This is a genomic window from Vibrio sp. EA2 (assembly GCF_033042495.1).
Lineage (GTDB): Bacteria > Pseudomonadota > Gammaproteobacteria > Enterobacterales > Vibrionaceae > Vibrio.
Genome location: NZ_JAWLID010000002.1, coordinates 346,029 through 389,026, shown reverse-complemented (window position 1 = coordinate 389,026; position 42,998 = coordinate 346,029). Strand labels below are relative to the sequence as shown.

At 45.0% G+C, this 42,998-nt stretch carries 35 protein-coding genes and 2 pseudogenes (1 of these 37 only partly in view); 19 read left to right on the top strand and 18 right to left on the bottom strand.

Annotated features, from left to right (window positions below):
- The 6 genes and pseudogenes from RXX31_RS06060 to thrS form a co-directional block, all read right to left on the bottom strand.
- Positions 1–291 (bottom strand): annotated as a pseudogene (locus RXX31_RS06060) (phenylalanine--tRNA ligase subunit alpha); the annotation flags it as partial.
- Between the two features lie 362 nt (positions 292–653).
- On the bottom strand, positions 654–1,463 hold the full coding sequence (locus RXX31_RS06055; protein WP_317588192.1) for a helix-turn-helix domain-containing protein: 810 nt from the start codon (positions 1,461–1,463) through the stop codon (positions 654–656).
- A 654-nt stretch (positions 1,464–2,117) separates the two neighbouring features.
- Positions 2,118–2,471: a 50S ribosomal protein L20 gene (rplT, locus tag RXX31_RS06050; protein ID WP_004727974.1), complete on the bottom strand. Its 354-nt coding sequence runs from the start codon at positions 2,469–2,471 to the stop codon at positions 2,118–2,120.
- A gap of 40 nt (positions 2,472–2,511) precedes the next feature.
- Entirely contained in the window at positions 2,512–2,706 is a 195-nt protein-coding gene (rpmI, locus tag RXX31_RS06045; RefSeq protein ID WP_005462620.1) for a 50S ribosomal protein L35, read from the bottom strand.
- A 121-nt stretch (positions 2,707–2,827) separates the two neighbouring features.
- The gene (gene infC, locus RXX31_RS06040) at positions 2,828–3,379 is read right to left on the bottom strand and encodes a translation initiation factor IF-3 (protein ID WP_076633413.1); all 552 of its coding nucleotides are present in this window, start codon (positions 3,377–3,379) and stop codon (positions 2,828–2,830) included.
- Between the two features lie 3 nt (positions 3,380–3,382).
- Positions 3,383–5,311 (bottom strand): threonine--tRNA ligase, encoded by a 1,929-nt coding sequence (thrS, locus tag RXX31_RS06035; RefSeq protein WP_317588191.1) that lies wholly within the window; start codon positions 5,309–5,311, stop codon positions 3,383–3,385.
- Between the two features lie 319 nt (positions 5,312–5,630).
- On the opposite strand from thrS, the pseudogene RXX31_RS06030 reads away from it, so the two are divergent.
- Positions 5,631–6,617 (top strand): annotated as a pseudogene (locus RXX31_RS06030) (DUF3187 family protein).
- A gap of 4 nt (positions 6,618–6,621) precedes the next feature.
- On the opposite strand, the gene RXX31_RS06025 reads toward RXX31_RS06030, so the two are convergent.
- Entirely contained in the window at positions 6,622–7,365 is a 744-nt protein-coding gene (locus tag RXX31_RS06025) for a sporulation protein (RefSeq protein WP_317588190.1), read from the bottom strand.
- Positions 7,366–7,629: 264 nt separating this feature from the next.
- Between RXX31_RS06025 and hutC the strand changes: the two genes are divergently transcribed.
- From hutC to RXX31_RS06005, 4 genes are all read left to right on the top strand, one after another.
- Positions 7,630–8,337: a histidine utilization repressor gene (gene hutC / locus RXX31_RS06020; protein WP_317588189.1), complete on the top strand. Its 708-nt coding sequence runs from the start codon at positions 7,630–7,632 to the stop codon at positions 8,335–8,337.
- Positions 8,338–8,464: 127 nt separating this feature from the next.
- A complete protein-coding gene (gene hutI, locus RXX31_RS06015) occupies positions 8,465–9,715 on the top strand; it encodes an imidazolonepropionase (RefSeq protein WP_317588188.1) in 1,251 nt (416 codons plus the stop codon).
- A gap of 1 nt (position 9,716) precedes the next feature.
- Complete coding sequence (gene hutG / locus RXX31_RS06010) at positions 9,717–10,718, top strand: formimidoylglutamase (RefSeq protein ID WP_317588187.1); 1,002 nt, start codon at positions 9,717–9,719, stop codon at positions 10,716–10,718.
- A 292-nt stretch (positions 10,719–11,010) separates the two neighbouring features.
- Positions 11,011–11,736, top strand: a complete 726-nt coding sequence (locus RXX31_RS06005) for a DUF3581 domain-containing protein (RefSeq protein WP_317588186.1) — start codon at positions 11,011–11,013, stop codon at positions 11,734–11,736.
- Positions 11,737–11,823: 87 nt separating this feature from the next.
- Here the strand turns inward: RXX31_RS06005 and RXX31_RS06000 are convergent, their stop codons facing one another.
- Entirely contained in the window at positions 11,824–12,804 is a 981-nt protein-coding gene (locus RXX31_RS06000) for a glutathione S-transferase family protein (protein WP_317588185.1), read from the bottom strand.
- Between the two features lie 19 nt (positions 12,805–12,823).
- Positions 12,824–13,648: a 4,5-DOPA dioxygenase extradiol gene (gene ygiD, locus RXX31_RS05995; protein ID WP_317588184.1), complete on the bottom strand. Its 825-nt coding sequence runs from the start codon at positions 13,646–13,648 to the stop codon at positions 12,824–12,826.
- Between the two features lie 127 nt (positions 13,649–13,775).
- Here ygiD and RXX31_RS05990 point away from each other — a divergent pair, with 127 nt between their 5' ends.
- Positions 13,776–14,693: a LysR family transcriptional regulator gene (locus tag RXX31_RS05990; protein WP_317588183.1), complete on the top strand. Its 918-nt coding sequence runs from the start codon at positions 13,776–13,778 to the stop codon at positions 14,691–14,693.
- A gap of 73 nt (positions 14,694–14,766) precedes the next feature.
- Here the strand turns inward: RXX31_RS05990 and RXX31_RS05985 are convergent, their stop codons facing one another.
- The gene (locus RXX31_RS05985) at positions 14,767–15,228 is read right to left on the bottom strand and encodes an isoprenylcysteine carboxylmethyltransferase family protein (protein WP_317588182.1); all 462 of its coding nucleotides are present in this window, start codon (positions 15,226–15,228) and stop codon (positions 14,767–14,769) included.
- 81 nt (positions 15,229–15,309) lie between these two features.
- The gene (locus RXX31_RS05980) at positions 15,310–18,345 is read right to left on the bottom strand and encodes an FAD-binding and (Fe-S)-binding domain-containing protein (RefSeq protein WP_317588181.1); all 3,036 of its coding nucleotides are present in this window, start codon (positions 18,343–18,345) and stop codon (positions 15,310–15,312) included.
- 264 nt (positions 18,346–18,609) lie between these two features.
- Here RXX31_RS05980 and RXX31_RS05975 point away from each other — a divergent pair, with 264 nt between their 5' ends.
- The 6 genes from RXX31_RS05975 to RXX31_RS05950 all read left to right on the top strand — a co-directional run bounded on the left by RXX31_RS05975 (position 18,610) and on the right by RXX31_RS05950 (position 23,676).
- Positions 18,610–19,290, top strand: a complete 681-nt coding sequence (locus RXX31_RS05975) for a DUF3334 family protein (RefSeq protein WP_317588180.1) — start codon at positions 18,610–18,612, stop codon at positions 19,288–19,290.
- A gap of 188 nt (positions 19,291–19,478) precedes the next feature.
- Complete coding sequence (locus tag RXX31_RS05970) at positions 19,479–20,174, top strand: DUF2786 domain-containing protein (RefSeq protein WP_317588179.1); 696 nt, start codon at positions 19,479–19,481, stop codon at positions 20,172–20,174.
- A gap of 203 nt (positions 20,175–20,377) precedes the next feature.
- On the top strand, positions 20,378–21,046 hold the full coding sequence (locus tag RXX31_RS05965) for an OmpA family protein (protein WP_317588178.1): 669 nt from the start codon (positions 20,378–20,380) through the stop codon (positions 21,044–21,046).
- A gap of 365 nt (positions 21,047–21,411) precedes the next feature.
- Positions 21,412–21,597: a hypothetical protein gene (locus RXX31_RS05960; RefSeq protein ID WP_317588177.1), complete on the top strand. Its 186-nt coding sequence runs from the start codon at positions 21,412–21,414 to the stop codon at positions 21,595–21,597.
- A gap of 366 nt (positions 21,598–21,963) precedes the next feature.
- Complete coding sequence (locus tag RXX31_RS05955) at positions 21,964–22,356, top strand: SulA-like leucine-rich domain-containing protein (protein ID WP_317588176.1); 393 nt, start codon at positions 21,964–21,966, stop codon at positions 22,354–22,356.
- Between the two features lie 216 nt (positions 22,357–22,572).
- Positions 22,573–23,676, top strand: coding sequence for a phosphoribosylaminoimidazolesuccinocarboxamide synthase (locus RXX31_RS05950; RefSeq protein ID WP_317588175.1), 1,104 nt, complete (start codon positions 22,573–22,575; stop codon positions 23,674–23,676).
- 82 nt (positions 23,677–23,758) lie between these two features.
- Here RXX31_RS05950 and RXX31_RS05945 read toward each other — a convergent pair whose 3' ends face one another.
- From RXX31_RS05945 to RXX31_RS05935, 3 genes are all read right to left on the bottom strand, one after another.
- A complete protein-coding gene (locus tag RXX31_RS05945; protein WP_317588174.1) occupies positions 23,759–25,432 on the bottom strand; it encodes an alkaline phosphatase D family protein in 1,674 nt (557 codons plus the stop codon).
- 351 nt (positions 25,433–25,783) lie between these two features.
- A complete protein-coding gene (locus tag RXX31_RS05940) occupies positions 25,784–26,161 on the bottom strand; it encodes a transporter (protein ID WP_317588173.1) in 378 nt (125 codons plus the stop codon).
- 286 nt (positions 26,162–26,447) lie between these two features.
- Positions 26,448–28,802 carry a helicase-related protein gene (locus tag RXX31_RS05935; RefSeq protein WP_317588172.1) on the bottom strand — a complete coding sequence of 785 codons (2,355 nt, stop codon included), beginning with the start codon at positions 28,800–28,802 and terminating at the stop codon, positions 26,448–26,450.
- A 240-nt stretch (positions 28,803–29,042) separates the two neighbouring features.
- Here RXX31_RS05935 and RXX31_RS05930 point away from each other — a divergent pair, with 240 nt between their 5' ends.
- The 4 genes from RXX31_RS05930 to RXX31_RS05915 all read left to right on the top strand — a co-directional run bounded on the left by RXX31_RS05930 (position 29,043) and on the right by RXX31_RS05915 (position 34,352).
- Positions 29,043–30,731: an NAD-dependent malic enzyme gene (locus RXX31_RS05930; RefSeq protein WP_317588171.1), complete on the top strand. Its 1,689-nt coding sequence runs from the start codon at positions 29,043–29,045 to the stop codon at positions 30,729–30,731.
- A gap of 203 nt (positions 30,732–30,934) precedes the next feature.
- Positions 30,935–31,627 (top strand): vancomycin high temperature exclusion protein, encoded by a 693-nt coding sequence (locus tag RXX31_RS05925; protein ID WP_411197967.1) that lies wholly within the window; start codon positions 30,935–30,937, stop codon positions 31,625–31,627.
- A 219-nt stretch (positions 31,628–31,846) separates the two neighbouring features.
- The gene (locus tag RXX31_RS05920) at positions 31,847–33,217 is read left to right on the top strand and encodes a DASS family sodium-coupled anion symporter (RefSeq protein ID WP_317588169.1); all 1,371 of its coding nucleotides are present in this window, start codon (positions 31,847–31,849) and stop codon (positions 33,215–33,217) included.
- A gap of 310 nt (positions 33,218–33,527) precedes the next feature.
- On the top strand, positions 33,528–34,352 hold the full coding sequence (locus RXX31_RS05915) for a DUF2797 domain-containing protein (protein ID WP_317588168.1): 825 nt from the start codon (positions 33,528–33,530) through the stop codon (positions 34,350–34,352).
- Positions 34,353–34,422: 70 nt separating this feature from the next.
- Here the strand turns inward: RXX31_RS05915 and RXX31_RS05910 are convergent, their stop codons facing one another.
- Positions 34,423–35,658 (bottom strand): cysteine desulfurase-like protein, encoded by a 1,236-nt coding sequence (locus RXX31_RS05910; protein WP_317588167.1) that lies wholly within the window; start codon positions 35,656–35,658, stop codon positions 34,423–34,425.
- Positions 35,642–36,298 (bottom strand): 2OG-Fe dioxygenase family protein, encoded by a 657-nt coding sequence (locus RXX31_RS05905; protein WP_317588166.1) that lies wholly within the window; start codon positions 36,296–36,298, stop codon positions 35,642–35,644. Before RXX31_RS05905 ends, RXX31_RS05910 begins: the two co-directional genes overlap by 17 nt.
- 359 nt (positions 36,299–36,657) lie before the next feature.
- Here RXX31_RS05905 and trxB point away from each other — a divergent pair, with 359 nt between their 5' ends.
- The 3 genes from trxB (at position 36,658) to cydC (ending at position 41,222) form a co-directional block, all read left to right on the top strand.
- Positions 36,658–37,617: a thioredoxin-disulfide reductase gene (gene trxB / locus RXX31_RS05900; RefSeq protein ID WP_317588165.1), complete on the top strand. Its 960-nt coding sequence runs from the start codon at positions 36,658–36,660 to the stop codon at positions 37,615–37,617.
- 103 nt (positions 37,618–37,720) lie between these two features.
- A complete protein-coding gene (gene cydD, locus RXX31_RS05895; protein WP_317588164.1) occupies positions 37,721–39,508 on the top strand; it encodes a heme ABC transporter permease/ATP-binding protein CydD in 1,788 nt (595 codons plus the stop codon).
- Positions 39,501–41,222, top strand: coding sequence for a heme ABC transporter ATP-binding protein/permease CydC (gene cydC, locus RXX31_RS05890; RefSeq protein ID WP_317588163.1), 1,722 nt, complete (start codon positions 39,501–39,503; stop codon positions 41,220–41,222). Before cydD ends, cydC begins: the two co-directional genes overlap by 8 nt.
- A 122-nt stretch (positions 41,223–41,344) precedes the next feature.
- On the opposite strand, the gene serC is transcribed toward cydC, so the two are convergent.
- A complete protein-coding gene (serC, locus tag RXX31_RS05885) occupies positions 41,345–42,448 on the bottom strand; it encodes a 3-phosphoserine/phosphohydroxythreonine transaminase (protein WP_317588162.1) in 1,104 nt (367 codons plus the stop codon).
- Between the two features lie 254 nt (positions 42,449–42,702).
- Positions 42,703–42,998, bottom strand: the 3' end of a protein-coding gene (locus RXX31_RS05880; protein ID WP_317588161.1) for a DUF945 family protein. It continues 970 nt past the right edge of the window; the window shows 296 of its 1,266 coding nt (coding positions 971–1,266); its start codon lies beyond the right edge, outside the window; it ends in the stop codon at positions 42,703–42,705.

Sequence of the window (42,998 nt, the reverse complement as noted above, 5' to 3'; positions counted from 1 at the left end):
CGGTAGCGTTACGTCGATAGTTTCAGCGGCTAGTTTCGCTTCTAGCTCGGCGCGTTGCAGTGCGTCTTTACGAGCTGCGATTGCTTGCTGAACGGCACCTTTCGCTTTGTTGATCTCTTGACCAGCTTCACGGCGCTCTTCTGGTGGTAGTTTGCCTAGGCTTTGAAGCTGAGCAGTTAGCTCACCTTTCTTACCTAGATACTGAACACGCACTTCATCAAGTGCGACTAGCGATTCGGCAGCTTCAATTGCAGTGCTCGCGCTAGCAATGATCTCTTCTAGATGTTGCATCGTTTCCTCATCTACCTGTTGGTAGTGTCCATAAGGGAGTGATTGGTTTTTTGATAGCTGTACATAGTAGCCAAACCAGACACCAATGCCAAATTGAATTACTAAAAGAAGAGGTTATTGAATAAAAAGAACACAAAAACTCAAAAAAAGCACTGTTGTGATGAATTTGAGCCTGATTGAACTGAGTTATTTACCGAAAACAAAACCGCTACAAGCAGTGATTTTGAAAACGAGAAAACACACGTGGCGTGTTGTCGTGATGAACAGCAAGATACCGCTACGATTTCAAACCAATGTGTAGATTAGACAGACAATGGTTAAAAAAATAGTAGCGATACCAACCAGAAAATAATGAATGGAAGCTAGATTGATAAGCTCGGCTTTTCACCGGCAGCAGCAATGGCATAGCGAATATCATCAATAAAGTGCGCGTTTGTCTCAGTAATGCCATCAGAGAATGTGACAGGCTGATGCGGGCCAGCTAACACGACAATGTTGGTGAAATCCGAGACGTCATAGTTCTCAGCGACAACATTCTTTGAATGGAAATCAAGCACTGTCTTGGCAACGATATCTTCAAGCTGTAAAAGCTGCTCTTCTGTAATCTTCATCCTTGCCAAAGCGACACGGACACAGTTCTCAGCGGCAATGGCCTGCTTTTTAATGATATCTGTGTATTTATCGTTAAGCTTCGAGTTTGCAGCATAGCTGTAGAAAAGCGGTCCATGAAGCGTGATGTTGTTCTCTTCATCGACATAGACAAGATCCAATAGCTCCAGTGCTTTTAGGTAATCGGACATGCTCTGTTTAGACAGTTCATACTTTTTCTTTAAGATTGAGTAGCCATCTTTACCACGTAGCATCCGTAACTCACGATAAAAGTCGTAAAGATTTGGATACTGGAAGAAGACTTCATCCTGGGTGCGGCTAAAGTAGTCTTCATCTTCACCTTGAAGCTGGTCGGCTAATTTTTGCAGTTCATCTAGTGTGCAATCAATGGCTCGGCAGTATTCGAGTAATTTATCTAAAGCCAGGTTAGTACTGGTTAAATGTCGTTTAAAAGTGGACAACGGCATGCCCATTTTTTCAGATAGCTCTCGATATGTTAGCCCTTTTGTCTTAATCGCTTGTCTTAAAGCGGCTAACAAATACTCGGGAGTCAAATCTCTCATCTACGATTCCTTTTGGCAAAGTTACAGCTGTACAAAATTTGTAACAACTTAGAATCACTCAGCTAGTGAATAGTTCATATTTTTATCATAAAAATATGAATTAATATACTACCCCTTACATTCGCATGACAATTGACACCTTGGAAAATGCTGTTGATTTCATTATTCCCACCAAGTCTTATTGATAATAAAAACAAGTAAATTCAACATTTATTTAGACACTTACAACATTAACATCAAAAAAATCGGAATGTTACACCATAGAAATCGCACTAAGTCAGAATGTTACACTTTACCAATTCAAAACATTAAATGCATATTAATTCACCTTACGTGCGGTAAAATACAATTTATCAAACCAAGAGAAATCGATCGCAGCCCCTCCCCCTATACGACATTAAAACCGTGGACTTTGGTAAAAACTCATCATCATATTGGATTAACCTTCTTTGACAAGCGCAGAGCTTAGCAGTTGGATTAAGCTTATTGGCTTTTACCTGAAGCTTGCCGACACTGGGAAGTGAAAATATGGGTGCTGGAGAGACGATAAGAGCAGTGGAGATGAAGGCATCGAGGGAAATATGGGGGAATGGCTTTTAGAAGCAATAAAAAAGGAGAGCGAATGCTCTCCTTTTCTTAAACCTAAACTGCTAATTAAAGAGCAGCTTTCGCTTTTTCAACTAGAACTGCGAATGCAGCTTTGTCGAATACTGCGATGTCCGCAAGGATCTTACGGTCGATCTCGATAGATGCTTTCTTAAGACCGTTGATGAAACGGCTGTAAGATAGACCATTTTGACGAGATGCCGCATTGATACGTGCAATCCAAAGTTGACGGAATTGACGTTTCTTAGCGCGACGGTCACGGTAAGCGTATTGACCAGCTTTAGTAACTGCTTGGAAAGCTACGCGGTAAACACGTGAACGCGCACCGTAGTAACCTTTAGCTTGTTTTAGAACTTTCTTATGACGTGCACGAGCTTGTACACCACGTTTTACGCGAGGCATTATGCTTCTCCTAAACTAAACGATTGATAACTATAAAGAATTAAGCGTATGGCAACATACGAATTACTGCAGCCACTTCACAACGAGGAAGGATTGCATTTGGACGTAGTTGACGCTTGTTCTTAGTAGTACGCTTAGTCAGGATGTGACGTTTTGTAGCGTGCTTGTACTTAATACCACCAGCAGTTTTCTTGAAACGCTTAGCAGCACCTTTGTTGGTTTTCATCTTAGGCATGATGAATAACTCCGCATTGTAGTAGTTTAATAAACAATGTAATTAGGGCGAACAAAACCCAACCGCGAACCTTCTATTCAAAGGGAATCGGCTAGGTTTTAATTACTTTATGAGCCGTTAATTACTTCTTTTTAGGGGCTAGCACCATGATCATCTGACGACCTTCAATACGGCTAGGGAAAGATTCAACTACAGCAAGTTCTGCAGTATCTTCTTTCAAGCGGTTTAGAACGTCGACACCGATGTCTTGGTGTGCCATCTCACGGCCACGGAAGCGAATTGTTACCTTCACCTTGTTGCCTTCTTCTAGGAAACGCACCAGGTTGCGTAGTTTTACCTGGTAGTCTCCAATATCAGTTCCAGGTCGGAATTTTACTTCCTTGATCTGAATCTGCTTTTGCTTCTTCTTCTGCTCTTTCGCAGCCTTGCTCTTCTCAAAGAGGAATTTACCGTAGTCCATCACACGACAAACTGGCGGCTCAGCGTTAGGACTAATCTCAACAAGATCCATACCTGCTTCTTCAGCAGCAGCAATCGCTTCTTGGATCGATACAACACCAACTGATTCACCGTCAGCGCCTGTTAGTCGAACTTCACGAACGCCACGAATTTCACCGTTTAAACGGTGTGGGTTTTGTTTTACCGGCTGTTGGCCGCGTCTTCCGCCTTTAATAGCTTATTCCTCCAGATTGAGCTTACGGCTTGAAATCTCGTCTTGGATGTAAGAGATAAAATCATCCACCTTAAATTTACCGAGATCTTTACCTTTACGAGTACGCACTGCAATTTCGCCAGCTTCCATTTCTTGGTCACCAACGACAAGCATATACGGTACACGCTTCAAAGTGTGTTCGCGGATTTTAAAGCCAATCTTCTCATTTCTCAAGTCCGCTTTAGCTCTAATTCCACTTTTTTGTAATTTTTGTACTACTTCTTGAACATAATCTGACTGTTTATCAGTAATATTCATAAGAACAGCCTGTTCTGGTGCCAACCAAGTTGGGAAGAAACCAGCGTATTCTTCGATAAGGATACCGATGAAACGTTCTAGTGAACCTAGAATTGCGCGGTGAATCATTACCGGAACTAGACGTTCGTTGTTTTCACCTACATAAGTTGCGCCTAAGCGACCAGGTAGGTTGAAGTCTAACTGAACAGTACCACACTGCCATGCACGATCTAGACAGTCGTATAGCGTGAACTCAATCTTAGGACCGTAGAATGCACCCTCGCCTTCTTGAATCTCGTATGGAATTTCCATTGATTCTAGAGACAGTTTCAATGCTTCTTCAGATTGATCCCAGATTTCATCCGAACCAACACGCTGTTCTGGACGAGTAGACAGCTTAACGACGATGTTATCGAAGCCAAATGTTTGGTACGTATCATACACCATCTTAATACAGCTGGTGACTTCTTCTTGGATTTGGCTCTCAGTACAGAAAATGTGAGCATCATCCTGAGTAAAGCCACGTACACGCATAATACCGTGTAGTGCGCCTGATGGTTCGTTACGGTGACATGAGCCGAACTCTGCCATACGTAACGGTAGATCACGGTACGATTTTAGACCTTGGTTAAAGATCTGCACGTGACCCGGACAGTTCATAGGCTTAATTGCGTATTCACGGTTTTCAGAAGAGGTCGTGAACATCGCATCTGCGTATTTGTCCCAGTGACCAGAGCGTTCCCAAAGAACACGGTCCATCATTAAAGGACCTTTCACTTCCTGGTAGTCGTACTCGGTCAGTTTATCACGAACAAAGACTTCCAGATCACGGAAGATAGACCAACCATTGTGATGCCAGAACACCATACCCGGTGCTTCTTGCTGCATGTGGAATAGGTCTAGTTGCTTACCGATTTTACGGTGGTCACGTTTCGCTGCTTCTTCAAGGCGAGTCAAGTGAGCTTTAAGTGCTTTCTTATCGTGGAAAGCCGTACCGTAAATACGCTGAAGCATTTTATTGTCGCTGTTACCACGCCAGTAAGCACCTGCAACATTCAATAGAGTGAAATGTTGACAGAAACTCATGTTAGGAACGTGAGGGCCACGACACATGTCGATGTATTCTTCATGGTGGTAAAGACCTGGACGATCATCACGAGATACGTTTTCATCCAGGATTTCCACTTTATATGGTTCGCCACGTGATTCAAAGGTATCACGCGCTTCCTGCCAGCTTACTTTTTTCTTAACTACTTCGTACTTGGTTTTCGCTAGCTCTTTCATACGCTTTTCAATCTTATCAAGATCTTCTTGCGTTAGAGACTCGTCTAAGTCGATGTCGTAGTAGAAGCCGCTATCGATGGTTGGACCGATCGCCATTTTTGCTTGTGGGTAAAGCTGTTTCAGAGCGTGACCAAGAAGGTGAGCGCATGAGTGACGAACGATTTCCAGACCGTCTACTTCATCTTTTGCAGTGATGATTTCAAGGCTTGCGTCTTCTTCGATTAGATCACACGCATCAACACGATTACCGTTAACACGACCAGCGATAGTTGCTTTAGCAAGACCAGGACCGATCGATTGCGCAACTTCCATAGTAGATACTGGGTTATCAAATTGACGTTGACTGCCGTCAGGAAGAGTAATAATAGGCATACTATGTCCTTTACAGTGGTGTTGCATACCAAGCAACACATGTTATTCAAATTTAGAAGCTATTTGTTGGAAAATAGTTGAGAGTCGATGAAGGTCTCTCGGTAATACGAATACCGGACCGTTATCGGAACAGCAGATTGTACCTAGCTCACAATTAGAATGCAAAGAGCGATTTACTCTGTCATTTAATCTTCACCCATGAATTGCTCAACAAGTGAAAAAACAGCTAACACAAAGAAAAGAAAATAAAAATGGGGACCAAAAAATTAGATTAACACTATATTTACATTAATGAGTCATTTCCGTTTAGGTATTCATTATGATCAAAATGAGATGGCATCCTACCCTATTTTGCTATGTCGTATGTTTTTCAACCCCTGCATTGGCCGCCAATGACATTTATGGCCCGCTCCGCGCCTACGCTCAATCACCGATACAATCGGTTAGTCATACTAATTACTTACGCTCAGGATTTAGTTTGCCTTCAGATTACATTGAAGGTTATGCATCGGCCACAATAGCCAGTGTCTGGGCTCATACGGATGAGTACGCTTTAGATTATTACCATAATCAGGTCGAGGTTGGTGGAAAATGGCAAATCAGCAGCCGCTGGCAGTGGGAGCTCAACTATCGCTGGGTATTTGAAGCCGATAACCATCTGGATGGTCTTACGAGAAAATTCCATGATTTATTTAGTATCGATCAAAATGGACGAGATGAAGTTGGCAAAGGCCGATCTTACATATCAATGCCCCAATACGGCGTTTTTGAGGACGACTTTAGCAGAGAAACCATCGCCAATAATATTTCCACTTACGTCCAATACCAGATATTTCAAAGCAAACAGCATGGCCTGTCGCTTGGTGGCAGCCTTTATTACGACAAGGTTACTCACGGCACCTTTAAAGGAAGCAGTTTTGAACAAGGTTTTCAGGTCAACTATAGCTATCTGAATAGCGACCATGCCATTTATTCAATGATAGGAATGACCTTTCGTACTGACGACCGTGCAATGCTCAACTTACCCTATCGAAAGAACACGGCTGCAATTTCAGCAGGCTATCGTTACTCCCTTGCCGAAAATCACCATATGATCATTGAGTAACACTGGTACCAAGGTTCAGCTGAAGGCCCGGACGAATTTGCCGATGCCGCCAAAGAGATTAAAGTTGGCTATCGCTACCTAATGCAAAACTCTGCTTTGGAGCTCATCGCTATAGAGAATGTGGGAAACATGGACAACAGTACCGATATCGCATTTACGATTGGCTATCGGTACTTATTTAGGCCGGGATCAGGCAGCTAATCAATTATAAACTTAAAGTTGGAGCAATCGCTGCGGCGACTTGAGCATCTGTCGCACTGATTGGTAAAGTAAATGAACGATACTGGTCGCCAGACAAGCTGAGCGAACGGTCGATTTCTGCTAAACAGTGGATGACTTGCCCGTCTAAAATGAAGGAAAGTTCAATTTCTTTCGAAGAGATGAAACCGTTGTTACGGAACTCCAATTCCTGATAGATTCCTGAGCGAGAAGAGAAAGAACCGCCGCGCAAGAAACCTTTTTCAACATCCGCTTTCACCATCGTAAAGCCCGCTTGTTCAATTGCCTGAATCACTCGCGAGACCACTGGTAACGGCTTCACTTCAATGTAGTCGCGGTCACGTGGGTCCATCGCGAAATCAATGTCTAGTGTGGTTTCTAGCCAGACGTGACACTGATTTTTTAATGCGTAGACCAATGTGATTGGTGCTTCATCATGTAACTTCAACTGAAACGGAACTTGCTTTTCTTCATTGGCTTGAATCACAAAAGGCTCAACAGCTTTCAACTGATCAAGCGTAAACGTCTCGTATCTGACGCTGTCATCCACTTCTACTTTCATTTCCGTATTCAGTTTGATGGTGATTGCATCGATTCGCTGTTCAACATCGCCACCAATAATGTGGACATGCCCCGTAAGCGTTGAACCTTGGTAAACACTCATCTCATCCAAAATGGTATCCACTTTTGCCGAACCAATTCCTAATGATGCTTTTAACTTTTTAAACATTTCTTCCCTTACTTCTTTATCATTTTTATTTTGATGTCCACCTGTTTACACAATTGCTTGGTGCGCTTCAAGCTATAGACAACAAGAATACGGGCTATTTCCCTTATCCCGTGAAAATAGCCGCACAGTGCCCACATGAGACATCACTTCAGAGGTCGAAAAGTTGCTGCAAAAGCAGCCTTTTCGACGCAAGTTCCCGAGAATGATTTGCTATTTTCACTGAAATTGAGCACTATTTGTATAGTCAATTAAAGGAAAGCCATGATGTCTGCACCACTCTACATGCAAATTAAACAATTTATTCTCGATAAAATTGAATCGGGAGAGTGGTCGACAGGACAACGTATCGCAACTGAGTTCGAGTTAACCGAACAATTTGAAGTCAGTCGGATGACCGTGAACAAGGCGATTCGAGATCTCGTTAACGAAGGCAGGCTTCAACGTCGCCCGCGGCTTGGCACATTTGTCTGTGATCCGGTTGAAAAATCAGAGTCGCCGCTGTTGGACATCCGCAATATTGCTCAGGAAGTCAGTGAACGCGGCCGTGAGTATCGCAGCAAGGTTCTAAAACAGGTCGCGATTAAAGCCGATGCGACCATCGCAACAAAACTTGGCGTGATGCTGGGCACCACCGTATTCTACAGTGAAATTATCCACTACGAAGACAGCACGCCAATTCAGTTGGAACTGCGCTGGGTCAACAGCCAATATGCGCCAAGCTACCTGGACCAAGACTTCACGAATATCACGCCAAACCAGTTTTTGTCCGATAACTGCCCGCTTAGTGCCATCGAACATACCGTTGAAGCTATCGTTCCGGATGGCCGCATCAAGCTTGATCTAAAAATGCAGGCTAATGAGCCTTGTCTTCTCCTAAACCGAAGAACCTGGAGCCAAGATAAATTGGTCAGCACCGCCTTGCTCTACCATCCAGGCAACAAGTACAAGTTGAGTTCCAAAGTGCTGATTTAAACGTGTGAGAATAACAATCCCCCTACTCTTCGATCACACCTTTACAACATCAATCTTGTCATCGATACTTTCTTATTATACATATTTGTATATACATTTAATGCTACCAACCAAATAGGATACAAAAATGGATTTGCTGATTGAAAATGCGCGTCTGGTCACTATGACGCAAGGGGAAGCAGGATATCTGCCTACATCACCTGCGCGTGTCGGTATTCAATCGGGGAAAATCGTCGCCATCAGTACTTGTTCGCATGGTGAAGACGACCCTCAAATCGAGTCACAGCTAGATCCTCAAAATTACCCGCAAAGTCTCGATCTACAAGGCAAGTTAATGATTCCGGGCCTGATCGATTGTCATACTCACCTTGTCTATGCCGGTAATCGTGCCAATGAGTTCGAGATGCGTTTAAACGGTGTGCCGTATCAGGAGATCGCTCAACAAGGTGGTGGTATTCTCTCTACCGTAAAAGCAACACGAGCAGCGACCGAAGAGCAGTTAGTCGAACTCGCACTGCCACGTTTAGACGGCTTGCTAGCCAGTGGTGTCACTTCGGTTGAAGTGAAATCCGGCTATGGGCTCACGCTCAATGACGAACTGAAAATGCTACGTGCCGCAAAAGCATTAGAGCAAGAACGAAAGGTAAAAGTCACTACAACGTTACTTGCTGCGCATGCGTTACCTCCTGAGTTTGCAGGTCGCGCCGATGACTATATTGAACATATTTGTCAGGACATCATCCCACTTGTTGCAGAAGAGAGGCTGGCCACCAGCGTCGATGTTTTTTGCGAATCTATCGGCTTCAATTTAGCGCAAACAGAAAAGGTGTTTACCACTGCAAAACAACACGGCCTAAAAGTAAAGGGCCACACAGAGCAGCTCTCTAACCTCGGTGGTACCGCACTTACCGCACGATACAACGGCCTTTCTGCCGATCATATTGAATTTCTTGATGAAGAAGGCGTTATCGCGCTTTCCAAATCAAACACCGTCGCCACCTTGCTTCCAGGCGCGTTTTACTTTTTGCGTGAAACGCAACTGCCACCGATTGAGTTACTGAGAAAACATCACGTACCGATGGCGATCGCAACTGATGTTAACCCAGGCACGTCGCCATTTTCCGATATGACCCTAATGATGAATATGGCGTGTACCCTATTTCGTCTGACACCGCAGGAAGCGCTGCGAGGCGCAACTCAATATGCAGCACAAGCATTGGGGAACGACGGTTCACGAGGAGTGATAAAAGTGGGTTTTGATGCTGACTTCTCTGTTTGGGATATCGACCATCCGGCCGATCTGAGCTATCAAGTCGGTGCAAAACGTCTGGTAGGTCGTATAGTAAATGGTGAGTACATTGCACATGGAGGCCTTTAATATGTCTCAGTCAGACCTACATAACCCACTATTTCATTGGCAAGGCCGTCATGATGCTGAAGACGGAAAGATTGGCCAACGTATCCACCATATTGTCCAACATCAGTCAGCTCACGAGCTGGATAAACAACCAAAAGGTGTATCAATATTAGGCTTCGCAACGGATGCTGGTGTAGCAAGGAACAAAGGTCGCGTAGGAGCGAGGAAATCGCCAGACTTAATCCGTCGTGCTCTGGCAAATCTCGCGTGGCACAAAGATGCGCCCATTTATGATCTTGGTACCGTAGTGTGTGAAGACGATTTATTGGAAGAAAGCCAGGCGCGTTGTGCCAGTGCAATTTCTCAAGCACTGCCCCACACCCCAGTTATTGTACTGGGTGGCGGACATGAAATCGCATGGGCGTCGTTCTCGGGAATTGCGGAGTACTTTAAGTCAAATCATCCGGATAAAAAGCCGAAAATTGGCATTATTAATTTTGATGCACACTTCGATTTGCGTGCTTTTGAAAGCCCAATGGCTGACGTGAAGCCAAGCTCTGGTACGCCATTCAACCAAATTAATCACTTTTGCCAACACAATGATTGGGCATTCCATTATGCCTGCTTAGGTGTCAGTCGCAGCAGCAACACTCAGGCTTTATTTCAGAAAGCCGATGAATTGAATGTGTGGTACGTCGAAGATCATCAGCTGAGTTACCTGAACCACAGCTATCATCTGACACAACTGCAACACTTTATCGACGATTGTGACTATCTATATCTCACCATAGATCTAGACGTGTTTCCTGCAGCAACCGCGCCGGGAGTCAGCGCACCAGCGGCACGTGGAGTGAGCTACGACACCATCGCCCCGTTTCTAGAACGAATTCTGCATTATAAAAACAAGTTGATTCTGGCTGATATTGCCGAATACAACCCAAATTATGATGTTGATAGCCAGACCGCACGCTTGGCGGCTCGCTTGTGTTGGGATATCGCCAACGCCATGGCAGACGAGCCATAATGTAATCTTCTGCTCTAAAAGCAGTATTAGAAGGCTCCGTGTAAATGTGGAGCTTTTTTATGTCTATACTTTTACCTATAGCACTTCGTACCTAAGTAACGTCGTAACATTACATGGTAGGATGAGGTTGATAGGTATAAAAAGTGAATCAAGTGTGCGTATTTAACCATTTGTCTTTCGATGACTAGAGGACTACATGGTTGTTAAGATAGGTTAAATCTCACTGGATGGACCATTGCCCGTCAGTGTTTCGCATATAATCCCTTACAGTTTTGGTTACTACGTAAAAATTATGTTTCTAACACCTTATTTTTCTAACAATGAGCACCAGTTTCAGTTCACTCGCGAGCAGGCAAGTCACTTTGCGAAGCGCGTAGCTGGCGATTACAACCCGATTCATGATGAAGACAACAAACGCTTTTGTGTTCCAGGCGATCTACTGTTTGCCGTACTACTGAGCAAAGAAGGCATTAGCCAAAAGATGCGTTTTAGCTTCTCTGGTATGGTGAATGATGGCGTTGCGCTTCATATCGAGAATAAGTGTGAGAAAGAAAGTGCTGTGGTTGATGAGGCAGGCAAGGAATATTTGCATATGTCTCGTGAAGGTGAGACCAATCACGATGCGGCTTTCATTGAGCACGTAGTGACAAATTATGTTCAGTTTTCTGGCAAGAACTTCCCGCACATCATGGTTCCTCTGATGGAAGAGCAACAAATGATGATCAACTGCCAACGTCCATTAGTGATTTACGAAAGTATGGAAGTTGAGTTTGCTCGTCTCGACCTGACGCATCCGGAAGTAGAATTTACCGGTGCCACGTTCGACGTAGAAGGCAAACGTGGCGTTGTGACGCTGAACTTTGCTTTCAAAGAAGATGGTGAAGTTGTCGGCAACGGCATCAAGCGCATGGTTGCAAGTGGTTTAAAACCTTACGACCAAGAAGCGGTCGATGATCTGGTTCAGCGTTTCCACGCTCGTAAGGATGCATTCTTAGCAAAGTTCATTGAGGCAGCCTAACCACTGCCTCAAGCTCCCAAGCAAACATTGTTAGCGGTAACGACCTACAAGGCGTTGCCGCTATTTTATTTGACCTTCTTGTCATCTTTATTGATTCGCGTTTCTCGCTGACTGAATCATTGCCTCAATATGGGCAGGCCCTGTTGGACGGATTCCCGCTGGATTCAATTCTTTGATCGAATAATAACCCGCTGTAATGTGATCGATACTTACCGTCTCTACCACGCCCGGGAGATTGAGTATGCGTTCCATGTAAGCGGAAAGATTCGGATAGGCCGCAATTTGCTTACGATTGGTTTTGAATAGCCCATGATACGCCGCGTCAAAACGAATCAGCGTAACAAACGTACGGATATCGGTTTCCGTTAAACGGTTCCCAATAAGGTAGTCTTGTCCTTCCAAACGTAGCTCAAGTTCATCAAGCATCGCAAAAACTTCATTTACCGCTTCTTCATAAGAAGATTGGGATTGAGTAAAGCCTGCCTTGTAGACCCCATTATTGAGGTCGTTATAGATACGTGGGTTGAGTTCTTCAATCTCTGCAGAAAGCTCTTCAGGGTACAATCTGACGTCTGATGGCACTATCTCTTCAAAAGCCGTATCCAGCATGCGAAGAATGTCAGCACTCTCGTTATTCACCAATACATTTTGCTTCATATCCCACAGTACAGGTACAGTGGCACGCCCAGTATAAGTCGGGTTCGCTCGTGTATATATTTCATGCATGTATTGCGATTCAAACAGCGGATCGGTATCAGCACCATCATAACCACCAAATGCCCAACCTTGCGAAGTCATTTGCGGGTTAACCACCGTTACCGGAATAATATCTTCCAGCCCTTTCAGTTTACGCGCGATGAGTGTACGCGACGCCCAAGGACAAATTAAGGCGACATAGAGTCGGTAACGTCCGGGCTCAGCTTTAAAGCCACCTGTCCCTGTTGGGCCTGCGCTGCCGTCCGGAGTGATCCAGTTTCGGAACTCGGAGACCTGACGTACAAAACGTCCTTTATCATCCGCTTTTTGCAACGCTTTCCAGTTTTCTGTCCATTTTCCATCTACTAACATACTCTGATCCTCCAAAAAATTAAGCGCCGTTGAAAACGAATGAACGCATTGAGATAGAACCTAACTCAACCCCTTCTGAGGTATAAACAAGTTCATCTTTCAAGTTTGATGCGCCCGCGATTGTTAGTGCAGGCGCATAATGTTCTAGTGTTGGATTCGCCATACGCATTAGGTTACCCATAGCGGCGACATCGGCTAACGATTTAAAATCACGGTTATTCAACTGCTCAGCAACAAACTGATCAAATTCAATCGCCCAGTCGTGTGGTTGTCCATCAAACTGTAAGGCTCTTAAGTTGTGAACAATATTGCCCGAACCAAGAATCAACACACCTCGGTCACGTAACTCAGATAGCTTTTTGCCTATGCTTAAGTGCCAGTTCATGTCTTTGGTTATATCAATAGATAATTGAAATACCGGTACATCAGCCGCCGGAAACAACGAATTCAGTACTGACCATGCACCATGATCCAGTCCCCAGGTATCATCCGTGTGAACATGATGATCCGATAATAAAGCCGCGACTTCATTCGCTAGCTGTGGATGCCCTTTTGCCGGGTATTGCTTCTCATATAACGCATCAGGAAAACCGTAAAAGTCATGAATGGTACGAGGTAGTGCGGAAACATCGACCAGCGTACTACCCTGTGTCATCCAGTGAGCAGAAACCACCAGTATCGCCTGAGGTCTTGGCAGTGTACGTCCAAGTTCCACCCAACTACGTGTGAATTCATTATCCTCAATGACGTTCATTGGGGAACCATGACCAAGAAATACCACTGGCATTCTTGGTGACGCTTTAAATCTGTTTTTCAGCTTTTGAAGTGAGGACATAACGCTCATCGCTTTTCCCTTATTTTTGAGTGCCACAATATGGCGTGCTTAACTTGGTATGAAGAAATTATGTACCCAGCACACTTTCAATACAATGACGATTATGTAGAATGATATTCAACAATTTGTTCCTAATATGGGTAGTAATAAAATGGACTTGGTTGATGGGTTAAAAGCGTTTGTGGCGACCGCACAGACAGGATCTTTTACAGAAGCAGCACAAAGGCTCGGTGTATCTAACCGGATCACTTCTAAATATGTCGCTCAGTTGGAGGAAAAAATTGGCGCACAGTTATTACAGAGAACCACTCGCAAGGTTGGTCTTACTCCCACAGGTCAGGAATTACTGGCTCGAGCCCCCACCCTGTTAGACGAGTTAGATGATTTGCTGGGTGCTATATCAGAAGAATCAAAAGGATTAACGGGCGTCCTGCGTGTGTCCGCACCATTGACGTTCGGAGAAATCTACATCACAGGTTTACTGAGCCGCTTTTCATCTCTTCATCCTCAACTCTCCATCGATCTTCGCTTAAGCGACTCTTATGTGGACTTAGCCAAAGAGGGCATTGATTTAGCATTTCGTATTGGGATGCCAGACACGGCAACACTGAAAGTAAGGAAACTTGGCGAAATCACCAGTTGTGTCGTCGCCTCACCCGAATACCTGAAACTGCGAGGAACACCAAACACACCTCAAGCGCTCAAGGAACATTTCTGTATTATTGACACCAACCGAAGAGGTCACAACAAATGGCTATTCTACCAGGGAGAAGAAGAGACCTCTGTGGCTCCAGAAAGGAATCTCATGGTGAACAGTGCTCGCATCGCAAAAGATTGGGCGATAGATGGACGTGGGATAGCGATTTGTCCGGACTTTGTTTTACAAAACGATCTCGAGAGCGGAAGACTGGTCAAACTCCTTGATGACTACAGTATGAATACACACCCGATTAACGCGGTCTATTTGGAGGGCAACGTCATACCGCGTAAAGTCAGAGCACTGATTGATTTCGTGGTCGAAGATTTTGCTCAAAGACCCCCGGGGACGATGTAAGCCAAATTAAAATCATCATCTCGTCTGAAGCAACGCAAAAAAGCAACGCAAACAGAAGCTCAAAACTCTGGGGCTATAGCCAGCGACGCACCCGGTTTTTGTATTTCAGGTAGTCTTCACCAAACAGCCTTTCTAACACGTGCTCTTCTGGTTTTATTTGGTAGCGATTCATATAAGAGATAAATAGAGCGCCACAAAGAATGACACTTAGGTGCTGCCACCATAACCCTAACGCAATAATAAGCAGCAACAGCGCTACATACATTGGATTACGCGTATAAGCGAAGACGCCAGTACTCACTACCGATGTGGCAGCCTCGGGTTTAACCGGATTGACGGTCGTCTTTTCTTTGCGAAATTCATATACGCCAGCAATGCCAATAACGCCCGATAACAGCGTTAGAATAGCAACAACAAATTCGACAAAAGGGACAGTGATCATAAAGTCTGGCGTGAGCCCTTTCAGCCAGTACATCAGTAAAATCACCAACAAGAATACCGCAACAGGTGGGACTCTAAGTTCAAGTTTTCTCAAGGTTCAATCCTTTGAATTCTTAAGGGGTGAATCGATAAAAAGCCCAGCATAACGACTGGGCTTAATCTTATTAGAAGTGCTTTAAATAAGCGTCAGCAAAGCCTGAACCGGGTGCTTCGGCTTAGTTCCTTCGAAGCGTTTAACCTGGCTTCGACAAGAGTAACCCGTTATGAGGCATCGCTCATTGTCCAACTTATCTAAGTTTGCTTTCCAGCTGAGGTTGTAAATATCTCTCGACATCTCCAACTTATCCACTTCGTGACCAAAGGTACCCGCCATGCCACAACAGCCAACCGGGACGGTATTCAACACTGCGCCAAAGTGAGCAAATATCGCGCCCCACTCTTTTTCAGCATTTGGCATTTTGGTCTTCTCTGTGCAGTGTGCGAACAGATACCAAGGTTCTTGTTGCGCAGATTCTACCGCAGCGAATTTGTCCAGTCTTGGATATAGCCACTCATGAGCAGTCAGGACATCAAATTCACCGCGCTTGCTGCCCAGCACTTCGTTGTATTCGTCTCGGTAACAAAGCACTAATGCAGGGTCAACACCCACCATTGGAATGCCAAGATCGGCAACCAAAGATAAAAACTTCGCGGTATCCGTTGCCGTTTCAGAGAACTGGCGTAAAAAGCCTTTGATATGCTGCGCTTTGCCGTTGGGTTTAAATGGCAGCAGAACCGGGTTCATGCCCAGCTTTCTGGTCAGCTTAACAAAATCTTCTACCACTTCGGCATCGTAATAACTTGTAAACGGGTCTTGTACAATCAGAACGTGCTTGCTCTTCTCTTCCGAAGACAGTCGCGACAACGCAGTAAGGTCATAATCGGTGGTCAGCGATTCAATACGTTTTTGCAAAGTCGGTACAGACAGCAAAGGCGCATCCACGTAGCCCACTGTCGATGCAGTTAAGCTTTTCACCCAAGATTGCTTGATAACACTATTTACAACGCTAGGAGCTTTCGCCATCAGCGGTAACATGGTTTCAATATTCGCCACCAGGTAATCTTTTGCCGGACGTTGGTAACGAGAGTGATAGATGTTTAAGAAGCGGGAACGGAAGCTCGGTACATCCACTTTAATCGGACACTGGCTGGCACACGCTTTACACGCCAGACAGCCATTCATCGCCTCATAAACCTCATGAGAGAAATCGTATTCATGACGACGGTTAATGGAATGGCGAACGCGATCGATCATAGTTTTGATCGACGATTTGTTTTCCAATGCTTGTTTTTCAAGGTCGAGAATATCGATACCTTGCTCTGTCAACTGACGCAACCACTCACGGACTAATCCTGCACGGCCTTTTGGCGAATGGCGACGATCAGCCGTCACTTTCATCGATGGACACATTGGTGAGCTGGTGTCGTAGTTAAAGCACAAGCCATTACCGTTACATTCCACCGCTTGCTTAAAGCTGTCACGAACCTGAACATCAATCTGACGGTCATAGTAACCACGTTTGGTGTCGGTCACTTTCACCAACTCTGCATCACTGTTTAACGGCGTACAGATTTTGCCCGGGTTCATCTTGTTGTGTGGGTCAAATGCCGCTTTCACACGTCGAAGCTCGGTAAACAGTTCTTCACCAAAGAATTCCGGCCCGTACTCAGAGCGGAAACCTTTACCGTGTTCACCCCACATCAAACCGCCGTATTTCGCGACCAGCTTAACCACTTCATCTGACAGCTCATGCATTAGTGCTTCTTGATGAGGATCGCACAGATCCAGAGCAGGACGAACGTGTAATACACCCGCATCAACGTGGCCAAACATACCGTAATTCAGAGATTTCCCGTCCAGAAGTTCACGGAACTCGGCAATAAAGTCCGCTAAGTTTTCTGGTGGAACACAGGTATCTTCTGCAAACGGCACAGGCTTAGCGCGTCCTTTTGCCGCACCAAGCAGACCTACTGCTTTTTTACGCATGTTGTAGATACGGCCGATACTCGCCAAATCATCACAGACTTGATAGCCGATAATGCCCGCTTCTTCTGTTTCGAGCATGGTATCGAGCTTGGCAGTTAACGCCGCAACTTGTGACGCGATCTCCTCAGCGTCCTCGCCCGCGTATTCCACCATGTTGATGCCAAGCATCTCTTTGTCTGGTACATCCGTGATGAGATCGCTGACCGTATGCCAAACAATATCTTGTTTCGCGAGGTTAAGCACTTTTGAGTCAACCGTTTCAACCGACATTGCATTCGCTTGCACCATCAGTGGGGCATTACGCAAGGCCGAATCAAACGTGTTGTATTTAACGTTGACCAAAGTACGCACTTTAGGAATGCGAGTCAGGTTTAATTTCGCTTCTGTGATGAAGGCAAGTGAGCCCTCTGCACCACACAATACGCGAGTGATATCAAAGCGATCATCCGCTTCGTTAAGTGCATTTTTTAGATCGTATCCGGTTAAGAAACGGTTTAGAGGCGGGAATTTATCATTAATTTGCTGACGTTTTTCACGACACACTGATTCGGTAACACTCAGCGCGGTTGCGGCAAACTCGCCCTCTTCTGGATAACCATGAGACAAGTCTGACTCTAAAATCGAGCCATCGGCAAACACAGCTTGTAACGAGAGGACGTGATCAGACGTTTTTCCGTATTTCAGCGATCCCTGACCGGAGGCGTCCGTGTTGACCATACCACCAATAGTGGCGCGATTACTGGTGGATAAATCGGGAGAGAAAAAGTAGCCATATGGGCGAACGGCGTCATTTAACTGGTCCTTAATGACACCAGTTTGCACACGTACCCAGCCTTCTTCTTCATTAATTTCAAGTACTTTGTTCATGTGGCGAGACAAATCAACCACAATACCTTTCGTCAGGGACTGCCCATTAGTACCAGTGCCGCCACCGCGAGGTGAAAACGTGATTCGCTCGTACTTTTCTTTATTGCTCAGTTTACCAATAAGCGCAACATCTTGCGTTGTTCGAGGATGAACAACCGCCTGAGGTAACTGCTGGTACACACTGTTATCAGTGGAAACCGCGAGTCGGCTTGAATATTGGCTTTCTATATCACCAGTGAATCCAGCTTGTTCAAGCTCTTTTAAAAAAATCAGAACAAGAGGGTCGACGTCAGTTTGCGAGTGTAATCTTGGTAACATTTGCTTCCTGCCCCTACGACGCTGATCCTATCAGCTGCGGGTTATCTAATTATATTACTCAATCCTCAAGCTGCTTTTCGATGAAGTCTCGAGCAAGGCAGTCGAGTCAGAGTGGAGTGATTTTATTCGGGTTTCATCACTTTACAACATTTGAAAAAGCGATTAAATCAGAATCTCAATACAATATTGAAACTTATGCTTTATTTCTTGACTATTAATGCCTTACATTGAGAAAGAAATAGCCTATCTCAATGAGCTTTCAGAATGAAAAAGAATAAAGTAGTAACCACAGAAGATATCCTTCTAAAACTTTGCCAGTCGGTTTCTGGCGTGCTTACCTCGGCGACTTGTTCTCAAGTAAACTATTCCGCCATGGTGCAAAAGATCAACAAAACCAGCCTTAAGCCAGATTTCGGTTGTTTTGTCTTGTTTGATGGTGGATTCACCGGCTTAGTTGTTATTAACTTTACTGCTAAAGCCGCACTCGAAATTTACACCAATTACATGCGCAATATGGGGATGCCCGAAGAAGAGCTGGCCATCTCACATACCTCCGATGAAGTTGCGGATGTGCTTGGCGAACTGATGAACCAATTAGTGGGTGATTTTACCAATAAAATTCGCAAAGAGTTGCAAACAAACATCACGCAAAATCAACCCAAAATGCTGTCATTGAATAAACAGGTGATATTGCAGGTAGACACCAATCTTGATCGCCCACAGGCGCGCCGTGTGACTTTCTCGACCACAAATAACAACATTTTTTATCTCGAACTGGCAATGGATAAAACCGAATTCATTCAGCTTGAAGAATTTGAAATCGCTGAAGACGAAAACCCGGATGATATTCTGGAAGCGACTCGCAAAAAGATGGCAGAAAAGGAAACTCAGAAATCACTTGCAACAGATGAAGCCAATGACTTGTTAAACCAGCTGGGCTTGTAACCGCGTACAACATCGTTGTCCCTTCATGTCAGAGAAATCTGACCTTCTCAATAGAATGCAGGAATACCACGCTCCGGCTCGCAACGGGGCGTTTTCCTTCTTTAGCCGTCGCATTGTATTTCGTTTTTATGTCAAAAAAGGTAATATATCTGACTTCATAAATTTTCTGCTTTCGTAATTGGTTGTCGATGGATAAACAAAAAGCCCTGAAAAAAATCGCCAAGTGTTTAGAACTGGGTAACTCTGCCAACGTCAATGAGGCTGCTAACGCCATCAAGATGGCACATCGCCTGATGATGAAGTATGGTCTGGACAAAGATGATATTGAGTTCATCAAAATGGGAAAAACACAGTCTTCCCACCTGCTACCCGCAAACATAAGTTCTACTATTTTGCGTGTGATTCGTGGCATCAACACCAAGTTTGGCGTTGAGGCAGTTCTGCTGAATCACAAAGGGCTTAAACGCGTGGAGTTTATTGGCGAAGCCGACCGTGCGATTTTTGCCGCCTTCGCTTTCGATATTATCTATCGCGAAATGAACGAAAGTACTGGTCAGTTCCGAAATAGTTTTGCGGGTAGTGGCACTTCTTCCATGGAAGTAACCCGCCGGGTAAACTCATTTGTTTCTGGTTGGGTTGAAGGTGCAATTGAAAAGCTACCAGTGATCTCCCCTGACGAAGAGTCAGCCAATAAAATAAATGACTACATCGACAAAGAATTCAAAAACATTGATCGCGAAACCTTTAAGAAACAACTTAAAGAAGCGATGAAAAACCTAACCGCAGATTATGAAGTTGGTTTGAAGAAAGGTCGAAAAGTGTCTGTGAACCGCGGTGTGGGCGGTGAGCAAGCAAGAAAAATGCTGGATAATCACTCGGACTAACCTCCTCAACTCCTCAAAAAGGCCAAATAGTTTTAACTGCGTAGCAAATACGTAGACGTTATTTGGCCAGAGTAGGACAATTCTTACAATTTTCTGCTTCCATCTTACCTTCAGCTAACAAAGATCGATAACGACTGATTAATAATTTAAGTCTAATTTTATAAAGCAGCGTTTCGCCTCAATTTTTATATGGAGATTTTCCCTTGAAAAAGCTGTCTATCGCACTTGCCCTAGTGCTTGCTCTTACAGGCTGTCAAGCCACTCAACGTCAAAACGCCACTACAGGTGAATACGAAACTAACTCCACGACTATCGGTGCCATCACAGGTGCGGTCGCTGGTGCTGCAATCGGGTTAGCGACGGGTGATAATGCTAAAGAGCGTCGTCAACGTGCCTTAATTGGCGCAGCTGCAGGTGGTGCAACTGGTGCGGGTGCCGGTTACTACTTCGACCAGCAAGAAGCGGCACTACGCAAAGAGTTAATGAATTCTGGTGTACAAGTACAACGTGTTGGTGAAAACCAGCTTCTGCTTCGTATGGAAAACGGCATCGGTTTTGCTACCGATTCTTACCAACTTGATTACGGTATCCACAACACGCTTCGTGGTGTCGCACGTATCCTAGTTGAGTACCCAGATACCAGCCTTGTGATTGATGGTTACACTGACAGCACTGGTAGTGATTCGTACAACCAGTCACTATCGGAAAATCGCGCAGAATCTGTGCGTCAGTTCCTAGTACAACAAAATGTTGCTCCTGGTCGTGCAATTGCGCGCGGTTATGGTGAACGTAACCCACTTTGCTCCAACCAAACGACAGAAGGCCGCGCGTGTAACCGCCGTGTCGAAATTCAAATCTTGCCTCTGAAGTAATTGGATTACATTACAAGGTAATTAACAATAATTACCGGCACAGGCCTAGAAACACATCTAGGCCTGACATATCAACCTCTCTCAAACCCCTTATTTTTGCTTTACCTTAAGCACTTGTTTTTCAGGCAGAGTTCAAACACCTCAATCAGACTTCTAGAATAATTACACAAAATGTTACAAAACCGTAAAAACTAGAAAGTAGTTAGAAGCCACAACTCTTCAGGCCCTATAAACAGTTCGTTGCAATCGATTTCCCTCTCAAAACCATTAACAGATATTTAACTTAACCCACTTACTTGTGTCATAATGCGCTGCGAAAAATAACACCTAAAGACTCTAATTTTTCTAGGTGGGGAGAAAAATCAATGTTCACTGAAGAAGGCACCTGTGATTGGTGTAAAAAACCAGCTCTTATCACGCGACATGACTATTTAGATGGTAAACATCATCACTCATGTAAATCTTGTTACGATATGGCAAAAATCGATGTACGCCTATTTAACCAAGGTGAAATGCAGATGCGTGAGCGCAATACTCAACGTGCGAGCTGAGATAACTCAAATCAACAGAACTGATTTCTAAAGGCGCCTCCAAGGCGCTTTTTTGCTATCTACCCTTCTCCATAGCCTTTGACACCCAACGTCCCCCCTAAAAGCACTGTATAAAACTGACCACGTTCACTGTATATACAGTAGTTTTTTACCTCAATACAAAGCTAGTACTGTTATTCACTTCACACTTTACAAGCCGTATCAAACATATCAACAAAATAATTAAACCAACAAATTCATATAGTTAATAACAAAACTAGACAAACACCCGAAAATAACTTGCCACTATAAGCATAAAAATCAGTTGATCAGTTCCATAAAACAAACTACTGTATACACATACAGCATGTATAAAGGAACAGTAAGATGCAGTTACACGGTCAAAATCAAACATACTCTCGTTACAATGTACTGGCACAAGCTACTCAGCCTATGGACGTTTCTGATCAGCTTCTTTCTAAATTGGCTGTTCTGTCTCAGCAGAAACAATGGATCTTATTTACTTCCGAGTGTCCTCGTCCCAACTTTGATCAGCTCACTGCTTCCAATATTTGTTGTAAAAACGTAATTCAAATGAAGCCATCCCAACAACTTTCTGAAGTTGAAATTGTGGTTAAAGCAATTCGTTCAGGTAACGCGAGTGCGGTTGTTGCCTCAACTGACATAGCACCTATGAATCAATCCATGTTGCGAGACATTGGCCAGCGTTATCAGTGTGAAGTCTTTTTCGTCGAAGGCAGAGTAAACCAGTATCACTAACAAGATCGACGTTATCCATCCTGCATCTCGCCTCCTTTATAGGGGGCATTTTTTTACCTTCGACTTAGAGAATTAATAAATCAGGCAAACGTTTGCTTTTTCTCTGGCGAGTTAAAATAGTTCTGGTATGATGCCCACATTCGATTTATTCAGCGACTTACGTTAGCTGAATATCTTCTCTTTATGACGTTTGATTAAGATGATAGGAATGTCGCAATGAGCCTTGCTAATCAAGTACTTGCCGTCAATGACGACCTGCCAATTCGCACCCAAAAACCCGTTCACAGCGGTAAAGTTCGTTCAGTTTACTGGTTAACTGAAGAAGACAGCGCCCGCCTGATCAAAGAAAAAGGATACGATGTTGCTCCAGACGCGCCTCTGGCGATCATGGTGATCAGCGACCGTATTTCTGCTTTTGATTGCATTTGGCACGGTGAAGGCGGTCTGAAAGGTGTGCCTGGCAAAGGCGCCGCGTTAAACGCCATCTCGAACCAATGGTTCAAGCTATTTAAAGACAATGGCCTGGCTGACAGCCACATCCTAGATATTCCTCACCCGTTCGTTTGGATCGTACAGAAAGCGAAACCGGTTAAAATTGAAGCGATTTGCCGTAAGTACATCACAGGTTCTATGTGGCGAGCATACGCAAATGGTGAACGCGAGTTCTGTGGCATTCAGCTTCCTGAAGGTTTGGAAAAAGACAAAGCGCTTCCTGAGTTATTGATGACACCTTCTACAAAAGGCATTTTAACCGGCATCCCTGGCGTACCAGAAGCGGATGACGTTAACATCACTCGCCAGAATATCGTCGATAACTTTGAAGCATTTAACTTCTCTAGCGCAGAAGACATCGCGCTTTACGAAAAGTTACTTAAAGAAGGCTTTAACGTTATCAGTAACGCGCTGGAAGCGATTGATCAAATCTTCGTCGATACCAAGTTTGAATTCGGTTACGTCCACGACGCCGCTGGTAACGAAAAACTGATCTACATGGATGAAGTGGGCACACCAGACTCTTCTCGCATTTGGGATGCAAAAGAGTACCAGGCAGGCAACATTGTTGAAAACTCAAAAGAAGGCTTCCGTCAGTTCCTTTTGAACCACTTCCCTGACCCAGATATCTTGCTAAACAAAGAGCGTATGCCTGAGCGTGAAGCGCTGGCTCGTGACAATGAACTGCCGGTTGAGTCATTGCTTGATATTTCGAAGACTTACATTGGAATTGCAGAAAAAATTACTGGTAAACCAATCACGTTAAGCGAAAACCCTAAAGCCGAAATCATTGACGTTCTTGCCAAAGAGTATGGGTTAATCGACTAAAACGTTCGATAACCAACTGAAGTGTATTAATACAGAAAGTCCGCATTAATGCGGACTTTTTTCGATCTACTTTCAAACCAAACTAACTTATATCTAACGTCACACCATCGGTTGTCGAGGCTGATTTCATCGTTACCTGATACTCCATCTCTTTAACAGTAGAAACAAAATACCAGGTAGATTCCGCTTTATCGGGTGTAAAGGTGACACGCATGAACCCTCGCAGTTTCAGATCTGCCCATTGCAACTCTGATACTAACTGTGGCAAAGCCACTTCCATCTGAGCTATCACCGCTGCGTCCAGGCCTAACAGCTCTTCGATACCAGGAGAACTTACCGAGCCAGCCGCAAATTCCACACCGACTGGATTACTAGCTACATCCTTCAACTCACTCGCCCATGAGTTATGAGTGTCGCCAGCTAAACACACGAACTTACCTGAACTCGCATTCAACAATGCATAGACTTTCTCTCGGTCCACATAGTAACCGTCCCAAGCATCAAGGTTATAAGGTAAAAGTACCGGATCTGAACTAGGATCCGAAAGGTAATTGATGATGGCTGAATTGACCGCAAGCAGCGCTGCGGCTTTTTGTTCCTCTGTCGCCACAAACAACTGAAACATTGCCAGCATCACTGAGCTGGGCAGTTCCATACGAGACATCAACACTTGCTGCCCCAAAACATTCCACGTTGCGTTTTGCGTGTTCAGTTCGTTCATCATCCAGGCCAGCTGCTCATCGCCTAATAATTCTCTATCAGCACTTCGAGACTCTGCGACCAAGCCCGCAATAGATTCCATACTGAAGTCACTGAGTGATAAATAGTCCAAAGGTTCATCTCGGCCCACTAATCGAGTATCGAGCATCATCAAATTCACTAAGTTACCAAATGAGAATTGTCGATAAATCAGCATGCTGGAGAAGCTATTCTCTCTAACCGGCAGCCACTCTGTCCATGCGGCCGCTGCGGCTGCTCTTCGGTCATAAAAACTGCCTTCGTCATCTTGATGGTTTTCAGCGCCATCTTTCCAGGCATTATTTGCAAGCTCGTGGTCATCCCAAACAGCAATCATTGGCAGCTTTGCATGCAACGCTTGAAGATCAGGGTCCTGTCGGTACTGTGCATAACGCTTTCGGTAGTCATCTAAAGTAATACACTCGGTGCCTTTACTTGATTCTCTGTCTAATTCTTCCGCGTCTTCACTGGCATATCCACCAGCACCATATTCATAGATGTAGTCTCCTAAATGCAGCACAGCATCAAATGCACTCTCTTGATGCTGATTTAAAATTTCACGATAGACATTGAAATACCCGGCCGGGTAATTCGCGCATGAAACAACCGCCATAGATGCCTGCTCTATGCTCTCATCCGGTAAGGTTTTGGTCTCTCCGATCCCACTTACCGCCTCACCAACCATAAAGCGATAATAATAATGCGAATTCGCACTGAGGTTTTGTACGTCGACTTTTACGGTAAAATCCCGGCTTGTATCGGTAGTAAACACGCCACTTTGCACCACATCTGAAAAGCCTTCATCTGATGCAACTTGCCATGTAACATCGACATAATCGGCTTCCGTGGTAACACGTGTCCAGATGATGACTTGAGTTTGAGTCGGATCGCCACTGGCAACACCATAATCAAAGGTAACCACTACCAATTCAGAACTATCACTGCCACAGCCGATCAGACCGGTAGCCACGGCAGTTGAAGAGACGGCTTTCATAAAATCTCGACGAGAAAAAGACATAATCACTTCCTTTTTGATTGCTTATTGCTTTTTATCTAACTGACCATAGCGGATGAACATTTGCTTACCTGAGATTCATCAAAGATAAGTGACTAACTCATACCACCGACAATCTGGTCTAATCAGTTGCCTAAAAACAATAAGTTAGAAGCTAGTTATGACAATTAGATTGCTGCGCCTAAAGAACATGTTAAATATAGTGCATATAGGTTCTATCGGTGACGTTGATAATTTGAATCGCCATGACAGAGACAGGCAGTTTTACGCGAAGGAAAAGAAGTAGCGGTGATTGAGGGTAATGCTAGAACGACCCTGCTAGAGATCACTCTAACCATCTAAAGGAGAAATAACTTATAATTTGATGCTTAGAATATCTTGTTCTTGCGTATCAACTTTCAGATGACCACGAGATTCAATGTACTCAATTTGTTTTGGTTCTAACGAATAAGGCATGACAATACGCAGTTCATTAATCCCCTCACCTTTTGCCAGGCGGGTTAACTCTACCAGGTTCGACTCGTCACTATGACGTGAAGACATTGAGTTTAGTGCTGCGTCCCATAAACGGTCTTCAGGTTTACTATGCTCAGCAAGGTTCTTTTTCCACATCAAACCAAAAATGGGGGCGATAGTGGCAAACGCATCCAGAAAGGTCCACCGCTTACTGGCAGTGACCCCTAAAAAACTGGTGTAGTCGAATTCAATGCACGTTTTTTTATGTTGATCCACTTTATGCTCCGACACTCGAAATGAGATATACCAACTATCGTCCAACTATTTTGATATAGCAATGGGATATAAGAGGATAGTCTTTTATGCCCTAATTTATGGTCAAAAAGAAATATTAAAACCAGCCTTGTAACAAGTAATGTACAGCTTTTCTATATACGCAACCAATTGATTAATATTTCAATTTAAAAAAGAAATAACTCTGAATATATTCGCAATACAGATGATTAATTAACATTAATTCATATGATAAATAACAGCAGGTATCGAAGATAGCAAATCGTTATCACTTCACATCAACGACGCGGCTGGCTTTTTTATATTGTATTTTCCAACCTGACCAACGAGGCAGTTCCCAACGCTTTGGATCACCCTTTCGGCTTCCTTCACTGTAAACAACATGGACCAGTTTACGACTGGCAAAGTACTCCACATCAAGCTTGAGTTCTGCAAGCAATAATTTCAGCGGGAATTTCTGAGCAAAGTCCGCGTATTCCCATTCTGGAACGCCTTCAAAAGGCAAATCATCAGCATCGAAGAGTTCCATATCTTCAACTGACTCAATCCCCAGGGTTTGAAGTTGCTCAGTAAGCCAGCCAGAAAACGTTAGTGATTCCATTGCCTCAATATCAATCGTTTGTTGATTGAGTCCCAGTGCGTTATACAACTTCCAATGCAGGATCTGCTGTTTTCTTATTGGGGCAAAACCCGGTAATAAGGTTTCATTTTCAATCATCTCCACAATAGACTGAATGGCGACTTCCCCTTGCAGCGACTGATATTCCGTTACGACGGTACGACCTGCATACACCAGGCTCATGGTTGCTCGTGGCGTCTCTTCTTCGTAGTTTGTTTCACCTTGTTGCCATTCACCCAAGCTAAGATCTTTAATGATGGATAACGGAATTGGCATCATCACCGAAGCAAGATTGAGCGTCTGCTTAACACCTCTGCCTGGCACACTATGGCTATCCAACACTAACGCCGCTTCTTCATTGTCAGGAAAACGGCTATTGCGTCCTGTCACCATCTCCATCATACCGTTACCCAGAGCATCACGGCGGCGCGCTCTGCGTACGAACACCAATTCAGGGTGCAGTTCTGCGATTGCATGACAGAGTGAATCGCGTCTGTATCTCGAAGCGACTTCTAGCTGCGGTAACTCAAACAGCTCGCGCATTTGTTTCGCCAGTCCTTGTGCTTCTTCCAGCACATTTGCATCTACTGAGATCCCCGGTAAGTTATCTCCGCGAACTAAACGAATCATCAGAGAAGCATCACATCCCGCAGGCTCTTCTCGCGCCAACGCTTCAGCGGCTTCACCACCTTGAAATTGATATAGCTGAGCAGGAACCGATAGCGCGGCAGCTAAATCAATCATGGCTTCTTTTTCTGCTCTGGTTCGAATCCGAGTGACTAAGTCAGCAAACAAGGCGTCAATCGGCAAGGGATACACTTTTCGGCCATGATCAGTGACCTCACCTTGGTCATTAATCGCTTCCATCGCTTTCAAGGTGTCAAACGCCAGGCTTAGTGATTTATCTGGGATCCTATCGAGAAATGGCAATTCTGCCAGACGGTACCCACAACAAGCGGCCGCCAGCATAGGCTCGACTAATTCTTCTCGATGAAGTTCAGGTGGCGTTATTAACTCTAAAGGCGCATGTTCTCCATAGAGTCTGATGCACGTCCCCTCGGCCACACGACCTGCTCGTCCCATACGCTGCGCTGCGCTGGCCTTGGAAATGTTGCTTAGCGTTAATGCGGTGCGGCCGTTTCGCTGTACGGTTCGTCGCTCCAAACCACTATCAATCACGACTCGAATATTGGGGATAGTCAGTGACGTTTCAGCCACATTTGTCGAGAGTACGATTTTTCGTTGATTTTGAACGGTCAAGGCTCGATGGCGTTCTTCATCACTAACCGACGCATGCAGCTTGACCACTAACACATCTTCCAGGCTTTGCAGCATCTGGGCACATTGAGTAATTTCTTTACGACCTGGAAGGAATACCAGAATGTCGCCTTCTTCATCCTCCAAGGCTTCTTTTACTGTACGAACAACATCATTCTCACAGCCTTTCTTGCTTGGAAGATAACGGCTATCAGGGCTTCGATATGTGACTGAAACAGGGAAACAACGGCCTTCAGAACGAAGACGTTTAGCCTGTAAATATTGAGCCAGCTTCTCTCCTTCCAAGGTAGCGGAAGTGACGATAAGCCGATGGTTATTTTCCTGTTTCAACAGCGCGGTAAGCAGATCAATGTCCCAACGGCGTTCATGAAATTCATCAACCATCACGATATCGAAGTTTGCCAGCTTATCTTCTGCGAACCAACGCAACGCCACACCCGGAGTAACAAATACGACGTCCGTCTTCTCATCAAAGTAGGCATGTAGCTTAATCGCATAGCCGACTTTTCCACCAACGGGCTCGCCCGATTGCTGAGCAAGAAACTCGGCTAATGACGTGCACGCAATTCGGCGTGGCTCAATCACTAAAACACGACCATGGCCGGCTGCCCACAAGGGTAAGCGTGTTGATTTACCCGATCCGGTTTCCGCTTCGACAACAAGATGGTGGTGTCGCAGGTTATGATCAAATTCGGCTTTTAGGCTATCGATAGGCAGTAGAGACATAAGATGAGGGACTTGTTCTGAGAATGAAGAGCATTATACCTAAATAATAATGAGATACATGGCTGTGCAAAAAATCATGTTTAGCTGCAACCGATATACTGAACTCTTTTGCGTATATATTTCCATCAAACGTGAATTATTTTGCAACATTGCCTTGATGTGTATCAACGAATGTTTACAACTAAAGATGGAAACCGTTAAAATTTAGCGCGCATCCTTTAACCCTACATAAGGCACCTAATGAACAACGACAAACGCCCGCTATATATTCCATATGCGGGACCAGCTCTTATGGCAACCCCTCTTTTGAACAAAGGCAGTGCTTTTTCTGCTGAAGAACGCAGTTCATTTAACTTAGAGGGCTTGCTACCTGAAGCCACTGAAACCATACAAGAACAAGTAGAACGTGCTTACCAACAATACAAAGGTTTCGAAAGTGACATGGATAAGCATATTTATCTACGTAACATTCAAGATACCAACGAAACTCTGTTCTACCGCTTAGTACAAAACCACGTTTCAGAGATGATGCCAATCATCTATACGCCAACCGTTGGCGCAGCCTGTGAAAACTTCTCTAATATTTACCGTCGTGGCCGTGGTCTTTTCATTTCTTACCCTAATCGTGACCGCATTGATGATCTGCTGAATAACGCAGCAAACCATAACGTAAAAGTGATTGTTGTTACCGACGGTGAACGCATCCTGGGCTTGGGCGACCAAGGTATCGGTGGTATGGGCATTCCTATCGGTAAACTTGCTCTTTACACCGCTTGTGGTGGTATTAGTCCAGCTTACACACTCCCAATCGTACTGGATGTCGGCACGAACAACCCTCAGCGTTTGGCTGATCCAATGTACATGGGTTGGCGCCACCCTCGTATCACAGGAGCAGAGTACGACGCGTTTGTTGAAGAGTTCATGCAAGCGGTACAACGCCGCTGGCCTGATGCTTTAATCCAGTTCGAAGACTTTGCTCAAAAGAATGCAATGCCTTTACTTGAGCGTTACAAAGACCGTATTTGTTGTTTTAACGACGACATTCAAGGTACAGCCGCAGTCACTGTTGGTTCCCTGCTTGCAGCATGTAAGGCAGCTGGCACTAAACTGTCTCAACAACGTATTACCTTCTTGGGTGCAGGTTCTGCTGGTTGTGGTATCGCAGAAGCCATCATCGCGCAAATGGTTTCTGAAGGTATTTCTGACCAACAGGCTCGCTCTCAGGTTTACATGGTTGATCGCTGGGGCTTGTTACAAGAAGGCATGCCTAACCTTCTTGATTTCCAACAGCGCTTGGTACAGAAACATGACAACACCAAAGAGTGGGAAAATGAAGGTACGGGTTACTCACTACTAGACGTGATGCGTAACGCGAAACCGACCGTTCTTGTCGGTGTATCTGGTGCTCCGGGCCTATTCAGCCAAGAAGTCATTGAAGAGATGCACAAACACTGTAAGCGTCCTATCGTGTTCCCGCTATCAAACCCAACCAGCCGTGTAGAAGCAACACCAAACGACATCATTCGTTGGACAAATGGTGAAGCATTGGTGGCAACGGGTAGCCCATTCGATCCGGTTGTGCATGAAGGTAAAACTTACCCGATAGCTCAGTGTAACAACAGCTACATTTTCCCTGGCATCGGTCTGGGTGTTCTTGCAGTGAATGCAAAACGTGTGACTGATGAAATGCTAATGGAATCGAGCCGCGCGCTAGCGACATGTTCTCCTTTGGCAATTAACGGCCACGGTGCACTTCTTCCGCCATTGGAAGAAATTCACCTGGTATCGAAGAAAATCGCTTTTGCTGTCGCGAAAAAAGCGATTGAGCAGGGTGTTGCTCTAGAAATCACCGACGAAGCACTTAGTGTCGCGATTGACCAATCCTTCTGGCAACCGGTTTACCGCCGTTACAAGCGAACATCGTTCTAACTGTACGGCAAAAGAACAACTCGACTAATAATTAGCCCCTACTCCATAGGGGCTTTTGTTTTTTAAGCGTTTTTTTATCATCCTAACCGTATTTTGGCACAAATAGACTTCTCTCTTTTTGTGTGTATCAGATATGATGAGACATACACTTTCATTTAAGGATAAAAAACGTTTTGTTGTTTTCTCGTATAAGGTCAAAGTGGATGCTTAAATTTACATGGAAGCGACTTGCTTTGATTTTGTCGATCGCGGTACTTGGCCTGCTGATCTCCGTCATCGCCATCGATAGATGGGTGGTATTGCAGGCGAAAGAGAACATTTTTACTGATTACGAAGAGATACCTCAACATGAGGTAGCCGTCGTGCTCGGTACGAGTAAATACATCGGAAAGATCCTCAATACTTACTATACCCATCGCATCAACGCCGCGATTGAGCTTTACAATCAAGGTAAAGTGAAACAGTTTTTGCTAAGTGGGGACAACGCCCATCGCTCTTACAATGAACCATGGACGATGAAACGCGACCTGCTTAAAGCGGGCGTACCAGAAGAATTCATTCATCTCGACTACGCTGGTTTTCGTACACTTGATTCGATAGTACGTGCGAAAAAAATATTCGCTTCTGAACGCTTTCTGATTGTGACCCAACGCTTCCACTGTGAACGCGCACTATTCATCGCCAATGCTTACCATATCGACGCACAATGCCTTGCCGTCGCAGGGCCTGATACAAACAAACAGAAAGCATCGATGCGCATGCGAGAACTGCTGGCCCGTGTAAAGGCGTTTCTCGATCTTTACGTGATAAATACACAGCCAAAATTCCTCGGCCCTCAAGAGCCAATTTTCGCTGTCAAAGAACCTATCGAGCCAAGACAAGTTCCTGTCGAATAGTCAACAAAGCTGACTTATGGCTCTAATAATACTTCTATAAAAAGAATGGGTAGAATGCTACCCATTTCTAATTCTCGACGTCACATTTTCATCTTCGCTCTACGATTCAAGCCAAACTGCACTTCTCATTCAATGTAACATTTGGGCAATAAATAAATACAAGTCAGTTACCTTGCCATAAAAAACCGACAAAAAGGCAATGAATAAGGAGCACACCCCATGACCGCACTCGCTGTGACATTGAAGAACTGGTTCTTCACTCGCAACAGCATGATATTGAACGCAAATATCCTGCTATTCATTATCTTGTTTAATACCCTACCCTTTGAACCACAAGTCGTAACCGGCATTAGCATCTTAGTTTTTGTTGCTATTTTGTGGCTAACGGAAGCTATCCACGTAAGTATTACCGCATTGCTGATACCGTTACTTGCTGTGTTCTTGGGCGTGTTTAATACACAAACTGCACTCAACAACTTTTCTAACTCAATCATCTTCTTGTTCTTGGGTGGTTTTGCCTTAGCTGCAGCCCTGCACAAACAGAAGTTAGACCAAGCGATTGCCGATAAGGTGCTGCTAATAGCACAAGGAAAAATGTCGGTGGCCGTCTTCATGCTGTTTGGTGTGAGTGCAGGCTTGTCGATGTGGATTTCGAACACCGCGACCACAGCAATGATGCTTCCACTGGTCCTTGGTGTAATGACTAAACTGGATGGCGACAAAAACCATCGTACGTTTTTATTCGTTCTGCTTGGTATCGCGTACAGCGCATCAATCGGCGGTATTGCCACGCTAGTTGGTAGCCCTCCTAACGCGATTGCTGCAGCCGAAGTTGGACTGAACTTTACCGAGTGGATGAAGCTTGGTCTGCCAATCTCACTATTGTTGATGCCAGTTGCGGTACTGATTCTTTACATCATGACCAAGCCTGACTTAAGCCATAAGTTTGAGCTTGACCACACGCCTGTCGAGTGGACAAATGGCAAAAAGGTCACTTTGGCGATTTTCCTGCTGACGGTTACGCTTTGGATTTTCAGCAAGCCAATCAACGCCATGTTAGGTGGCTTTGCGAAATTTGACACGCTAGTCGCTATTGGCGCGATCCTTCTGCTGGGGGCATCTCGAGCGGTTGAATGGAAAGACATCGAAAAAACAACCGATTGGGGTGTATTAATTCTGTTCGGCGGTGGTATTTGTTTAAGTAATGTCCTAAAAGAAACGGGCACCAGTGTATTCTTGGCACACAGCTTGTCAGGCTTCCTGGAACAGGCCGGCGTTCTGCTGACAATTCTTGCCGTGGTTGCCTTCGTCGTGTTCTTAACTGAATTTGCCAGTAACACCGCAAGCGCAGCATTGCTAGTACCTGTTTTTGCCACCATTGCTGAAGCTCTAGGCATGTCACCTGTGATTCTTTCGGCACTGATTGCTGTCGCCGCTTCGTGTGCCTTTATGTTACCAGTGGCAACACCACCAAACGCGATTGTATTTGGTACGGGCCACATCAAACAAAAAGAGATGATGCGTATCGGTCTTGTTCTTAACATTGCGTGTATCGGTGCTCTGACACTGTTCGCTTGGCTTTTCTGGTAAGCCTGAGAATTTAGTTAGCACTACACTGCTGTACCTCATCGTTCATTTCCCCCTAAATGATGTACGGCAGTTTCCCGACTGGTGGCCACTTGGCCACCTTTTTTATTTGAGCTCCACAACCTGAAGCGGTGATGTCCTGTCATTCACTTCACTACGATTTAGGCCATCACGGTTTAACGGTATAGTGAATGAACTTTAGCGATAGAAATGTAACCAAAAGGTTTCTAAATCCGCTCAACACACTCTTCCCCCCTGCCCCTCACTTAGCATTCGGTATATACTGTGCAAAAACACAATACTGAGTAATGTTATGTCATTAATTGCAACTGGTACGCTGAACAAAATGCGTGCTTCTCTGGATGGTGCAGTAAGTTACCGTCTTCCCGTCGGTGATGAAGAAATTGACCTTTCTCCATTCCTTGGTCAAACCTTAACGCTTACCCACACTGGCAATATTTTCTGCTGTTCTTGCGGCAAGAAAACCAAAAAGAGCTACTCACAGGGTCACTGTTTTGTTTGTATGAGAAAACTGGCAAGTTGCGATATGTGCATCATGAAGCCAGAAACGTGTCACTACGACCAAGGCACTTGTCGAGAGCCACAATGGGGCGAAGAAAACTGCATGGTGGATCACTTCGTGTATCTGTCTAACACGTCCAGCCTGAAAGTCGGTATCACACGTCACACGCAAATCCCGACTCGCTGGATTGATCAGGGTGCGACTCAAGGTTTGCCTATCTTTAAAGTAAAAACCCGCCACATATCTGGTTTGATTGAAGTTGAGCTGGCCAAACATATTGCCGATAAAACCAACTGGCGCACCTTGCTGAAAGGTGATGGAGAGCCTATTGAACTGCAGGACCGATTTGCAGAACTCCTACCGTTGGTTGAAGACAAAATCGCCGAGATCAAGCAGCAATTCGGTGAGGATGCGATCGAAGTATTAAGTGAAAGCATCACGGATCTTAGCTATCCAGTGCAGCAGCACCCTACTAAGATTACTTCACATAACTTTGACAAGAACCCTGTTGTAACAGGCACGCTGCAAGGTATTAAAGGCCAATATCTGATCTTCGATACCGGTGTGATCAACGTACGTAAGTTTACGTCTTATGAAGTTGAAGTCAGTGCATAAAAACTAACAACTTTTGATACAAAAAAGCTCGAGCTAAATGCTCGAGCTTTTTGTTTTCTATTTGGATTCACTAAGCATCAAGAATGCTTTCAATCACATCAAACAACATATCCACTTCTTCAAGCGTGTTGTAATGCATACAACCGATCCGAACAACACCGCCGGTTTCTTCCAGTCCAAGCTGACGAACTAAACCAAGTGCGTAAAAGTGCCCGTTCCAGACACAAATATTGTGTTCACCCAAGGTTTTCGCAATAAACTCTGGCGAATATTTATCGAAAGTCAGTGCGAACGTTGGCGTACGAATCTGGCTGTACTCTTTATCGATTCCGTACAGCTTAACACCTTCCAACGCATCCAAACGTTGCAGAAAGCGCTCGCTCAAACGCTGTTCATGTTGATTGTAAAGCGCATAGCTCTGTTCAAGCCTTTGGCGAAGTGGTAAACCCTCGTCACCGAACTGCGCTAAGTATTCAACTGCGGCTGTGATCCCCGCCAAGCCTTCGAAGCTCTGCGTGCCAGTCTCAAACCGGCCTGGACCGATATTAGTCGCGGGCTCTACTTTATATGGACGGATGCTGTGTAGCCATTGGTCTGCAACGTAAGCGATTCCTACGTGTGGCCCGAAAAACTTGTACGCAGAACACGCAAGGAAATCACAACCTAACGCCTGAACATCAACTAAATGGTGTGGTGCGTAATGAACGGCATCAACATAAACCTGAGCACCAGTTTGATGTGCCATTTCCACGACTCGTTCAATGTCGACGATAGACCCTGTGGTATTTGAAGCATAGGTAACGGCAACCAAACGCGTTTTATTCGACAACAAACTTTGAAGATGTTCGATATCCAGCGTACAGTCATCTTCATTGATACGAACCTGATGAACGATGACGCCTTTGTCTTCAGCGGCCTGCTGCCAACTCGACACGTTTGAGTAGTGATCTAAGGCAGAGACAATAATTTCATCGCCCTCTTGCCACTCTCGGCTTATCGCTCGACTTAATTGAAAAGTCAGCGACGTCATGTTCGCACCAAACACAATGTTGCCAGACGATGGCGCATTCAAAAGAGCTTGAGCCGACTCGCGTGCACTTTGCATCACATCAACGGAGGTTTGGCTGGAAAAATAGTGTCCGCCTAAATTCGAGTTGTAGTAACCAAGGTAAGCCACCATTGCGTCGAGTACCGACTGCGGTACTTGCGAACCGCCAGGGCCATCAAAAAACGTTACTGGCTTGTCGTTATGGTATTGCGCTAACGCAGGAAACTGCTGCCTGATTTGATTAAGATTGAAGTTCATTACGCTTGTCCGTCGCCGTAAGTACAAATACATCCATATGGCCAGCTTTATCGTCAATCACTGAGCGGATTGGACAGGCGTTGTGCCAAAGTTTGCTGTCTGCCAACACGGCGACTTCACCATTTTCTAACACTTTACGGAAGAATGGCGCTTGGTTGTGGCTGCTGTATAGCATGATATCACCACCAATGATGTTGTGACGACCAACACCTACCATTGCGATGTGATCAAAACCATCCTGGTGTACGCCTTCTGGTGCTACTTGAGTCTCATCTTCAAAGGCGGTGATGCGGATTTGGTGAATTTCGATTTCTTGTCCATTCACTAGATGGTTGGCGTTGACAAACAACTCACACATTTCTCTAAAGCCTTCGCTATCCAGAATATTCTTTTCGATAGGCTCAAACTGACGCACAACATCACCTTGGAAACGATTGATATCTGAAGACTGCACAAAGCTATTTTTATTTAGATCGACGACCTGTCCATTTTCAAAACGCACGACAGAATAACGTCTTAGTCGGTACTGACCATCGGCATGCTCTGTATGCGGAAGCGTTTCGAATGATGGTGAAAGTTGCTCAATTGCTGCCATGCTGAGCTGGGTTAAATGCAGAGTATTCTCGCGTGAATGTAACATCATTCTCTCCTTTAATGAGGTACATTTGGTTAACATTTAATTTACACAATAGATTACGCAAATATTCTGCAATTACCAGCTTTTGACGTTGATAGCTTCAACAAACATAAAAAAACACGATAAACATCCACCATAAATAGACAGGTTAGTTCTATGTTCTATTTTTTAAGTTTAACAGCATTTGAAACTAGACAACTCTACTAGTAACAGAGTTTTATGCTAAAGAGTAAATATTCGACGGCTTTTGAGTAAGTTCTAATCTATAACCAATTATTCGATCTCTATCTTTCTTTATGCTTTTAAAGCTATAAGAATTTCCATACAATCGAAGAAAATGTTCCGCCCTTTTTGGAGCCATAATGAGCGACGTAAAACATTGTAAACTATTAATTCTCGGTTCTGGTCCTGCGGGTTACACAGCGGCAGTATACGCTGCACGTGCCAATCTAAACCCAGTGCTGGTAACGGGTATGCAACAAGGTGGTCAGTTGACCACAACAACAGAAGTCGAAAACTGGCCTGGTGACGCAGAAGGCTTAACTGGCCCAGCGCTAATGGAACGCATGAAAGAACATGCTGAGCGCTTTGAAACAGAAATCGTCTTTGACCACATCAACGAAGTTGAATTATCTCAGCGTCCTTTCCGTCTGAAAGGCGATTCTGGTGAGTACACTTGTGATGCATTGATCATCTCAACAGGTGCATCAGCAAAATACTTAGGCCTTGACTCTGAAGAAGCCTTCAAAGGTCGTGGCGTTTCCGCTTGTGCTACTTGTGACGGTTTCTTCTACCGTAACCAGAAAGTGGCTGTAGTTGGTGGTGGTAACACCGCTGTTGAAGAAGCGCTATACCTATCAAACATCGCATCTGAAGTTCACCTGATTCACCGCCGTGATTCTTTCCGCGCGGAAAAGATTCTAGTGAACCGCCTGATGGATAAAGTCGAAAACGGCAACATTATTCTTCATACCGATCGTACCCTTGATGAAGTACTTGGGGACGATATGGGTGTGACTGGTGTTCGTATTAAAGATGTCAACACAGGCGCTACTGAAGATGTCGATGTAATGGGTGCCTTTATTGCGATCGGCCACCAGCCAAACACGCAAATTTTTGCAGACCAGCTTGAAATGAAAGATGGTTACATCATCGTGAAGTCAGGTCTGGAAGGCAACGCTACCCAAGCGAGTATCGAAGGTGTATTTGCCGCGGGCGATGTGATGGACCACAACTACCGTCAAGCTATCACGTCAGCGGGTACAGGCTGTATGGCGGCACTGGATGCGGAACGCTTCCTTGACGCACTGAATGACAAATAACTTTTCGTATTTGTGCCATATCCTTAAAACCCAGCGGTATTCCCGCTGGGTTTTCTTTTGTATACTACCGCCTCATTAAAACAATTATTATTAAGCCTTTACAATGGATAAGAAAAAGCATAGCAGCTTGAACAAGTGGCTTAAGCAACAAAGTAAGTTAGCCAAGCGCTGGCTTATGATTGCGATCGGCCTGGGCGTACTTTCAAGCGTGTTTTTATTGGCTCAAGCAGCCCTGCTCGCCTCTATTCTTCATCAATTGATCATCGAACAAGTCGACAAAAGTGAGCTCATTTGGCACTTTGTCGGACTGGGTGGAACCGTTATTGGTCGTGCAGCCTGTACCTGGGGCCGCGAAATCGCCGGTTATCGTTGCGGTGAGCAAATCAGAGTGTATATTCGCCAACTTATCTTAGATAAAGTCCATAAGTTGGGGCCCGCTTATATCAAAGGAAAACCTGCAGGTAGCTGGGCAACGCTGATCTTAGAGCAAGTCGAAGACATGCAAGATTTCTTCTCGCGCTACCTTCCTCAAATGTCGTTGTCGGTACTGATTCCTTTCATCATTCTGATTGTCGTTTTCCCAGTAAACTGGGCAGCCGGTTTAATCTTCTTAGTCACCGCCCCGCTGGTTCCAATTTTTATGGCGCTAGTCGGCAAAAAGGCGGCAGAAGCAAACCGTAAAAACTTCAAAGCGATGCAACGCTTGTCTGGTCACTTTTACGACCGCTTACAAGCCATGACGACCATTCGTCTGTTTGACAGAACAAAATCTGAGACAGAAACGCTGAAAGGTGCATCAGAGGTTTTCCGTACCCGAACGATGGATGTGTTAAAAATCGCATTCCTGTCTTCCGCCGTATTAGAGTTTTTCACTTCGATTTCTATCGCTATTACTGCCGTTTACTTCGGTTTCAGCTACATTGGTGAGCTAAACTTTGGCTACTATGGTGCGGGCGTTACTCTGTTCGCAGGTCTGTTTATTCTTATCTTAGCTCCTGAGTTCTATCAGCCGCTGCGTGATTTAGGCACTTACTACCACGCGAAACAACAAGCGGTTGGCGCGGCAGAAAGTATTGTCGAGTTTTTGCAGCTTGAGGTCGACCACGCAAAAGACGGTAGTCAGACTCTAGACCAAGACACACCCATCGAGATTGAAGCCAATGACCTCGTCATTTTTAGCCCAGAAGGTAAACAGCTGGCAGGGCCTCTATCTTTCTCACTAGAAGCGAATCAAAGCACAGCACTGGTTGGCCCAAGTGGTGCAGGTAAAACCAGCCTTGTGAATACCATTCTTGGCTTTATGCCCTACCAAGGCAGCCTAAAAATCAATGGTTGTGAGTTGTCACAACTCGATCTTGCTACATGGCGTAAAACCATTAGCTGGATTGGTCAAAACCCAATGTTGCTTCATGGCAGTATTCGTGACAACGTCACCCTGGGTAAACACAATGTCCAAGACGACGCCGTCAATGCGGTGCTGAAGGACTCACACGCTGCAGAGTTTGTTGAAATGCACGGCCTGGATTACCCAATTTCAGATCGTTCTGGTGGTCTGTCGGTCGGTCAGGCACAACGCCTGGCGCTCTCTCGTGCCATGCTACAAAACGGACAATTTTGGCTGCTGGATGAACCAACCGCGAGCTTAGATGCACGTAGTGAAAGACTGGTGATGGAAGGTATTGGTAAATACACCCAGTCGACCACGAATTTGATGATCACCCACCAGCTCGCCCCTTTGAAGAACGTCGCACAAATTCTAGTGATGCAAGAGGGTCAGATTGTACAACGTGGTGACTACTCGGCTCTCTCATCAGAGGACGGGTTATTCAAAGAAATGTTAGCGGCTAATTTAGCACAACAAGAATCAGACAAGGGGAACTTGGATGCGTGATTTACTCCCTTATCTAAAACTGTATAAAAAGCACTGGTTTGGTTTGTCATTGGGCATGTTGCTGGCTTTCCTGACACTGGCTGCCTCTATCGGACTGTTAACGCTGTCCGGATGGTTTATTTCCGCAGCATCAGTCGCAGGTCTAACCATCGCTCGTGAAACCTTCAACTACATGTTACCCGGTGCGGGTGTTCGTGGTGCAGCCATGGCACGGACTGCTGGCCGTTGGGGTGAGCGAGTGGTTAGCCACAATGCGACCTTTAAACTGCTGACCGATCTGCGCATCTTCTTCTTCGAGAAGCTGACTCCGCTGATGCCGGGTCGAGTTTCTGCCATGCGCGATGCCGATGTGCTCAACCGCTTGGTTGCTGACGTGGATGCGATGGATCACGTCTATCTACGCCTGATCAGCCCGGTAATCATTGGTATATTTGGTATTCTCAGCTTAACGGCAGTATTAGCTTTCTTTGACTGGCACCTGGCACTGTTACTGGGGTCGGTTCTCACCGTTATGCTGCTGGTATGGCCGGTACTGTTTTATAAACTCGGCAAAAAGAATGGTGCGCATCTGACTCACCGCAAAGCCGAGCTACGCGTAGCAACACTCGACTGGCTACAAGGCTACAGTGAGCTTAGTATTTTCGGTGCGGAAGAGCGTTACCGCAACTTAATATTAGACAAGCAACAGCAGCTTCTTTCTAATCAGTTTGTTAACGCGAACCTCACTGGCATGGCATCGGGATTACTTATGTTGGCGAACGGCCTAACGCTGGTAATGATGCTATGGTTTGCTGCAGATGGTGTTGGTGGTCGTACCCCGGACCCATGGATTGCCCTGTTTGCTTTCGCAACCATGGCAAGCTTCGAAATACTCATGCCTATCGCAGGTGCGTTCCAATATTTAGGCCAAACGCTAACGTCGGCTCGTCGCTTGAATGAAGTGATTCTAGCCAAGCCGGATGTGGTTTTTCCTGAGCAATCAAAACGTGAAGATAAGCCGTTAGATATCGAGTTTGACAACATTAGCTTTGCCTATCCCGATGGCCAACAAAAAGTACTACAGGATTTATCGCTATCACTACCTCTGGGTTCAAAAACTGCGGTGGTAGGCCAAACAGGTTCAGGTAAGTCTACCCTCATCCAACTGCTGTGCCGCTACTGGGACGTCAATCAAGGTCAAGTTCGCATTGGTGATGCAGCACTACAAGACTGGAGCGAATCTGATCTGCGCGCAGCCATTACTGTGGTAAGCCAGCGAGTGGATGTTCTAAACGGGACACTGCGCGATAACCTACTTATGGCAGCACCGGATGCAACCGATGAGCAACTTGCTGAGATCCTCAACAAAGTGGAACTTGGCACTTTGCTTGAAGAGCCTGGATTAAGTGCTTGGTTGGGCGATGGTGGCCGTCAGCTTTCTGGTGGCGAAAAACGCCGTATTGGTATTGCACGAGCACTGTTGCGTGATGCCCCTATCCTGCTGTTAGATGAGCCTACCGAGGGCCTCGATAAACGCACAGAGCAGAAAGTGATGGCGTTGTTCAATCAGCATTTTGCCAACAAGACCGTCGTGTTCATCACTCACCGACTGATCGAGTTAGGTAACATGGATAACATCTGTCTGATGGAGCAAGGTGAGATCATTGAGCAAGGCGACCACCAAGCGTTGCTCGCTCAAAAAGGTCGTTACTATCAGTTGTTGCAGTCTCTATAGAGATAAAAGAGATACAAAGGGCGCATCATTTGATGGGCCCTTTTTTATTGGCAAGTATTTTATTGGCAAGTAAACAAAAAGCGCCGCAATTGCGACGCTTTTGTTGTTTAGTCTTTTACAGACTACGCGTATTTTGCTTCGAACTCTTTCATAAAGTCTACAAGCGCCTGAACACCTTCTAGTGTCATCGCATTGTAGATAGACGCTCGCATACCACCTACAGCACGGTGACCTTTCAGAGACTTCAGACCTTTTGCATCGGCTAGCTCTAAGAAAGTACTGTCTAGTTCTGGCTTCGCTAGCTGAAACGGTACGTTCATTAGAGAGCGGTTAGCAGAGTGAATGCCGTTACGGTAGAAATCTGACTGATCAATGTAATCGTAAAGTAGTGCCGCTTTTGCACGGTTCACTTTCTCGATAGCCTTAACGCCGCCTTCTGCTTTTAGCCATTTGAAGACTAAGCCAGATAGGTACCAAGCAAACGTTGGAGGCGTGTTGAACATCGACTCTTTTTCTGCCAGTACGGTGTAATCCAAAATGCTTGGCAATACTTGTTTCGCCATACCCAGTAGATCATCGCGAACGATCACGATAGAGATACCAGATGGACCAATGTTTTTCTGAGCACCGGCGTAGATAACGCCGTATTGAGAAACATCGATTTCACGTGAAAGAATCGTAGAAGACATGTCCGCGACAATTGGTTTGTCAGTCACAGGTAGATCGTTGATTTCAACACCATCGATCGTTTCGTTTGGACAAAAATGGACATAAGCCGCGTCTGGGGCAATTTCCCACTCAGTTGCCGGTTTAACTGCCAGTTTTCCATCAATTTCCGTTTTTGCATCAAAAACGTCCGGTTCACAGTATTTTTTCGCTTCTGCAACGGCACTTTCTGCCCAGTAACCGCCATCAATGTAAGTTGCTGTTTTTGCTTCACCTAGAAGGTTAAGAGGAACTGCAGCAAACTGAGCGCGAGCGCCACCTTGGCAAAATAGGACTTTGTAATTCTCTGGAATGTTTAAAAGGTCACGCAGGTCTTGCTCAGCTTCTTCTGCAACTTTAATGAACTCTTTACTACGGTGACTGATTTCCATCACTGAAGTACCCAGACCTTGCCAGTCTAATAGTTCTTTTTGTGCTTGTTGCATAACTGCTTTTGGCAGACCAGCTGGTCCTGCGCTGAAGTTAAATACGTTGTCCGTATTTTGTTCCATGATGCTCATCGCTCCTGCTAAGTAAATATGTCGAAATTAATGTACTTAAATAATCTCGAGATGTGTGGCTCAGAAAAGCTTTTTTAGTAATCAGCGCAGACACTATTTATCGAGCGCAAACCCTCTAAAAAAGTTCCGATGCCTTCATCTTGATATATGTTGGGTATATCACGTTTTTGCGGTGATAAAAACAAGAAAAGAGGTCCTACGACCTCTTTTTAAATTGAAAACGCCATATGAGCGTAATTAACTAACCTAGCTGCCTACTTTTGCATCAAAGCTGGCATCAATAGTGCGATCAACGGAAATTCGTGGCCATTTTCGAATTTTAATTTCCCGTCACCAATTTGAGCCTTAAGCTGGTAACCACCGTCGACTTTGTCTATCAACTCCATTATTAACAGCTCATCTATCCCTTCTTCGATAAACGGGTAATGCTCTACTAATTCATCGGAGAAGTAAGTACTCAAAGCTCCGTTAGTGACATTCACCAACTTCATCGGATTCTGAGTGATTTTCTCGGTGCCTTGTGGGACAGACAACTCCCATTCGTTGTGGA

Bases quoted from the DNA above. Each gene is read 5' to 3' on its own strand.
- RXX31_RS06055 (WP_317588192.1), bottom strand. From the start codon at position 1,463: ATGAGAGATTTGACTCCCGAGTATTTGTTAGCCGCTTTAAGACAAGCG.
- rplT (WP_004727974.1), bottom strand. From the start codon at position 2,471: ATGCCTCGCGTAAAACGTGGTGTACAAGCTCGTGCACGTCATAAGAAA.
- rpmI (WP_005462620.1), bottom strand. From the start codon at position 2,706: ATGCCTAAGATGAAAACCAACAAAGGTGCTGCTAAGCGTTTCAAGAAA.
- thrS (WP_317588191.1), bottom strand. From the start codon at position 5,311: ATGCCTATTATTACTCTTCCTGACGGCAGTCAACGTCAATTTGATAAC.
- RXX31_RS06025 (WP_317588190.1), bottom strand. From the start codon at position 7,365: ATGTTTAAAAAGTTAAAAGCATCATTAGGAATTGGTTCGGCAAAAGTG.
- hutC (WP_317588189.1), top strand. From the start codon at position 7,630: ATGTCTGCACCACTCTACATGCAAATTAAACAATTTATTCTCGATAAA.
- hutI (WP_317588188.1), top strand. From the start codon at position 8,465: ATGGATTTGCTGATTGAAAATGCGCGTCTGGTCACTATGACGCAAGGG.
- hutG (WP_317588187.1), top strand. From the start codon at position 9,717: ATGTCTCAGTCAGACCTACATAACCCACTATTTCATTGGCAAGGCCGT.
- RXX31_RS06005 (WP_317588186.1), top strand. From the start codon at position 11,011: ATGTTTCTAACACCTTATTTTTCTAACAATGAGCACCAGTTTCAGTTC.
- RXX31_RS06000 (WP_317588185.1), bottom strand. From the start codon at position 12,804: ATGTTAGTAGATGGAAAATGGACAGAAAACTGGAAAGCGTTGCAAAAA.
- ygiD (WP_317588184.1), bottom strand. From the start codon at position 13,648: ATGAGCGTTATGTCCTCACTTCAAAAGCTGAAAAACAGATTTAAAGCG.
- RXX31_RS05990 (WP_317588183.1), top strand. From the start codon at position 13,776: ATGGGTAGTAATAAAATGGACTTGGTTGATGGGTTAAAAGCGTTTGTG.
- RXX31_RS05980 (WP_317588181.1), bottom strand. From the start codon at position 18,345: ATGTTACCAAGATTACACTCGCAAACTGACGTCGACCCTCTTGTTCTG.
- RXX31_RS05975 (WP_317588180.1), top strand. From the start codon at position 18,610: ATGAAAAAGAATAAAGTAGTAACCACAGAAGATATCCTTCTAAAACTT.
- RXX31_RS05970 (WP_317588179.1), top strand. From the start codon at position 19,479: ATGGATAAACAAAAAGCCCTGAAAAAAATCGCCAAGTGTTTAGAACTG.
- RXX31_RS05960 (WP_317588177.1), top strand. From the start codon at position 21,412: ATGTTCACTGAAGAAGGCACCTGTGATTGGTGTAAAAAACCAGCTCTT.
- RXX31_RS05955 (WP_317588176.1), top strand. From the start codon at position 21,964: ATGCAGTTACACGGTCAAAATCAAACATACTCTCGTTACAATGTACTG.
- RXX31_RS05950 (WP_317588175.1), top strand. From the start codon at position 22,573: ATGAGCCTTGCTAATCAAGTACTTGCCGTCAATGACGACCTGCCAATT.
- RXX31_RS05945 (WP_317588174.1), bottom strand. From the start codon at position 25,432: ATGTCTTTTTCTCGTCGAGATTTTATGAAAGCCGTCTCTTCAACTGCC.
- RXX31_RS05935 (WP_317588172.1), bottom strand. From the start codon at position 28,802: ATGTCTCTACTGCCTATCGATAGCCTAAAAGCCGAATTTGATCATAAC.
- RXX31_RS05930 (WP_317588171.1), top strand. From the start codon at position 29,043: ATGAACAACGACAAACGCCCGCTATATATTCCATATGCGGGACCAGCT.
- RXX31_RS05925 (WP_411197967.1), top strand. From the start codon at position 30,935: ATGCTTAAATTTACATGGAAGCGACTTGCTTTGATTTTGTCGATCGCG.
- RXX31_RS05920 (WP_317588169.1), top strand. From the start codon at position 31,847: ATGACCGCACTCGCTGTGACATTGAAGAACTGGTTCTTCACTCGCAAC.
- RXX31_RS05915 (WP_317588168.1), top strand. From the start codon at position 33,528: ATGTCATTAATTGCAACTGGTACGCTGAACAAAATGCGTGCTTCTCTG.
- RXX31_RS05910 (WP_317588167.1), bottom strand. From the start codon at position 35,658: ATGAACTTCAATCTTAATCAAATCAGGCAGCAGTTTCCTGCGTTAGCG.
- RXX31_RS05905 (WP_317588166.1), bottom strand. From the start codon at position 36,298: ATGTTACATTCACGCGAGAATACTCTGCATTTAACCCAGCTCAGCATG.
- trxB (WP_317588165.1), top strand. From the start codon at position 36,658: ATGAGCGACGTAAAACATTGTAAACTATTAATTCTCGGTTCTGGTCCT.
- cydD (WP_317588164.1), top strand. From the start codon at position 37,721: ATGGATAAGAAAAAGCATAGCAGCTTGAACAAGTGGCTTAAGCAACAA.
- cydC (WP_317588163.1), top strand. From the start codon at position 39,501: ATGCGTGATTTACTCCCTTATCTAAAACTGTATAAAAAGCACTGGTTT.
- serC (WP_317588162.1), bottom strand. From the start codon at position 42,448: ATGAGCATCATGGAACAAAATACGGACAACGTATTTAACTTCAGCGCA.